The sequence below is a fragment of the Rhizobium azibense genome, assembly GCF_004342325.1.
GTDB lineage: Bacteria > Pseudomonadota > Alphaproteobacteria > Rhizobiales > Rhizobiaceae > Rhizobium > Rhizobium etli_B.
Map to the genome: position 1 here is coordinate 280,536 of NZ_SMBJ01000008.1, position 54,097 is coordinate 334,632.

General features: G+C 60.4%; 67 protein-coding genes and 4 tRNA genes (2 of these 71 only partly in view). 54 read left to right on the plus strand and 17 right to left on the minus strand.

Features of this window, described 5'->3' with window-relative positions:
- From EV130_RS21345 to EV130_RS21360, 4 genes are all read left to right on the plus strand, one after another.
- Positions 1-92: the end of a penicillin-binding protein 1A gene (locus EV130_RS21345; RefSeq protein ID WP_074060936.1), read on the plus strand. 2,368 nt of this gene lie to the left of the window's left edge; the window shows 92 of its 2,460 coding nt (coding positions 2,369-2,460); its start codon lies beyond the left edge, outside the window; it ends in the stop codon at positions 90-92.
- A 99-nt stretch (positions 93-191) separates the two neighbouring features.
- Positions 192-1,323, plus strand: a protein-coding gene (prfB, locus tag EV130_RS21350; RefSeq protein ID WP_132552188.1) for a peptide chain release factor 2 whose coding sequence is annotated in 2 segments (ribosomal slippage) — positions 192-260 and positions 262-1,323 — 1,131 coding nt in all. Because the reading frame shifts where the segments join, the coding sequence is not laid out codon by codon here.
- A gap of 120 nt (positions 1,324-1,443) precedes the next feature.
- On the plus strand, positions 1,444-2,256 hold the full coding sequence (locus EV130_RS21355; RefSeq protein WP_132661274.1) for an APH(3') family aminoglycoside O-phosphotransferase: 813 nt from the start codon (positions 1,444-1,446) through the stop codon (positions 2,254-2,256).
- 486 nt (positions 2,257-2,742) lie between these two features.
- The gene (locus EV130_RS21360) at positions 2,743-4,581 is read left to right on the plus strand and encodes an ABC transporter ATP-binding protein (protein WP_132661277.1); all 1,839 of its coding nucleotides are present in this window, start codon (positions 2,743-2,745) and stop codon (positions 4,579-4,581) included.
- A gap of 65 nt (positions 4,582-4,646) precedes the next feature.
- Here the strand turns inward: EV130_RS21360 and EV130_RS21365 are convergent, their stop codons facing one another.
- Positions 4,647-6,068 (minus strand): MFS transporter, encoded by a 1,422-nt coding sequence (locus EV130_RS21365; RefSeq protein WP_132661280.1) that lies wholly within the window; start codon positions 6,066-6,068, stop codon positions 4,647-4,649.
- Between the two features lie 237 nt (positions 6,069-6,305).
- Between EV130_RS21365 and EV130_RS21370 the strand changes: the two genes are divergently transcribed.
- On the plus strand, positions 6,306-7,235 hold the full coding sequence (locus EV130_RS21370; protein ID WP_132661340.1) for a LysR family transcriptional regulator: 930 nt from the start codon (positions 6,306-6,308) through the stop codon (positions 7,233-7,235).
- Here EV130_RS21370 and EV130_RS21375 read toward each other — a convergent pair.
- From EV130_RS21375 to EV130_RS21395, 7 genes are all read right to left on the minus strand, one after another.
- Positions 7,210-7,710: a hypothetical protein gene (locus EV130_RS21375; protein ID WP_132661283.1), complete on the minus strand. Its 501-nt coding sequence runs from the start codon at positions 7,708-7,710 to the stop codon at positions 7,210-7,212. The two genes, EV130_RS21370 and EV130_RS21375, sit on opposite strands and share 26 nt — an antisense overlap.
- A gap of 4 nt (positions 7,711-7,714) precedes the next feature.
- Entirely contained in the window at positions 7,715-8,488 is a 774-nt protein-coding gene (locus EV130_RS21380; protein WP_132552193.1) for an NAD kinase, read from the minus strand.
- A 118-nt stretch (positions 8,489-8,606) separates the two neighbouring features.
- The gene (locus EV130_RS21385; RefSeq protein WP_074060941.1) at positions 8,607-8,942 is read right to left on the minus strand and encodes a hypothetical protein; all 336 of its coding nucleotides are present in this window, start codon (positions 8,940-8,942) and stop codon (positions 8,607-8,609) included.
- A 25-nt stretch (positions 8,943-8,967) separates the two neighbouring features.
- Positions 8,968-9,105 (minus strand): hypothetical protein, encoded by a 138-nt coding sequence (locus tag EV130_RS32635; RefSeq protein ID WP_155774419.1) that lies wholly within the window; start codon positions 9,103-9,105, stop codon positions 8,968-8,970.
- Positions 9,102-9,275, minus strand: coding sequence for a hypothetical protein (locus tag EV130_RS32640; RefSeq protein ID WP_155774420.1), 174 nt, complete (start codon positions 9,273-9,275; stop codon positions 9,102-9,104). The genes EV130_RS32635 and EV130_RS32640 overlap by 4 nt, the downstream gene beginning before the upstream one ends.
- Positions 9,276-9,377: 102 nt before the next feature.
- Positions 9,378-9,539, minus strand: coding sequence for a hypothetical protein (locus EV130_RS21390; RefSeq protein ID WP_245520081.1), 162 nt, complete (start codon positions 9,537-9,539; stop codon positions 9,378-9,380).
- A 149-nt stretch (positions 9,540-9,688) separates the two neighbouring features.
- Positions 9,689-9,949 (minus strand): hypothetical protein, encoded by a 261-nt coding sequence (locus tag EV130_RS21395; RefSeq protein ID WP_074060943.1) that lies wholly within the window; start codon positions 9,947-9,949, stop codon positions 9,689-9,691.
- A 190-nt stretch (positions 9,950-10,139) separates the two neighbouring features.
- Here EV130_RS21395 and EV130_RS32645 point away from each other — a divergent pair, with 190 nt between their 5' ends.
- Positions 10,140-10,313 carry a hypothetical protein gene (locus tag EV130_RS32645; RefSeq protein ID WP_165918553.1) on the plus strand — a complete coding sequence of 58 codons (174 nt, stop codon included), beginning with the start codon at positions 10,140-10,142 and terminating at the stop codon, positions 10,311-10,313.
- An 80-nt stretch (positions 10,314-10,393) separates the two neighbouring features.
- Here EV130_RS32645 and EV130_RS21400 read toward each other — a convergent pair.
- Positions 10,394-10,469: transfer RNA gene (locus tag EV130_RS21400), tRNA-Thr, on the minus strand.
- A gap of 182 nt (positions 10,470-10,651) precedes the next feature.
- Here EV130_RS21400 and EV130_RS21405 point away from each other — a divergent pair.
- Positions 10,652-10,969, plus strand: a complete 318-nt coding sequence (locus tag EV130_RS21405) for a hypothetical protein (RefSeq protein ID WP_074060944.1) — start codon at positions 10,652-10,654, stop codon at positions 10,967-10,969.
- 136 nt (positions 10,970-11,105) lie between these two features.
- Here the strand turns inward: EV130_RS21405 and EV130_RS32650 are convergent, their stop codons facing one another.
- Positions 11,106-11,264: a hypothetical protein gene (locus EV130_RS32650; RefSeq protein ID WP_165918554.1), complete on the minus strand. Its 159-nt coding sequence runs from the start codon at positions 11,262-11,264 to the stop codon at positions 11,106-11,108.
- A 98-nt stretch (positions 11,265-11,362) separates the two neighbouring features.
- Entirely contained in the window at positions 11,363-12,253 is an 891-nt protein-coding gene (gene rlmB, locus EV130_RS21410) for a 23S rRNA (guanosine(2251)-2'-O)-methyltransferase RlmB (RefSeq protein WP_074060945.1), read from the minus strand.
- A gap of 201 nt (positions 12,254-12,454) precedes the next feature.
- On the opposite strand from rlmB, the gene EV130_RS21415 reads away from it, so the two are divergent.
- From EV130_RS21415 to rpoC, 14 genes are all read left to right on the plus strand, one after another.
- Positions 12,455-12,539, plus strand: a tRNA-Tyr gene (locus EV130_RS21415).
- Positions 12,540-12,564: 25 nt separating this feature from the next.
- Positions 12,565-12,638, plus strand: a tRNA-Gly gene (locus tag EV130_RS21420).
- A gap of 120 nt (positions 12,639-12,758) precedes the next feature.
- Positions 12,759-13,061 (plus strand): hypothetical protein, encoded by a 303-nt coding sequence (locus EV130_RS21425; protein ID WP_074060946.1) that lies wholly within the window; start codon positions 12,759-12,761, stop codon positions 13,059-13,061.
- 324 nt (positions 13,062-13,385) lie between these two features.
- Entirely contained in the window at positions 13,386-14,561 is a 1,176-nt protein-coding gene (gene tuf / locus EV130_RS21430; RefSeq protein ID WP_039844630.1) for an elongation factor Tu, read from the plus strand.
- Positions 14,562-14,890: 329 nt separating this feature from the next.
- On the plus strand, positions 14,891-15,784 hold the full coding sequence (locus EV130_RS21435; RefSeq protein WP_074060947.1) for an NAD-dependent epimerase/dehydratase family protein: 894 nt from the start codon (positions 14,891-14,893) through the stop codon (positions 15,782-15,784).
- Between the two features lie 143 nt (positions 15,785-15,927).
- Positions 15,928-16,003 (plus strand) — tRNA-Trp (locus EV130_RS21440).
- A gap of 186 nt (positions 16,004-16,189) precedes the next feature.
- Positions 16,190-16,390 carry a preprotein translocase subunit SecE gene (gene secE / locus EV130_RS21445; protein ID WP_039844632.1) on the plus strand — a complete coding sequence of 67 codons (201 nt, stop codon included), beginning with the start codon at positions 16,190-16,192 and terminating at the stop codon, positions 16,388-16,390.
- Between the two features lie 17 nt (positions 16,391-16,407).
- Positions 16,408-16,938 (plus strand): transcription termination/antitermination protein NusG, encoded by a 531-nt coding sequence (nusG, locus tag EV130_RS21450; RefSeq protein ID WP_074060948.1) that lies wholly within the window; start codon positions 16,408-16,410, stop codon positions 16,936-16,938.
- A 177-nt stretch (positions 16,939-17,115) separates the two neighbouring features.
- On the plus strand, positions 17,116-17,547 hold the full coding sequence (gene rplK, locus EV130_RS21455; RefSeq protein ID WP_022719203.1) for a 50S ribosomal protein L11: 432 nt from the start codon (positions 17,116-17,118) through the stop codon (positions 17,545-17,547).
- Between the two features lie 4 nt (positions 17,548-17,551).
- The gene (gene rplA, locus EV130_RS21460; RefSeq protein WP_022719202.1) at positions 17,552-18,244 is read left to right on the plus strand and encodes a 50S ribosomal protein L1; all 693 of its coding nucleotides are present in this window, start codon (positions 17,552-17,554) and stop codon (positions 18,242-18,244) included.
- A 328-nt stretch (positions 18,245-18,572) separates the two neighbouring features.
- On the plus strand, positions 18,573-19,091 hold the full coding sequence (gene rplJ, locus EV130_RS21465; protein ID WP_022719201.1) for a 50S ribosomal protein L10: 519 nt from the start codon (positions 18,573-18,575) through the stop codon (positions 19,089-19,091).
- A gap of 58 nt (positions 19,092-19,149) precedes the next feature.
- Positions 19,150-19,533 (plus strand): 50S ribosomal protein L7/L12, encoded by a 384-nt coding sequence (rplL, locus tag EV130_RS21470; RefSeq protein ID WP_022719200.1) that lies wholly within the window; start codon positions 19,150-19,152, stop codon positions 19,531-19,533.
- A 257-nt stretch (positions 19,534-19,790) separates the two neighbouring features.
- On the plus strand, positions 19,791-23,933 hold the full coding sequence (rpoB, locus tag EV130_RS21475) for a DNA-directed RNA polymerase subunit beta (protein ID WP_074060949.1): 4,143 nt from the start codon (positions 19,791-19,793) through the stop codon (positions 23,931-23,933).
- 190 nt (positions 23,934-24,123) lie between these two features.
- The gene (gene rpoC, locus EV130_RS21480) at positions 24,124-28,335 is read left to right on the plus strand and encodes a DNA-directed RNA polymerase subunit beta' (RefSeq protein WP_074060950.1); all 4,212 of its coding nucleotides are present in this window, start codon (positions 24,124-24,126) and stop codon (positions 28,333-28,335) included.
- A gap of 352 nt (positions 28,336-28,687) precedes the next feature.
- Here rpoC and EV130_RS21485 read toward each other — a convergent pair whose 3' ends face one another.
- Both EV130_RS21485 and EV130_RS21490 read right to left on the minus strand, forming a co-directional pair.
- The gene (locus tag EV130_RS21485; RefSeq protein ID WP_132661288.1) at positions 28,688-29,119 is read right to left on the minus strand and encodes an NUDIX hydrolase; all 432 of its coding nucleotides are present in this window, start codon (positions 29,117-29,119) and stop codon (positions 28,688-28,690) included.
- 4 nt (positions 29,120-29,123) lie between these two features.
- Positions 29,124-29,417 (minus strand): transcriptional regulator, encoded by a 294-nt coding sequence (locus EV130_RS21490; RefSeq protein ID WP_074060952.1) that lies wholly within the window; start codon positions 29,415-29,417, stop codon positions 29,124-29,126.
- 501 nt (positions 29,418-29,918) lie between these two features.
- Here EV130_RS21490 and rpsL point away from each other — a divergent pair.
- The 32 genes from rpsL to EV130_RS21650 all read left to right on the plus strand — a co-directional run bounded on the left by rpsL (position 29,919) and on the right by EV130_RS21650 (position 49,597).
- Positions 29,919-30,290: a 30S ribosomal protein S12 gene (gene rpsL / locus EV130_RS21495; protein WP_022719193.1), complete on the plus strand. Its 372-nt coding sequence runs from the start codon at positions 29,919-29,921 to the stop codon at positions 30,288-30,290.
- A 76-nt stretch (positions 30,291-30,366) separates the two neighbouring features.
- Positions 30,367-30,837 carry a 30S ribosomal protein S7 gene (rpsG, locus tag EV130_RS21500; protein ID WP_022719192.1) on the plus strand — a complete coding sequence of 157 codons (471 nt, stop codon included), beginning with the start codon at positions 30,367-30,369 and terminating at the stop codon, positions 30,835-30,837.
- A gap of 29 nt (positions 30,838-30,866) precedes the next feature.
- Positions 30,867-32,966, plus strand: a complete 2,100-nt coding sequence (gene fusA, locus EV130_RS21505; protein WP_074060953.1) for an elongation factor G — start codon at positions 30,867-30,869, stop codon at positions 32,964-32,966.
- Between the two features lie 68 nt (positions 32,967-33,034).
- Positions 33,035-34,210, plus strand: coding sequence for an elongation factor Tu (gene tuf / locus EV130_RS21510; protein ID WP_039844630.1), 1,176 nt, complete (start codon positions 33,035-33,037; stop codon positions 34,208-34,210).
- Positions 34,211-34,469: 259 nt separating this feature from the next.
- Positions 34,470-34,778: a 30S ribosomal protein S10 gene (rpsJ, locus tag EV130_RS21515; RefSeq protein WP_003547547.1), complete on the plus strand. Its 309-nt coding sequence runs from the start codon at positions 34,470-34,472 to the stop codon at positions 34,776-34,778.
- Between the two features lie 34 nt (positions 34,779-34,812).
- The gene (gene rplC, locus EV130_RS21520) at positions 34,813-35,454 is read left to right on the plus strand and encodes a 50S ribosomal protein L3 (protein WP_022718392.1); all 642 of its coding nucleotides are present in this window, start codon (positions 34,813-34,815) and stop codon (positions 35,452-35,454) included.
- Positions 35,455-35,466: 12 nt separating this feature from the next.
- Positions 35,467-36,087, plus strand: a complete 621-nt coding sequence (rplD, locus tag EV130_RS21525) for a 50S ribosomal protein L4 (protein ID WP_022718391.1) — start codon at positions 35,467-35,469, stop codon at positions 36,085-36,087.
- Positions 36,084-36,377: a 50S ribosomal protein L23 gene (locus EV130_RS21530; RefSeq protein ID WP_022718390.1), complete on the plus strand. Its 294-nt coding sequence runs from the start codon at positions 36,084-36,086 to the stop codon at positions 36,375-36,377. The genes rplD and EV130_RS21530 overlap by 4 nt, the downstream gene beginning before the upstream one ends.
- Positions 36,378-36,388: 11 nt before the next feature.
- Complete coding sequence (gene rplB, locus EV130_RS21535; RefSeq protein ID WP_074060954.1) at positions 36,389-37,225, plus strand: 50S ribosomal protein L2; 837 nt, start codon at positions 36,389-36,391, stop codon at positions 37,223-37,225.
- 15 nt (positions 37,226-37,240) lie between these two features.
- Entirely contained in the window at positions 37,241-37,519 is a 279-nt protein-coding gene (rpsS, locus tag EV130_RS21540) for a 30S ribosomal protein S19 (RefSeq protein ID WP_007531666.1), read from the plus strand.
- Positions 37,520-37,521: 2 nt separating this feature from the next.
- Complete coding sequence (rplV, locus tag EV130_RS21545) at positions 37,522-37,911, plus strand: 50S ribosomal protein L22 (RefSeq protein WP_074060955.1); 390 nt, start codon at positions 37,522-37,524, stop codon at positions 37,909-37,911.
- A complete protein-coding gene (gene rpsC, locus EV130_RS21550) occupies positions 37,911-38,630 on the plus strand; it encodes a 30S ribosomal protein S3 (protein ID WP_022718387.1) in 720 nt (239 codons plus the stop codon). Before rplV ends, rpsC begins: the two co-directional genes overlap by 1 nt.
- Before the next feature lie 36 nt (positions 38,631-38,666).
- Positions 38,667-39,080, plus strand: coding sequence for a 50S ribosomal protein L16 (gene rplP, locus EV130_RS21555; protein ID WP_022718386.1), 414 nt, complete (start codon positions 38,667-38,669; stop codon positions 39,078-39,080).
- A gap of 10 nt (positions 39,081-39,090) precedes the next feature.
- The gene (gene rpmC / locus EV130_RS21560) at positions 39,091-39,291 is read left to right on the plus strand and encodes a 50S ribosomal protein L29 (RefSeq protein ID WP_022718385.1); all 201 of its coding nucleotides are present in this window, start codon (positions 39,091-39,093) and stop codon (positions 39,289-39,291) included.
- 12 nt (positions 39,292-39,303) lie between these two features.
- Positions 39,304-39,543: a 30S ribosomal protein S17 gene (gene rpsQ, locus EV130_RS21565; protein ID WP_003547557.1), complete on the plus strand. Its 240-nt coding sequence runs from the start codon at positions 39,304-39,306 to the stop codon at positions 39,541-39,543.
- Between the two features lie 264 nt (positions 39,544-39,807).
- On the plus strand, positions 39,808-40,176 hold the full coding sequence (rplN, locus tag EV130_RS21570) for a 50S ribosomal protein L14 (RefSeq protein WP_018900268.1): 369 nt from the start codon (positions 39,808-39,810) through the stop codon (positions 40,174-40,176).
- Positions 40,177-40,188: 12 nt separating this feature from the next.
- The gene (rplX, locus tag EV130_RS21575) at positions 40,189-40,497 is read left to right on the plus strand and encodes a 50S ribosomal protein L24 (RefSeq protein ID WP_022718384.1); all 309 of its coding nucleotides are present in this window, start codon (positions 40,189-40,191) and stop codon (positions 40,495-40,497) included.
- Positions 40,490-41,047 carry a 50S ribosomal protein L5 gene (rplE, locus tag EV130_RS21580; RefSeq protein ID WP_022718383.1) on the plus strand — a complete coding sequence of 186 codons (558 nt, stop codon included), beginning with the start codon at positions 40,490-40,492 and terminating at the stop codon, positions 41,045-41,047. The genes rplX and rplE overlap by 8 nt, the downstream gene beginning before the upstream one ends.
- A gap of 32 nt (positions 41,048-41,079) precedes the next feature.
- Complete coding sequence (gene rpsN, locus EV130_RS21585; RefSeq protein WP_074060956.1) at positions 41,080-41,385, plus strand: 30S ribosomal protein S14; 306 nt, start codon at positions 41,080-41,082, stop codon at positions 41,383-41,385.
- 12 nt (positions 41,386-41,397) lie between these two features.
- Positions 41,398-41,796, plus strand: coding sequence for a 30S ribosomal protein S8 (rpsH, locus tag EV130_RS21590; RefSeq protein WP_022718381.1), 399 nt, complete (start codon positions 41,398-41,400; stop codon positions 41,794-41,796).
- A gap of 42 nt (positions 41,797-41,838) precedes the next feature.
- Positions 41,839-42,372, plus strand: a complete 534-nt coding sequence (gene rplF, locus EV130_RS21595; protein WP_022718380.1) for a 50S ribosomal protein L6 — start codon at positions 41,839-41,841, stop codon at positions 42,370-42,372.
- 12 nt (positions 42,373-42,384) lie between these two features.
- Positions 42,385-42,747, plus strand: coding sequence for a 50S ribosomal protein L18 (rplR, locus tag EV130_RS21600; RefSeq protein WP_074060957.1), 363 nt, complete (start codon positions 42,385-42,387; stop codon positions 42,745-42,747).
- Between the two features lie 131 nt (positions 42,748-42,878).
- The gene (gene rpsE, locus EV130_RS21605; RefSeq protein ID WP_022718378.1) at positions 42,879-43,448 is read left to right on the plus strand and encodes a 30S ribosomal protein S5; all 570 of its coding nucleotides are present in this window, start codon (positions 42,879-42,881) and stop codon (positions 43,446-43,448) included.
- A gap of 14 nt (positions 43,449-43,462) precedes the next feature.
- Entirely contained in the window at positions 43,463-43,672 is a 210-nt protein-coding gene (gene rpmD / locus EV130_RS21610; protein WP_022718377.1) for a 50S ribosomal protein L30, read from the plus strand.
- Positions 43,673-43,688: 16 nt separating this feature from the next.
- Positions 43,689-44,162, plus strand: a complete 474-nt coding sequence (gene rplO, locus EV130_RS21615) for a 50S ribosomal protein L15 (RefSeq protein WP_074060958.1) — start codon at positions 43,689-43,691, stop codon at positions 44,160-44,162.
- Between the two features lie 236 nt (positions 44,163-44,398).
- Positions 44,399-45,739, plus strand: a complete 1,341-nt coding sequence (secY, locus tag EV130_RS21620; protein WP_074060959.1) for a preprotein translocase subunit SecY — start codon at positions 44,399-44,401, stop codon at positions 45,737-45,739.
- Positions 45,736-46,386, plus strand: a complete 651-nt coding sequence (locus EV130_RS21625) for an adenylate kinase (protein ID WP_132661291.1) — start codon at positions 45,736-45,738, stop codon at positions 46,384-46,386. The genes secY and EV130_RS21625 overlap by 4 nt, the downstream gene beginning before the upstream one ends.
- A 227-nt stretch (positions 46,387-46,613) precedes the next feature.
- Positions 46,614-46,982, plus strand: a complete 369-nt coding sequence (rpsM, locus tag EV130_RS21630; protein ID WP_022718373.1) for a 30S ribosomal protein S13 — start codon at positions 46,614-46,616, stop codon at positions 46,980-46,982.
- A 132-nt stretch (positions 46,983-47,114) separates the two neighbouring features.
- Positions 47,115-47,504, plus strand: a complete 390-nt coding sequence (gene rpsK / locus EV130_RS21635; protein WP_022718372.1) for a 30S ribosomal protein S11 — start codon at positions 47,115-47,117, stop codon at positions 47,502-47,504.
- Between the two features lie 103 nt (positions 47,505-47,607).
- On the plus strand, positions 47,608-48,618 hold the full coding sequence (locus tag EV130_RS21640; RefSeq protein ID WP_022718371.1) for a DNA-directed RNA polymerase subunit alpha: 1,011 nt from the start codon (positions 47,608-47,610) through the stop codon (positions 48,616-48,618).
- Positions 48,619-48,663: 45 nt separating this feature from the next.
- On the plus strand, positions 48,664-49,086 hold the full coding sequence (gene rplQ / locus EV130_RS21645) for a 50S ribosomal protein L17 (protein ID WP_022718370.1): 423 nt from the start codon (positions 48,664-48,666) through the stop codon (positions 49,084-49,086).
- Between the two features lie 166 nt (positions 49,087-49,252).
- Positions 49,253-49,597, plus strand: coding sequence for a nuclear transport factor 2 family protein (locus EV130_RS21650; protein WP_281032146.1), 345 nt, complete (start codon positions 49,253-49,255; stop codon positions 49,595-49,597).
- Between the two features lie 10 nt (positions 49,598-49,607).
- On the opposite strand, the gene msrQ is transcribed toward EV130_RS21650, so the two are convergent.
- Positions 49,608-50,264, minus strand: a complete 657-nt coding sequence (gene msrQ, locus EV130_RS21655) for a protein-methionine-sulfoxide reductase heme-binding subunit MsrQ (RefSeq protein ID WP_132552197.1) — start codon at positions 50,262-50,264, stop codon at positions 49,608-49,610.
- Positions 50,264-51,211 (minus strand): protein-methionine-sulfoxide reductase catalytic subunit MsrP, encoded by a 948-nt coding sequence (gene msrP / locus EV130_RS21660; RefSeq protein WP_074060962.1) that lies wholly within the window; start codon positions 51,209-51,211, stop codon positions 50,264-50,266. Before msrP ends, msrQ begins: the two co-directional genes overlap by 1 nt.
- Positions 51,212-51,541: 330 nt before the next feature.
- Between msrP and ilvD the strand changes: the two genes are divergently transcribed.
- Positions 51,542-53,380 carry a dihydroxy-acid dehydratase gene (gene ilvD, locus EV130_RS21665; RefSeq protein ID WP_132552198.1) on the plus strand — a complete coding sequence of 613 codons (1,839 nt, stop codon included), beginning with the start codon at positions 51,542-51,544 and terminating at the stop codon, positions 53,378-53,380.
- A gap of 93 nt (positions 53,381-53,473) precedes the next feature.
- Here the strand turns inward: ilvD and EV130_RS21670 are convergent, their stop codons facing one another.
- Together EV130_RS21670 and EV130_RS21675 are read right to left on the minus strand one after the other, a co-directional pair.
- A complete protein-coding gene (locus tag EV130_RS21670) occupies positions 53,474-53,824 on the minus strand; it encodes a lysozyme inhibitor LprI family protein (protein ID WP_132661293.1) in 351 nt (116 codons plus the stop codon).
- A 32-nt stretch (positions 53,825-53,856) separates the two neighbouring features.
- A protein-coding gene (locus EV130_RS21675) for a YkvA family protein (protein WP_074060965.1) crosses the window boundary here: on the minus strand, positions 53,857-54,097 show its 3' portion. The gene runs 134 nt beyond the window's last position; only the last 241 of its 375 coding nucleotides appear in the window; its start codon lies off the right edge, out of view — the gene reads right to left on this strand; the stop codon is at positions 53,857-53,859.

The following is a 54,097-nucleotide window of genomic DNA, read 5'->3' on the forward strand; positions in this document are numbered from 1 at the left end:
GCATGGACAGCACGATGGCGCCGGAGGAGATCCTGAAGACCTCGCCGCAGGCGAACCAGGCCGTGCAGTCTGGCGCAGGCGGCCTCTACTGAACAATCCCAGCACCGATGCGGCGGCCGCGGCTCTTTACATCCGCGGCCGCCGCAACTATTTGACGGACCAACTCAAGACCAACGCAAAGAAGCAGGAAAATGCGAGCGGAAATCGAAAACGTAGTCGATGAAACCAAGCAGGCTATCACCCTGCTGAGGAGGCATCTTTGACTGGGACCAGGCGATAAGACGGCTGGACTGGTTAAACAACAAGGCAGAAGACCCGAATCTCTGGAACGATGCTGCCGAAGCTCAGAAGCTGATGCGCGAACGCCAGCAGCTCGATGACGGCATCAACGGCGTGAAGCAGCTCGAACAGCAGCTGAACGACCATGTCGAACTCATCGAGATGGGTGAGGAAGAGGGCGATGAAAGCATCGTCAAGGAGGCCGAGGACGCGCTGAAGAGCCTGAAGGCCGAGGCCGCGCGCCGCCAGGTGGAAGCCATGCTTTCAGGCGAGGCCGACGCCAACGACACCTATCTCGAAGTGCATTCGGGTGCCGGCGGCACCGAAAGCCAGGACTGGGCGAACATGCTGCTTCGCATGTACACGCGCTGGGCGGAACGCCAGCGCTTCAAGGTCGAGCTTCTCGAAGTCCATGACGGCGAAGAGGCGGGGATCAAGTCGGCGACGCTGCTGGTCAAGGGCCACAATGCCTATGGCTGGCTGAAGACGGAGTCGGGCGTGCACCGGCTCGTACGCATTTCGCCCTATGACAGCAATGCGCGCCGCCACACGTCCTTTTCGTCGATCTGGGTCTATCCGGTGGTCGATGACTCGATCAACATCGAAATCAACGAAAGCGACTGCCGCATCGACACCTACCGCTCGTCGGGCGCGGGCGGACAGCACGTGAACACCACCGACTCGGCAGTGCGCATCACGCATATTCCGACCGGCATCGTCGTTGCCTGCCAGCAGGAGCGCTCGCAGCACAAGAACCGCGCCAAGGCCTGGGACATGCTGCGCGCGCGCATGTATGAAGCGGAACTGAAGAAGCGCGAAGAGGCAGCAAGCGCCGAAGCGGCATCCAAGACGGAGATCGGCTGGGGCCATCAGATCCGCTCCTACGTGCTGCAGCCCTATCAGCTGGTCAAGGACCTGCGCACCGGCGTTTCGAGCACGGCACCTGGCGACGTGCTCGATGGCGACCTCAACGAGTTCATGGAAGCAGCGCTTGCGCACCGCATCAGCGGCAAGCCGGACGCAGTGCTCGAGGACGTTGATTGACAACGAAGGGAAACGGTCAGGGACGGTCAGTGTCTGGATTAAACGCCTTTCGTCCGGCTTAGTGCCAAATCCGCTTGCAGCATGTGGTCGCAAGCGGCCTGGCCTGTAGGCGCAAAGCCAATGGCAGACAATCACCAAGATGACGTGCCGATGGATAACCTTGCCTTACCTCCCGATTTAAGGGCGCTGCTATCTCGACACGAGTGGAGGCAGGTCGATCTGGGATGTTCGTCTGCAGCCGTGTTCAGGCTCGCTGAAGGTGGCAGGACGCAGTTTTTCCTGAAAGGCGAAATTGCGGGTCCCTTTGCGGAATTGCCGTTGGAGGCGGAGCGTCTGCTGTGGCTTGCCGAGCAAGGGCTGGCGTGCCCCAGCGTCGTCGCCCTGGAAAGCCATGAGGGCAGAAACTGGCTGCTGCTGAGCGCGCTTGACGGAAAAGACCTGGCTTCGTCCAGGTCGACCCCTGATGGGCAGCGCATCGAGATCCTGGCGGCCGCTTTACGTCGATTGCACGAACTCGACCCTGCAAACTGCCCTTTCGACCACAGGCTGACGGTTCGTTTGAGGCTTGCCAAGGCGCGGATGGAAGCAGGCGCCGTAGACGAGAGTGATTTTGACGAGGAGCGGCTAAACGCAACCGCTGCGAGCCTTTTCGCCTACCTTGAAGCCAACCAGCCTGACGTGACGGATCCCGTCGTTGCCCATGGCGACGCCTGCTTGCCGAACTTCATGACGCATGAGGGCCAATTCAGTGGATATGTCGATTGCGGCCGTCTGGGGGTTGCCGATCGATACCAGGATATTGCGTTGGCACTGCGCAGCATCCGATACAACGTCGGTCAAACATGGGTTCAACATTTCCTCGATTGTTATGGGCTTTCCGGCATCGATGACGCGAAAGTCGCCTACTATGTGGTGCTGGACGAGTTCTTCTAATCGCGGAAATCCCTTTCGACAAAAAAGGCCGAGCGCCGGAGCCAGGGGTCTCTTCGGCAACCCGGCCTGCTTCGATCAGACGGCAGATTGCCGAACTTCGTCGGATGCCTGCCATGATGTGGCGCGCAATTTCCGGCAGTCGGACGCAATTGCGTTCAGTTCGATCCGAGCGCTTGTCTCGATAAACCGTTTCAGCCTCTAATGGCAGTCCTTCCCCGTCGTTGTTCGATGCGACCAGACGCTCGCGTCCTCATGCCGGGCCGCGCAGACAGTGACTTTGCAGACAGCGACAGCCGAGCAGCAGTCTGCGACCTCGGGCTGTTGCATGGGGACAACACCGGCCGATCTCTTTACGCGGCGGGGTTGATCCGGTTTCGGTTGTCCGCGATGCTTGGGCTCCAATTGGTCCGATCCCCGGGGAGACTGACATGAAAGCGAACCTGTCCAACCAGAAAGGAAACATCGCCCACAAGGACATTCTGCTTCATGCACATTCTGTTTTCCCGCGCGAGGAAAAGCCCGCCGCGCCATAACCGCTTTCTGAAATTCTTCCGCGACTCTCCAAGCAAGGCCGACCGCGACAGGCGCTGCTTGCGCATGCGCAAGTTCCTCTCCTACTATCGCCCGCACCTGCCTTTGCTGCTGGCGGATCTGCTCTGCGCGATCGTCGTCGCCGGCACCGCGGTGGCGCTGCCGCTCTGCGCCAACTTCGTCACAAGCCGCCTTCTGGCTCTGCCCAACATGCCGGAGGCTTACGAGCAGATCCTTGCCGTCGGCGCCTTCATGCTTGCCATCCTGGCGATCCAAACCGTTGCCATCTTCTTCGTCGACTATCAGGGGCACGTGATGGGCGCCCGTATCGAGGCCGCCGTCCGCCAGGAGCTCTTCGAACACTGCCAGAAACTCTCGTTCAGCTTCTACGACCGCCAGCGCACGGGGCAGTTGATGAGCCGCATCACGAACGATTCCCTGTGGCTGGGCGAGCTTTTCCACCACGGCCCGGAGGACCTCTCCATCGCCGCACTCAAATATGGCGGCGCCATGCTGGTGCTGTTTTTCATCGATCCGCCTCTGGCCAGCCTCATCCTGCTGCTCACGCCGGTGGCGGCGACCTATGCGTTGCATTTCAACCGGCGCATGAACCGCGCGCTCGAAGCGAGCAAGCGGCAGATCGCCGCCGTCAATGAACGCGTGGAGGACGCCCTGGCGGGCATTCGGGTCGTCCAGTCCTTCGCCAACGAGGCGCTGGAGCAGGAGCGCTTTGCCAAGCTGAACCTTCGGTTCCTGAAGGGCCGCGCCGACGGATACCGCAGCGAGGCCTGGTTTTCGGTGGGTATCGAGACCTTTGCACAGCTCATCACGATACTTGTCATCGTGATCGGGGGGCTGCGCATCCTGACGTCGGAGCTGTCGGTGGCGGACATCCTCACCTTTCTGCTCTGCGTGGCGGTGCTGGTCGATCCGATGCAGCGGCTCGCCAATTTCGTCCGCCTTTGGCAGGAGGGCTACACCGGCTTCGTTCGGGCCATGGAGATCCTGGAGATCGCACCCGACGTCTTCGACCGCCCTGCCGCCCGCCCGATGCCGGCTCCAGCGGGCGAGATCAGTTTTTCCGACGTCGACTTCGGCTACGAGGCCGATGGTCCAAAGGTGCTCGAGCGGCTCTCGTTCACCATTGCCCCTGGCGAGTTCGTGGCCCTGGTTGGCCCTTCAGGGGTGGGTAAGAGCACGCTTTGCGCGCTCATACCGCGCTTCTACGATGTGCTGGCCGGAGCGATCCGCATCGACGGCACCGACATTCGCGACGTGACGCTGGCGTCACTGCGGCGACATGTCGGGGTAGTGCAGCAGGACGTCTATCTCTTTGCCGGCACCGTGGCGGAAAATCTGCGCTACGGCCGGCCCGACGCGACCGATGCCGAGGTGGAGGCCGCCGCTCGTGCCGCCAACGCTCACGACTTCATCGCGGCTCTGCCCAATGGCTACGCGACCGATATCGGTCAACGCGGTGTCAAGCTTTCGGGTGGCCAGCGGCAGCGCCTTACGATAGCGCGCGCCTTTCTCAAGGATCCGGCGATCCTGATCTTCGACGAGGCAACCAGCGCGCTCGACAACGAAAGCGAGCGGGCGGTCCAAAAGGCGCTGCTCAGTCTGGCGAAGGGCCGCACCACCCTGGTCATCGCCCACCGCCTGTCCACTGTCCGCCATGCCGACCGCATCCTCGTGCTTACCGGCGATGGCATCATCGAACAGGGCACCCATAACGACCTCATGGCGCAGGAAGGCGTCTATGCCAACCTGCACAGCGTGCAGGCAAGCATTTGACCATTAGCCCGCCCCAAACGGCGGTGGGACAGGGGTCGAAAGGCGGCGGTACGGGTTCGGGCCTCTTAGCTCGACGGACGCGTGGCAAGGGCGGCGATGGCGATCGCGGTGGCGCTTAGAGCCGCCGCGACGGCGAAGGTGAACTGCATGCCTGTGGCAACGGCTTCGGGAGGTGCCGTCGTGATATCGGCCGTCATCGCGCCAAAGGCGAAGACGGCGCCCATGACGGAAGCGCCGGTGATGAGCCCGAGATTGCGCGACAGGCTGAGAAGGCCGGAAACGACGCCCCGCCGATCGGCGGGGATGTCCATCATGACGGCGGTGTTGTTGGCTGCCTGGAACAGCTGATAACCCGGGGTCAGGACGGCAATGGCGGCAATGTAGCCCGCAATGCCGAACATTGCCGGAAGCACGGATAGGGCAACTGCACCGACGGTCATCTCGATCAGTCCGGCGATGACCACGACCGGCGCGCCCAAACGGTCGACAACACGGCCAGCCGGGGCGCCGGACAGCGCCGAGACAAGCGGGCCAATCGACATGACCATGCCAACAAGCGCCGCGTCGAGCCCGAGCACGCGGGAGAGATAGAACGGGCTCACCACCAAGGTCGCCATCATTATCGTCGAGACGAGGGCATTCATGGCGAGGCTGGCGCTGAACTTTGAATCGCGGAATGCTGTCAAGCGGATCAAAGGCGATGCCGCCTTCGCCTCAGTGAGAAAGAAGAGGACGATGCCCGTAAGTGCAGCCATCAGGAGCGTCGCATTCAGCGTGCCGAAATCGCCGCGCCCTGCCGTCGTGGCGAGCGCATAGGCAGCGAGCGTGCCGGCAAGCAGCAGCGTGCCCAGAGCGTCGAATCCAAGGCGATCGGTTTTCGGCGAATCGCCGTCGACGGGCAGGAACCGGTGGGCAAGAAAGTAGGCCAGCAGACCAAGCGGGATGTTGGCGAGAAAGATCGCCCGCCAGCCGAACCAGGCAATGACAATGCCGCCAAGGGACGGACCGAGCGCGGTTCCGATTGCCGACATCGCTCCGAGGAGCCCGATGGCGCGGCCCGTTCTTTCCCTTTGGACCGTCTCGAAGACGAAGGTCATGGTCAGCGCCATCAGGATGGCTGCGCCGAGGCCCTGCGCGGCCCGGGCAGCAACCAGCCACCAGAGCGAGGGCGCAAGCCCGCAGAGCGCCGAGGCGGCGGCAAACACGAGCAGCCCTGCCAAGAGAACCCGCCGGCGCCCGGCAATGTCGCCCAGCCGTCCAACGCCGACGATCAGGATCGTGATCGCCAGGAGGTAGGAGAGCACAACCCACTGCACCTGTTGGAATGGTGCGGCGAACACCTTGGCCAATGTCGGCAAGGCGACATTGGCAACGCTCGTGCCGAGCGAAGATAGCAGCATGGATAGGCAAAGGGCGGCAAGCGCCCATCGAACCGAACTTGCCGGGATTGCCCCATCCTCGGTGGCGTCATTTGTGCAGGAGGTCATCGCCGCTTCCCTCAGGCCGCTGCGCTGTTGACGATCCAGCGCGCGAACGGAGCGATCACGATGGCGATAGGGAAAGCGGCAGGGGCAAATCGGACCGTTATCATGAAGAGCTACTCCAAATTTGTGGTTTGGGTAGAGGTAGCCCGCGGCATGATGGGGCGGTAGGCGCATCATATGCATTCCATTCGTGCGTTTGACGCCATGTCAAATTGCGCCGGCCGTGCTATGGTCGCCCATATGTCGCATCCCGATCTCAATCTGCTTATCACCCTTGATGTGCTTCTGGCGGAAGGCAGCGTCGCCCGCGCCGCCAAAAGGCTGCGGCTAAGCCCGTCCGCGATGAGCCGAGCGCTGGCGAGAGTGCGCAAGGCGACCGGCGATCCGCTGCTGGTCCGGGCCGGGCGCGGCCTTGTTGCGACGCCGCGGGCGCTCGAGCTTCGCGAGCGCGTCTGCCAGCTCGTGCAGGACGCCGAAGACGTCCTTCGCCCCGCAGAGACACTCGACCTGACACGGCTTGTGCGGACATTCACCCTCAGAAACCAGGATGGCTTTGTCGAGAATTTCGGGCCCGATCTCATTGCGCGCGTCGGCCAACAGGCAAAAGGCGTGCAGTTGCGTTTCGTACCAAAGCCGGACCGGGACAGCGCGGCGCTGCGCGATGGCAGCGTTGACCTGGAAACGGGCGTCGTGGGACAAGCCATGGGGCCGGAGGTGCGCGCGCAAGCGCTGTTTCGAGACCGCTTCGTCGGCGTTGTCCGCATGGGGCATCCGTTGTGCGAAGTCGCGGTCACGCCTGCCCGTTACGCTGCCGGGCGGCATATTCTCGTTTCGCGGCGCGGGCTCGACAGGGGCCTGATCGATGATGCGCTTGAGCCATTGGGTCTGAAACGGGAGATCGTAACGGTCGTCGGCGGCTTTTCGGAAGCTCTGGCCCTGGCGCGTGCCTCGGATCTGATCGCCAGCGTCCCCGAACGCTACACGGGAAACCTGCGTGACGGGCTGTTCTCTTTCCCTCTGCCGGTTTCGCCGCCGGACATTACGATCTCGCTGTTGTGGCACCCCCGGACGGACCTCGATCCGGCGCATCGCTGGCTGCGCGAGTGCGTTCGAACGGTTTGTACGGGCAGGCCGGTTCAAGCAGTCAGTTCGTCGCCTTCTCGACGGTGATCTCGCCGAACTCGTCGATCAGCACGGTCCAGCCCTCGGATTCGGCATTCGGATCGGTCTTCAGATAGACCGTGGCGAAGAGGCCCGGCTGCTTGCTCATGCCCGTGGAACTTTCCGGCCGGATATCGGTGACATAGGGTTTGAGCTGCGTGAATTCTTGCAGCTCGACGCTGGAGACGATTTCCGGGCCGCCGTCTGCCTGCGCGATTTGCTGCAGGTAGATTTTCGACGTCTTGTCCGGCTGGCGGACGGAAAAGAGCTTGTAATAGCCGCGGCGCGGTTGAGGCTCCGCTTTTTCCGGATCGCTTGCTGCGCCCGGCGCACGCTCGATCGCGATATCGGCGCGGCTTTCCTCCCAATAGCCGGTGCTGGTTGCAAAGATCACGGCGGGCGGAAGGATCGTGTCGGCCGGCCTCGCAAGGCCTGGGTGGCCGGTGACGAGCGCTGCGGCAAGAAAAGCGAGCCGAAGCTGCATGGCCTCAATCCTCGAACTGTTCGGCAAGAATGCGATCCGACCATGAGCGGTCCGGATCGGAAAGGATGCGCGCCGTCATGTGCTCCGACTGGGCGATGCGGATATGCAGCACGGACTTGACCTCGGCATTGTCGGCAACTGCATTCACAGGCCGCTTTTCGGCCTCGAGAATATGGATGTCGACCGTCACCTTGTTCGGCAGCAGCGCGCCGCGCCAGCGCCGGGGGCGGAAGGCGCTGACCGGCGTCATGGCAAGCAGCGGTGCTTCCAGCGGCAGGATCGGGCCGTGGGCGGAAAGATTGTATGCGGTGGAGCCCGCCGGGGTTGCCACCATGAGGCCGTCGCAGATCAGTTCCGCAAGACGCACATGCCCGTCGACCTCGACGCGCAGCTTGGCGGCCTGGTAGGACTGACGGAAGAGCGAGACTTCGTTGATCGCGAGTGCCGTGGAATTGGTGCCGTCGGCGTTGGCCGTCGTCATCTGCAGGGGATGGAAGGCATTCTCGACGGCCGCGCAGATGCGGTCCTGCAGTTTCTCGGTGCGATAGTCGTTCATCAGGAAACCGACGGAACCGCGGTTCATGCCATAGACGAGCTTGCCGGAATTCATCGTGCTGTGCAGCGTCTGCAGCATGAATCCGTCGCCTCCGAGCGCCACGATGACATCGGCTTGTTCGGCGGGAACCTCCCCGTAGAGCCGAATCAACTCTTCGCGCGCAGCAAGCGCCTCGGTTGCCGAGGAAGCGAGGAAACAAAGCGTCTGAAACGAACGGCCCATGTGATGCCCTTTATGATTTTCGCCTAGCTAAAGGATAAAGGGCTTATGCGACAAGGTTTTTTGCACGCAAGCAACTCTGCCGCCTCCGCGGGGCCTGGCGAAGAGGCGACGGCTGTCGCTATTTCTGCTCTCGCGCCCCCGGCGCTGCTTCGCGCTGATCCCGCTCTTCCAGGTCCGGTTCGACGATGTAGAGATCGCCGTTCACGCCGGCCTGCTCCTTCAGGGCGGCCCGTTGTTCGCTTTCGTCTGGCCCGATTTCTCCAATGGGGCGCTCGCGCGCTCGGTTGACCTGCTGCGGCTCGATATCCAGCGAACCCTCGTGATGGCCCATCCCGCAGGCAAGCCCGCGCGCGGCCTGCAACTTGGCCTCCTCCCGACGCTCGGCAGCGGCCGCAGTGTCCGAGCAGCGTGCATCATCCGTGCCGGAATCAAACCTGTTGTCCTGACCTTGCATGTCGATCTCCTGCTGTGACTGGCTGCTACTGTGACTGGTTGATTGCATGGGGGGATGGCCGGCCGGGCGTCTGGGCCGTCTCGAAATAGCCGGCGCTCTCGGCGGCAAGAACGGCGGCAATCGCCAGCGCGATGGCGACCGCCCAAGCATACCGCCGACTCATCGAGATGCCTCATGCGGCGGCTTGTCGTAGAGTTTCCTCACCTGGCGGTCCTGCGCGTCCTGCTCGCTGCGCGAGAGCTTGCGGTTTGTGAGCATTCCGTAAGCGATCGCGCAACCGAGAAGGAAGGTGCCGCCGGCGATAGCGAAGAGCCAAAGATAATCCGCAACCATGCTTCGATCCTCCTTGACGATTCGAACCGGTGGACGGCGGATTTGTTCCCTTGCGGCAGCAACAAGACCTGGAGGGGCCCCTGCCAGCTGCGGCTGCGGATTTCAGGAGGCTGAAAGGCGCCCGTCAGGGGCTCCGGCGGAAGCCGCGTAGCGATCGGCTGCGCGTTCGATGCTGTCGAGGGTATTCATAAGATCGACCATGTCGCAGGCCTCCGCCCACTGCATGCCGCAGATCGGGATACCGTCCAAGGCGGCTAGCTGCATTGTCATTCCATCAACAACAAGCCAGCGATCATCGGCTTCATGCCGGAGATTATACCGTCGCATCACCTCACTCCCGTGACGACCATATCATAAGTTTGGCAAGAGCGCGAAGACGCCCGGTCAATCGGTGGATAGCGAATTCAGGCCGGTCAGTGCACGGATTGCTCGGTATCGTCCAGAAACGAGCGAATGCCGTCACGGGCGATTGTTGCCAGGAACTCGTCAAACGCCTCGCGGTCGGTCGCAAACGGTTCGTCCCAGCGGATGAGGTCTTCCTCCTGCGTCACGACTTCCATCGACCAGTCCTCGTTGGAGCCGGCTGTCCGGAAGATATCGACGAGCACGGTAACGCCGTCCTCGGTGAATTCACCGGCAAATTCGGAGTATTCGAGTTTCGGCTTTTTAGGCATTCGATATCGCAATCCATAATTGTCGTAGCGTCGACGAGCGAGGTACTTTCACGTGCGCCGGGTCGATTTGTCAAGGAAACAGCCAATCAAAGCAACGCCGCGGTCCGTTGCGCCGGGTCCCCGGGAAGACGGAACTCTCTTGGCCGCGTGTCGTTGTGTCCAGGTCACCACCAGCCAATGGAGCGGCAAGATGAGCAAGACAGACGTCAAAAAGCTAGTGAAGCGGGCCGAACGCCAGGTCGAAAACACCAGCGCCGGCGGCCATCTCGGCGGCACCTATTTCGGCCAGCAGGCCGACGGAAAAACGGCATCCTCGACCAATAGCGAGGCGCGAAAGTCACGCTCGAACGACGGCAGCAACTGACGCAGAGCAAGGCACCAGGCTTCGACAGACGATTGCAACCGGGACGTGGGGACGGGGATGGGGCGCGTATGGCGAAGCAATGGTGCCCCCGGCAGGGTTCGAACCCGCGACCCCCTGATTACAAATCAGGTGCTCTACCAACTGAGCTACAAGGGCAATGCGTGCCAACTAGCAGATTCTTCGGCTCTGTAAAGAAAAAATCCGGCCTGGGCGCGATTTCGTGATCGATTATAGACCCGATCCGTCTCCATTTCATGAACAAAAGCTGAAGTAGCGATTCAGGAGGAGTTCAGGGCAGGAAGCGCAGATTTGGCTCACCTTCATCAAGGAGATGAGCCATGAGAATTGCCCGTTTCGCCATTGCAGCCCTTCTGTCGCTCGGATCGCTCGCCGTTGCCGTTGAACCCGTGGTTGCCACTCCCGCATATGCACCTGTTGCTTCCGTCGACAAGAGCGACGTCGTGAAGGTGCACTACCGTGATCATCGCCGCCATTGGCGCCATTCGTGGCGACATGAGCGCCGTTACGGGCGCCATCATCCGTATGCCTATGAGCGCCACTATCGGCCCTGGCGTGCCGAACGCAGGTGGAGGGAACGCCAATACTGGGGGCATCACCACCGGCCGCAACACTTGTATTTCAGCATCGATCTGTGATCGCCGGAGGGCTTGTTGATGCAACCTTCGTGTGGGTCGCCCTCAAAAAGGGCGGCAGCATCGGGATAGCGAGGATCGGGCTGGCGGAGGCGGTCGACGATCAGCAAACGCAATAGCCGCCGGTGCCAACCGGCGGCTATTGCGCCGGTGGTGTCGGTGTGGGTGCGGGCGTCACAGGCGCCAGAGGATCCGGCTGGCGCGTCGGCTGGATGGGATCGACCCATATGATACTGAGAATGATGGCGACGAAGACTGCGATGAACAGGATGCCGAACAGGAGGGGCCGGATTGCCATGCCGGGTATTTTCCTTCTCTCTTGCTGTTGCGCGCGCTCCTTGAAGCTGCGCTCCGGCGAGCCTTAGGCCCGCGATTCGTTCATTTTGAGACGCCGGCTCATTTCTTCAGATGAAGGCGGGCGGCATACATCGCGATCGCAGCCGCGTTCGAGACGTTCAGTGATTTGATCTCCCCCGGCATGTCGAGCCGCGCAAGCGCGCTGACGGTCTCGCGCGTCTTCTGCCTGAGGCCCTTGCCTTCGGAACCGAGGACGAGCGCAACCTTCTCGCCCGAGAACGTGCCCTCGATCGGCTCCGGTCCTTCAGAATCCAGGCCGATCGAGAAGAAGCCGAGCCGGTGCAATTCACCGAGCGCGTCTGCAAGATTGGTGATCTGTATATAGGGAATGAGTTCGAGCGCGCCGGAAGCCGATTTCGCAAGCACGCCCGATTCGGTCGGGCTGTGTCTTTGCGTGGTGATAACGGCGCCTGCATTGAAGGCGACGGCCGAGCGCATGATAGCGCCGACATTGTGCGGATCGGTGACCTGGTCGAGCACCAAAAGCAGGGGGCTGTCCTTCAGCGCCTGAAGTCGACGGACGGGCAGCGGGCGGGTCTCCAGCATCACGCCCTGATGGATCGCATCGGGGCCGAGCACCTTGTCGATATCCTGCGGCGAGACGATCTCGATCGGAATGGCAAGGTGACCGGCATCGATTTCGAGGCGGGCGAGCGCGTTCTGCGTCACCGTCAGCTTGACGTTTTTCCGCTCGGGATTTTCGATTGCGGCGCGCACTGTATGCAGGCCGTAGAGATAGACCTGGTCGGCGGCGAGTGCGGGCGCCTTCCAATCCTGGCCGCCGCGTTTACGCTTTTGCGGATGCGGCGTCGGAATTTCGCCGCGCTCGCGCTTGGCATCGCGGTGGGCACGCCGCAAAGTGGCGTAGTGCGTATCCTTGGGGGACTTGTCGGTTGCGGGCTTGCCGCCGGATTTGTTGTCTTTGCTCATGCAGCTTTATAACGGCGGTGCTTGCCGGCGCATAGGGTTTCTTTGCCGGCGGCGGCTTTCAACGGCCGACGAAATTTTTCGTGTTTTTTCTATTGTCCTCATGTTGACATGGGCAAATGCTCCGGTCATATACGCGGCGCAGATCGAGGGGCGGCAATGCTCCTGGGTCTTCGAGCTTGGTTACGATCCAGACGAAGAACTGGAGAGATGCCCGAGTGGTTAAAGGGGACGGACTGTAAATCCGTTGGCTCAGCCTACGTTGGTTCAAATCCAACTCTCTCCACCATTCGTCACTTGGATCGGACCACCCCGCGGGTATAGCTCAATGGTAGAGCAGCAGCCTTCCAAGCTGAATACGCGGGTTCGATTCCCGCTACCCGCTCCAAGCCTTTCGGTTCTTCGCCAAGGCGCGCGTTCCGCGCGGTTTTTGGCGTGCCTTCAGGGGCAAAATTTCCGTTTGAACGACCCGGATACTGCTGCTTAACTGGGCTCCATGAGAGGCATCATGCGAAACTTGATCTTGGCCGCTGCATTTTTGCTTCCCTCGGCAGCCCTTGCCGCCGAGGCCGTGGAAATCAGGGCCCGCGATCACAGCTGTGGCGAGCTCGCCCAGTTTATCCGGCAAAACAAAACGGTATTTGTCCGAATAGGTATCGGCGGTCGCAGTTTCCGCTATCCGCCGGCGCGCTGCAGGCTGGGCGACAAGCGTTCGACGACCAGTTTGCGGGATGCCGGTGGTAACCTCTGTGTCCTCGACTATGCCTGTGTCTATGATCCAGAGTCGTTTTATAACAAGATCCCGAATTAGGCTCACGCCAGGCCGTGCGACCAGCCGCCAAAGCTTGAAGCGCTTTTGCTCGTTTGGGAGTTTTGGGATCGCGTCAGCTTGAACGACGTGCCTGCGGGATCACGCATGGATACCGCTGCCCGGCCGCGATTTTCCCTTGGTTTCAACGATTTTCGCCGGGTTCCTGGCGAATCGTCTTGCTCGGCGCGAATTGTCTCCCATATGCGCTTGCAAGCCAAGAATGGCGTTCGCAATTAGGTCTTGCGCAATCCCGCCGAAAGCCTTAAACGGCGGCACTAAACCGGCTCGCCGGGGTCACCCATTTCGTTCACAGGAAGCATTCAAATGGCAAAGAGTAAGTTTGAGCGCAACAAGCCGCACGTTAACATCGGCACGATCGGCCACGTTGACCACGGCAAGACGTCTCTGACGGCGGCGATCACGAAGTATTTCGGCGAGTTCAAGGCGTATGACCAGATCGACGCTGCGCCGGAAGAAAAGGCCCGCGGCATCACGATTTCGACGGCGCACGTCGAGTACGAGACGGCCAACCGTCACTACGCGCACGTTGACTGCCCCGGCCACGCCGACTACGTCAAGAACATGATCACCGGTGCCGCACAGATGGACGGCGCGATCCTGGTCTGCTCGGCTGCCGACGGCCCGATGCCGCAGACCCGCGAACACATCCTGCTCGCCCGCCAGGTGGGCGTTCCGGCAATCGTGGTGTTCCTGAACAAGGTCGACCAGGTTGACGACGCCGAGCTTCTCGAACTCGTCGAGCTGGAAGTGCGCGAACTGCTGTCGTCCTACGACTTCCCGGGCGACGACATTCCGGTCGTCAAGGGTTCGGCGCTGGCTGCTCTTGAAGATTCCGACAAGAAGATTGGCGAAGACGCGATCCGCGAGCTGATGGCTCAGGTGGACGCCTACATCCCGACGCCTGAGCGTCCGATCGACCAGCCGTTCCTGATGCCGATCGAAGACGTGTTCTCGATCTCGGGCCGCGGTACGGTCGTGACCGGCCGCGTCGAGCGCGGTATCGTCAAGGTTGGCGAAGAAGTCGAGATCGTCGGCATCCGCCCGACCTCGAAGACGACGGTGACCGGCGTTGAAATGTTCCGCAAGCTGCTCGACCAGGGCCAGGCCGGCGACAACATCGGCGCACTGATCCGCGGCGTGAACCGCGACGGCGTCGAGCGTGGCCAGATCCTGTGCAAGCCGGGTTCGGTGAAGCCGCACAAGAAGTTCAAGGCTGAAGCCTACATCCTGACGAAGGAAGAAGGCGGCCGTCATACGCCGTTCTTCACCAACTACCGTCCGCAGTTCTACTTCCGCACGACGGACGTGACGGGCATCGTGACGCTGCCGGAAGGCACGGAAATGGTGATGCCGGGTGACAACGTCACGGTTGACGTCGAGCTGATCGTGCCGATCGCCATGGAAGAAAAGCTGCGCTTCGCCATCCGCGAAGGCGGCCGCACCGTCGGCGCCGGTATCGTTGCATCGATCGTAGAGTAAATTCCGGGATCGGCCTGAATTGAGGAAGCCCCGCTGGAAACGGCGGGGCTTTTGCGTTGAATTGCTGTTGACGTTCGGACGTAGAACAGCGCCGATACCCCTGTTCGGCTCGGCAAGTTCTTCAAGAGCCCGCTGGAATTGTGCATGTATGCAGGTGGCCGACGACGTCAAGATTCGTGCGCGCGGGCAGGAGAAGTGGCATGAATCATGGACGTTGAGGCTGCTCAGGCGAAATTTGATCGTTGGTTCTCGATCACCACGCCTTAACCTTGCCCCCTGTTGCGGAGCCTTTATCTATTCCTTCTATTTCATGATGCGGAGGAGATTTCATGAAGAAGCGCATACTTTTTACGGGCGGTTCGGGCAAGGCCGGACGTCATGTCGTGCCGTGGCTGGTGAATGCCGGCTATGAGGTTCACAACGTCGATCTGGTGCCGCTCGACAGCCCCGGCGTCACCAACCTGGTTGCCGACATCACCGACAGCGGCGAGGTCTTCAACGCGCTGTCCATGCACCGCGATCTTCCCGACCTGGAGACGGGAAGCGGCGTCCAGGGCTTCGACGCTGTCGTGCATTTCGCTGCGATACCGCGCATTCTGATCAAGACCGACAACGAGACGTTCCGGATCAACACGATGGGCACCTACAATGTCCTCGAGGCGTCGGTGAAGCTCGGCGTCAGGAAGATCATCCTTGCCTCCAGCGAGACCACCTATGGCGTCTGCTTTGCGGAGGGGAAGAAGGATTTCCATCAGTTTCCGCTGGAGGAAGACTACGACGTCGATCCAATGGACAGCTATGGCCTGTCGAAGGTGCTGAACGAAAAGACGGCGCGCGCTTTCGCCGAGCGGTCCGGTGCCGATATCTATGCCCTGCGCATCGGAAATGTCATCGAGCCGCATGAATACGACAGGTTTCCCGGCTTCATCGCCAATCCGGAGACGCGTCGGCGCAACGCGTGGAACTATATCGACGCGCGCGATCTCGGGCAGGTCGTCCACCTGTGTATCGAAAAGAGCGGATTGGGTTTCCAGGTCTTCAATGCAGTGAACGACACCGTAACCGCCAATATTCCATCGAAGGAACTCGCCAAGCGCTTCTTTCCGAACGTGCCCTTCACCCGCGAGATCGGCGAGCATGAGGGCCTGCTTTCCAACCGCAAGATCCGCGAAGTCCTTGGCTTCAAGGAAGAGCACGACTGGCGCAAGTATGTGAAGCTCTGACCGCTGCCCATGCCGGGGTGACGGCGGATTGGGAAAAATCGAAAATCGCACTTGCATATCCCGTGCCACCGTCTTAAAGGGAGCGCCATGCTTTCAGGAAGCGCTTCGACCTCCATGGTCAAAGGGCTGAATGTAAAGCGTAAAGGGGTATAGCTCAGCTGGTAGAGCGGCGGTCTCCAAAACCGCAGGTCGGGGGTTCGAGCCCCTCTGCCCCTGCCATCTTCTTCGAAGGAAGCGCGGACGTTCTCGCAGCGGTCCGTCGGGGAGGGCACTATGGCTAATTTCGCTAGACGTCGGTTTTCCTCTTGTGCATTTGGGAATCGGTGTTTATGTAGGGTTCAACAGACACGCGGTGCGTGGGGCTGATATGTTCAGCTTTACGCGCCGTAATTGCGTGGGCAGTCGATGGCATCCAAATCCAATCCGTTTGCGTTCCTGCAGCAGGTTCGCACCGAAACGTCCAAGGTTACCTGGCCGTCTCGCCGCGAGACCATGATCTCGACGATCATGGTTCTGGTGATGGTCGTCTTTGCCGCGCTGTTTTTCTTTGCTGCTGACCAGCTGATTGGCTGGGCTTTGAGCTACGTGCTCAACACCGGCAACTGATCGGGTGGAGATATAAGATGGCGGCACGTTGGTATATCGTCCACGCGTATTCGAATTTTGAGAAGAAGGTGGCTGAATCCATCGAGGAGAAGGCCAGGCAGAAGGGGCTCGAGCATCTCTTCGAAAAGATCCTCGTGCCGACCGAGAAGGTGGTTGAAGTGCGCCGCGGCCGCAAGGTCGACAGCGAGCGCAAGTTCTTTCCGGGCTATGTCATGGTTCGAGCGAACCTGACGGACGAGGCCTACCACCTGATCAAGAACACGCCGAAGGTCACAGGCTTCCTCGGCTCCGACAACAAGCCCGTTCCGATTCCCGATTCCGAAGCCGAGCGCATACTCGGCCAGGTCCAGGAAGGTGTCGAGCGGCCGAAGGCTTCGGTGACCTTCGAAATCGGCGAGCAGGTCCGCGTTTCGGATGGCCCGTTCGCATCGTTCAACGGCACGGTTCAGGATGTGGACGAAGAGCGTTCGCGCCTGAAGGTGGAGGTGTCGATCTTCGGTCGGGCCACGCCGGTCGAGCTGGAATACGGTCAGGTCGAAAAGGTCTGATTCTCGAGATGGAAGCCGGTCGGTTACTGACCGGTTCCCGCGCGGCGGTAGCCGCCAACCGCGTGGAAGGTGAGGGGTCTTAGCCGGGCCTTAAAATCCGCACCACGCAACCGCAGCCGCCGGAGAAATCCGGCATCACTGGCCGGGCAACCGGTCATCAATGAAAGGCAGAGAGTTATGGCTAAGAAAGTTGCAGGCCAGCTCAAGCTCCAGGTCAAGGCAGGATCGGCAAACCCGTCCCCGCCGATCGGCCCGGCGCTTGGTCAGCGTGGCATCAATATCATGGAATTCTGCAAGGCGTTCAATGCCGCCACGCAGGAAATGGAAAAGGGTATGCCGATCCCGGTTGTCATCACCTACTACCAGGACAAGTCCTTTACCTTCGTGATGAAGCAGCCGCCCGTCAGCTACTTCCTCAAGAAGGAAGCGAAGATCCAGTCCGGTTCGAAGACGCCCGGCAAGGGCTCCGTCGCAGGCAAGCTGACCAAGGCTCAGGTCAAGGCGATTGCCGAAGCGAAGATGAAGGACCTGAACGCAGCAGATATCGAAGGTGCAATGGCGATGATCGAGGGCTCTGCCCGCGCCATGGGCCTGGAAGTGGTAGGTTAAGACCATGGCTGGCAAGCGCACCAAGAAGATCAACGAAGGTGTTGATCCCACGAAGCTCTATGCACTGAACCTTGCGATCGGCATGGTCAAGGACCGGGCTGTCGCCAAGTTCGATGAAACCATCGAAGTCGCCATGAACCTCGGCGTCGATCCGCGTCACGCAGACCAGATGGTTCGCGGCGTGGTCAACCTGCCGAACGGTACGGGCCGTGACGTTCGCGTCGCCGTTTTCGCTCGCGGCGCCAAGGCTGACGAAGCCAAGGCGGCCGGTGCTGACATCGTCGGCGCAGAAGAGCTGGTCGAAATCGTCCAGGGCGGCAAGATCGATTTCGATCGTGTCATCGCGACCCCGGACATGATGCCGCTCGTCGGCCGTCTCGGTAAGGTACTCGGCCCGCGCGGCATGATGCCGAACCCGAAGGTCGGAACGGTCACCATGGACGTTGCCGGGGCGATCAAGGCCTCCAAGGGCGGCGCCGTAGAGTTCCGGGTCGAGAAGGCTGGCATCGTTCACGCCGGCATCGGCAAGGCATCCTTCGACGCAAAGGCGCTGGAAGAAAACATCCGTGCCTTCGCTGATGCCGTCATCAAGGCGAAGCCGGCTGGCGCAAAGGGCAACTACGTCAAGCGCGTAGCGATCTCTTCGACCATGGGCCCGGGCGTCAAGATCGATCCGTCGTCGGTCACGGCCGCTTAACGAATTTCATCGGGCTTTGCCCGGTGGCAAGAATTCCGGCCTCGAAAGGGGGCCGGAATATTCCGGAGAAATCCGGAATCCTGTCCGAGATTGCAGGTGGTTTTCCCTTAATCACTTTGGCCTGCATGAGACGGGTAAGACCCGAATTTCGATGAAGCTCAGCTTCATGGATTTGGTTCGAGCCTTGGATGCCTTGTGCCTTCGGCCTTTTTGGCGCGAAGCGCGAGGGGGCAGGATCCTCAAGCGCCGCTTGGGATCACTTCTGATCCCGGGAGGCAAAGGCAACCCGGTGGGTCCGTTTCACGGTCCCGCCAACTGGAGATAGGCAGTGGAAAGAGCGGAAAAACGCGAATTCGTCACGGAACTGAACGAAGTCTTCAAGGCTTCGGGCTCGGTTGTCGTGGCCCACTATGCTGGTGCTACAGTCGCGCAGATGAACGACTTTCGTTCCAAGATGCGCGCTGCTGGCGGCACCGTCAGAGTCGCGAAGAACCGCCTGGCCAAGATCGCCCTTCAGGGTACGGAGGCGGAAGGGATTTCCAATCTCTTCACCGGTCAGACGCTGATTGCATACAGCGCCGATCCGATCACCGCTCCGAAAGTCGTCGTGGATTTCGCCAAGGGCAACGACAAGATCGTTGTGCTCGGCGGCGCCATGGGAACAACCACGCTCAACGCCGATGCAGTCAAGTCGCTTGCGACCCTGCCGTCGTTGGACGAACTGCGCGCGAAGCTGCTGGGCATGATCCAGACACCGGCTACCCGCATCGCAGGCGTTGTTGCAGCACCGGCAAGCCAGCTTGCCCGCGTGTTTTCGGCTTACGCCAAGAAGGACGAAGCCGCTTAAGGCGGTTTTTCGCTGTTTATAGAAAACCGGTTCGAACCGAACAAAAGGAACTGATAAAATGGCTGATCTCGCAAAGATCGTAGACGACCTCTCCTCGCTGACCGTTCTGGAAGCTGCAGAACTGTCCAAGCTTCTCGAAGAAAAGTGGGGCGTTTCCGCTGCTGCTCCGGTAGCTGTTGCTGCCGCTGCTGGTGGTGCTGGTGGCGCTGCTGCCGCTGCTGAAGAAGAAAAGACTGAGTTCGACGTCATCCTCACGGATGCCGGCGCCAACAAGATCAATGTCATCAAGGAAGTCCGCGCCATCACCGGCCTCGGCCTCAAGGAAGCCAAGGACCTCGTTGAAGCCGCTCCGAAGGCTGTCAAGGAAGCCGTTTCCAAGGCTGAAGCCGCTGACATCAAGAAGAAGCTTGAAGACGCTGGCGCAAAGGCCGACGTCAAGTAATCTTGAACTGCATCTGGGAGGCGGTCTTCACCGTCTCCCATTTGCCGTTTTTGTGAACGAATTACCCAAAAGCCGCGTGAAAACGGCTTTTGGGTAATGGGTTCTTCAAGAGCATGGTCTCGAACCGAAGCGCAGGGCAATCCGGCCATGTGGCTTCGGGAAGTGGGACGAGATTGGATTATCCATTGATCGACGGGATCGCCTGGCCAGCGATTCCCGTCCGTTGCAGGCCCGGATGCAATTTTGAAGGAGCGACGATGGCTCAGACCCTTTCGTTCAACGGTCGTAGGCGCGTACGCAAGTTTTTTGGTAAGATCCCCGAAGTCGCAGAAATGCCGAACCTCATCGAGGTTCAAAAGGCGTCCTACGACCAATTCCTGATGGTTGAAGAGCCCAAGGGCGGCCGCCCTGACGAAGGCCTTCAGGCCGTCTTCAAATCAGTTTTCCCGATCACGGATTTCTCCGGCGCTTCGATGCTGGAATTCGTGTCCTACGAGTTCGAACCGCCCAAGTTCGACGTCGACGAATGCCGCCAGCGCGACCTGACCTATGCGGCGCCGCTGAAAGTTACCCTCCGCCTGATCGTGTTCGATATCGACGAGGATACCGGCGCCAAGTCGATCAAGGACATCAAGGAACAGTCCGTCTACATGGGCGACATGCCGCTCATGACGAACAATGGCACGTTCATCGTGAACGGTACCGAGCGCGTGATCGTGTCCCAGATGCACCGGTCGCCGGGCGTCTTCTTCGACCACGACAAGGGCAAGAGCCATTCTTCCGGCAAGTTGCTCTTCGCCGCCCGCGTTATCCCGTATCGCGGCTCCTGGCTCGACATCGAGTTCGACGCCAAGGACATCGTCTACGCCCGTATCGACCGCCGCCGCAAGATTCCGGTGTCGTCGCTGCTGATGGCCCTCGGCATGGATGGCGAGGAAATCCTCGACACTTTCTACACCAAGTCGCTCTACAAGCGCGACGGCGAAGGCTGGCGCATTCCCTTCCAGCCCGAGGCGCTGAAGGGCGCCAAGGCAATCACCGAGATGGTCGACGCCGACACCGGCGAAGTCGTGGTCGAAGCGGGCAAGAAGCTGACCCCGCGTCTGCTCCGCCAGCTTTCCGACAAGGGGCTCAAGGCTCTGAAGGCGACGGACGACGACCTCTACGGCAACTACCTTGCAGAGGACATCGTCAACTACTCGACGGGTGAGATCTATCTCGAGGCCGGGGACGAAATCGACGAGAAGACCTTGCCGGTCATCCTCGCCAACGGTTTTGACGAAATCCCGGTTCTCGGCATCGACCACATCAATGTCGGCGCCTACATCCGCAACACGCTCAACGCCGACAAGAACGAGAACCGCCAGGATGCGCTGTTCGACATCTACCGTGTCATGCGTCCGGGTGAACCGCCGACCATGGAATCGGCCGAAGCCATGTTCAACTCGCTGTTCTTCGATGCGGAGCGTTACGATCTCTCCGCCGTCGGCCGCGTAAAGATGAACATGCGTCTCGACCTCGACGTGGAAGACACTGTCCGCGTCCTGCGCAAGGACGACATCCTGGCCGTGGTCAAGATGCTCGTCGAGCTGCGTGACGGCAAGGGCGAGATCGACGATATCGACAACCTTGGCAACCGCCGCGTCCGTTCGGTCGGCGAGCTGATGGAGAACCAGTACCGTCTGGGCCTTTTGCGCATGGAGCGCGCGATCAAGGAGCGCATGTCCTCGATCGAAATCGACACGGTCATGCCGCAGGATCTGATCAACGCGAAGCCGGCAGCTGCCGCCGTTCGCGAATTCTTCGGCTCCTCGCAGCTCTCGCAGTTCATGGACCAGGTCAACCCGCTGTCGGAAATCACCCACAAGCGTCGTCTCTCGGCACTTGGCCCGGGCGGTCTGACCCGTGAGCGCGCCGGCTTTGAAGTCCGCGACGTTCATCCGACCCACTACGGTCGTATTTGCCCGATCGAAACGCCGGAAGGCCCGAACATCGGTCTCATCAACTCGCTGGCGACCTTTGCGCGCGTCAACAAGTACGGCTTCATCGAAAGCCCGTATCGCCGCATCGTCGACGGCAAGGTGACGAACGATGTTCTTTATCTGTCGGCCATGGAAGAGGCGAAGTACTACGTCGCACAGGCCAACGCCGAGCTCGACAAGGATGGTTCGTTCGTCGACGAATTCGTCGTATGCCGTCACGCCGGCGAGGTCATGCTCGCTCCGCGCGACAGCATGAACCTGATGGACGTCTCGCCGAAGCAGGTCGTTTCGGTTGCAGCCGCTCTTATCCCGTTCCTTGAAAACGACGACGCGAACCGCGCCCTCATGGGCTCGAACATGCAGCGTCAGGCTGTTCCGTTGCTGCGTGCCGAAGCTCCGTTCGTCGGCACCGGCATGGAGCCCGTCGTTGCTCGCGACTCCGGTGCAGCTATCGGTGCGCGCCGCGGTGGCGTCGTCGACCAGGTCGACGCCACGCGTATCGTTATCCGCGCAACGGAAGACCTCGAGGCCGGCAAGTCCGGTGTCGATATCTACCGGCTGCAGAAGTTCCAGCGTTCGAACCAGAACACTTGCGTCAACCAGCGTCCGCTGGTCACCGTCGGTGACGTTGTCAACCGCGGCGACATTCTCGCGGACGGTCCGTCGACCGATCTCGGCGACCTGGCTCTCGGCCGCAACGCACTCGTCGCGTTCATGCCGTGGAACGGCTATAACTACGAAGATTCGATCCTGCTCTCCGAGCGTATCGTTGCCGACGACGTGTTCACCTCCATCCACATCGAAGAATTCGAAGTGATGGCGCGCGACACGAAGCTTGGTCCCGAAGAAATCACGCGCGATATCCCGAATGTTTCGGAAGAAGCGCTGAAGAACCTCGACGAAGCAGGCATCGTCTACATCGGCGCCGAAGTTCAGCCGGGTGATATCCTTGTCGGCAAGATCACGCCGAAGGGCGAAAGCCCGATGACGCCGGAAGAAAAGCTCCTGCGCGCCATCTTCGGCGAAAAGGCGTCCGATGTCCGCGATACGTCGATGCGCATGCCACCAGGCACTTACGGCACGATCGTCGAAGTGCGAGTTTTCAATCGCCACGGCGTTGAAAAGGACGAGCGCGCGATGGCAATCGAGCGCGAAGAGATCGAGCGTCTTGCCAAGGACCGTGACGACGAGCAGGCGATTCTCGACCGTAACGTCTACGGCCGTCTGATCGAGATGCTCCGCGGCCAGATGTCCATCGCCGGCCCGAAGGGCTTCAAGAAGGGCACAGAGCTATCGAACGCCGTCGTCTCCGAATACCCCCGCTCGCAGTGGTGGATGTTCGCAGTCGAGGACGAGAAGGTCCAGAGCGAACTCGAAGCACTCCGCGGCCAGTACGACGAATCGAAGTCGCGCCTTGAGCAGCGCTTCATGGACAAGGTCGAAAAGGTCCAGCGCGGCGACGAAATGCCTCCGGGCGTCATGAAGATGGTCAAGGTCTTCGTCGCAGTGAAGCGCAAAATCCAGCCGGGCGACAAGATGGCCGGCCGTCACGGCAACAAGGGTGTTGTGTCGCGCATCGTTCCGGTCGAAGACATGCCGTTCCTCGAAGACGGCACGCATGTCGACGTCGTTCTGAACCCGCTCGGCGTGCCTTCGCGCATGAACGTCGGCCAGATCCTCGAGACGCACCTCGGCTGGGCTTGCGCCGGCATGGGCAAGCAGATCGGTGACCTGATCGAAGCCTACAAGGCGAACGGCAATATCGAACCGCTGCGCAAGACGATCGGCGACGTTGTCGGCGACGGTCCGAAGGCCGAGCAGGTCAAGGACTTCGACGATGACTCGGTTCTGCGTCTTGCCGACCAGTGGAAGCGCGGCGTTTCGATCGCAACGCCCGTCTTCGACGGCGCCCATGAAGGCGATGTCAACGACATGCTGCGTCTGGCGGGTCTCAAGGACTCCGGTCAGTCGACGCTGTATGACGGCCGTACCGGCGAGCAGTTCGACCGTCAGGTGACCGTGGGCTACATCTACATGCTGAAGCTCAACCATCTGGTCGACGACAAGATCCACGCCCGTTCGATCGGTCCTTACTCGCTCGTGACCCAGCAGCCGCTGGGCGGCAAGGCCCAGTTCGGCGGCCAGCGCTTCGGCGAAATGGAGGTCTGGGCTCTGGAAGCATACGGCGCAGCCTACACGCTGCAGGAAATGCTGACGGTGAAGTCGGACGACGTTGCCGGCCGCACCAAGGTCTACGAGGCCATCGTCCGGGGCGACGATACGTTCGAAGCGGGTATTCCAGAAAGCTTCAACGTCCTCGTCAAGGAGATGCGCTCGCTCGGCCTTTCCGTCGAACTGGAGAACTCGAAGGTCGAGGATCTGCAGCAGGCGAGCCAGTTGCCGGACGCAGCCGAGTAACCACTTGATAGGGGTGTGCGCCTTAAGAGGGCGCACGCCGTTCCCGCCATGGCCCCGTAATGAGGCGGCCGGGCAGGGACGTTTCCGCCGCATTGTGCGGTTATTGTCGTTTTGAGCGTTGGCGCGGCTCCCGGGATTTGCCGCCGACCATCGCAAGCTAAGGGCGCTTTCGCCCATGAAGGAGACAGGCATGAACCAAGAGGTCATGAATCTTTTCAATCCGCAGGTGCCTGCACAGAATTTCGACTCCATCCGGATTTCGATTGCCTCTCCGGAGAAGATCCTTTCCTGGTCCTACGGTGAGATCAAGAAGCCGGAAACCATCAACTACCGCACGTTCAAGCCGGAACGCGATGGTCTCTTCTGCGCGCGCATCTTCGGGCCGATCAAGGATTACGAGTGCCTTTGCGGCAAGTACAAGCGCATGAAATACAAGGGCATCATCTGCGAAAAGTGCGGCGTCGAAGTTACACTGTCGCGCGTTCGCCGCGAACGCATGGGCCATATCGAGCTTGCAGCACCCGTTGCCCACATCTGGTTCCTGAAGTCGCTGCCGAGCCGCATTTCCACTTTGCTCGACATGACGCTGAAGGATGTCGAGCGCGTCTTGTATTTCGAAAACTACATCGTCACCGAGCCGGGCCTGACGGCTCTTAAGGAGCATCAGCTTCTCTCTGAAGAAGAGTACATGCTGGCCGTCGACGAATATGGCGAAGACCAGTTCACGGCGATGATCGGCGCTGAAGCCATCTACGAGATGCTGGCATCGATGAACCTCGAGAAGATCGCCGGCGATCTGCGTTCCGAGCTTGCCGACACCACGTCGGATCTCAAGCAGAAGAAGCTGATGAAGCGGCTGAAGATCGTCGAGAACTTCATGGAATCCGGCAACCGTCCGGAATGGATGATCATGAAGGTCGTTCCGGTGATCCCGCCGGATCTGCGTCCGCTGGTTCCGCTCGATGGTGGCCGCTTCGCGACGTCGGACCTCAACGATCTCTATCGCCGCGTCATCAACCGCAACAATCGTCTGAAGCGCCTCATCGAGCTTCGTGCGCCGGGTATCATTATCCGCAACGAAAAGCGCATGCTGCAGGAATCCGTCGATGCGCTGTTCGACAACGGCCGCCGCGGCCGCGTCATCACGGGTGCCAACAAGCGCCCGCTGAAGTCGCTCTCCGACATGCTCAAGGGCAAGCAGGGCCGCTTCCGCCAGAACCTGCTCGGCAAGCGCGTCGACTATTCCGGCCGTTCGGTCATCGTGACCGGCCCGGAGCTGAAGCTGCACCAGTGCGGCCTGCCGAAGAAGATGGCGCTCGAACTCTTCAAGCCGTTCATCTACGCCCGCCTCGACGCCAAGGGTTATTCCTCGACGGTCAAGCAGGCAAAGAAGCTGGTCGAGAAGGAAAAGCCGGAAGTCTGGGATATCCTCGACGAGGTCATCCGCGAGCATCCGGTTCTCTTGAACCGCGCACCGACGCTGCACCGCCTAGGCATCCAGGCCTTCGAACCAACCCTGGTCGAAGGCAAGGCGATTCAGCTGCATCCGCTCGTTTGCACGGCCTTCAACGCCGACTTCGACGGTGACCAGATGGCCGTCCACGTGCCGCTGTCTCTCGAAGCCCAGCTTGAAGCCCGCGTCCTGATGATGTCGACGAACAACATCCTGCACCCGGCAAACGGCGCACCGATCATCGTTCCGTCGCAGGACATGGTTCTCGGCCTCTACTATCTCTCGATCATGAACCAGAACGAGCCGGGCGAAGGCATGGCCTTCTCCGACCTCGGCGAGCTGCATCATGCACTCGAAAGCAAGGTCGTCACGCTGCACACCAAGATCCGCGGCCGCTTCAAGTCGATCAGCGAGGACGGCAAGCCGTACTCCAAGATCTATGAAACGACCCCGGGCCGCCTGCTCATCGGCGAACTGCTTCCGAAAAACGGCAAGGTTCCCTTCGACATCTGCAACCAGGAAATGACCAAGAAGAACATCTCCAAGATGATCGATACGGTCTACCGTCATTGCGGCCAGAAGGACACGGTCATTTTCTGCGACCGTATCATGCAGCTCGGCTTCTCGCATGCCTGCCGCGCCGGCATCTCCTTCGGCAAGGACGACATGGTGATCCCGGATACCAAGGTGAAGATCGTCGGCGATACCGAAGCACTCGTGAAGGAATACGAGCAGCAGTATAACGACGGCCTCATCACACAGGGCGAAAAGTACAACAAGGTCGTCGATGCCTGGGGCAAGGCCACCGAGAAGGTCGCCGAAGAGATGATGGCCCGCATCAAGGCTGTCGAGTTCGACGAAAAGACCGGCCGCCAGAAGCCTATGAACTCGATCTACATGATGAGCCACTCGGGCGCCCGCGGTTCTCCGAACCAGATGCGTCAGCTGGGCGGCATGCGCGGCCTGATGGCCAAGCCGTCGGGCGAAATCATCGAGACTCCGATCATCTCGAACTTCAAGGAAGGTTTGACCGTCAACGAGTACTTCAACTCGACGCACGGCGCCCGTAAGGGTCTGGCAGACACCGCCTTGAAGACGGCGAACTCGGGCTACCTGACCCGCCGCCTCGTCGACGTCGCGCAGGATTGCATCGTCAACTCCGTGGATTGCGGCACCGACAAGGGCCTCACCATGACCGCCATCGTCGATGCCGGTCAGGTCGTTGCCTCGCTCGGCGCACGTATCCTCGGCCGTACGGCACTCGACAACATCGATCACCCGGTCACCGGCGAGCGCATCGTCGATGCCGGCAAGATGATCCTCGAGCCAGACGTCGTCGAGATCGAAAAGGCCGGTATCCAGTCGATCCGCATCCGTTCGGCACTGACCTGCGAGATCCAGACCGGCGTCTGCTCGGTCTGCTACGGCCGCGATCTTGCTCGCGGTACGCCGGTCAACATGGGCGAAGCAGTCGGCGTCATCGCGGCTCAGTCGATCGGCGAGCCAGGCACACAGCTCACCATGCGTACCTTCCACCTTGGCGGTACGGCAACCGTGGTCGACCAGTCGTTCCTGGAAGCTTCCTATGAAGGTACGGTTCAGATCAAGAACCGCAACCTTCTGCGGAACTCCGAAGGCATCCTCGTTGCCATGGGTCGCAATATGACCGTCCAGATCCTGGACGAGCGTGGCGTCGAGCGTTCCTCGCAGCGCGTTGCATACGGTTCGAAGCTTTATGTGGACGAGGGCGACAAGGTGAAGCGCGGCCAGCGTCTTGCCGAGTGGGATCCCTACACCCGTCCGATAATGACGGAACTGGCCGGTACGGTTCAGTTCGAAGACGTTGTCGACGGTCTCTCCGTGCTCGAAGCGACCGACGAATCAACGGGTATCACCAAGCGTCAGGTCATCGACTGGCGTTCGACCCCACGTGGTTCGGACCTCAAGCCGGCAATCGTCATCAAGGACGCAAGCGGCAACGTCGCCAAGCTGTCTCGCGGCGGCGATGCCCGCTTCCTGCTTTCGGTCGACGCGATCCTTTCGGTCGAGCCGGGCCAGAAGGTCTCGCAGGGTGACGTACTTGCCCGTTCGCCGCTGGAAAGCGCCAAGACCAAGGACATCACCGGCGGTCTGCCGCGCGTTGCCGAACTCTTCGAAGCCCGCCGCCCGAAGGATCATGCCATCATCGCTGAGATCGATGGTACGATCCGCCTCGGCCGTGACTACAAGAACAAGCGCCGCGTCATCATCGAGCCGGCGGAAGACGGTGTCGAGCCTGTCGAATACCTGATCCCGAAGGGCAAGCCCTTCCACCTTCAGGAAGGCGACTATATCGAAAAAGGCGACTACATCCTCGACGGCAACCCGGCACCGCACGACATCCTGGCGATCAAGGGCGTGGAGGCGCTGGCTTCCTACCTCGTCAACGAAATCCAGGAAGTCTACCGCTTGCAGGGCGTTGTCATCAACGACAAGCACATCGAAGTGATTGTCCGTCAGATGCTGCAGAAGGTGGAAATCACCGATGCGGGCGACTCGACCTATATCGTCGGCGACAACGTCGACCGTATCGAGCTCGAGGACGTCAATGACGGCCTGATCGAGCAGGGCAAGAAGCCTGCCTATGGCGAGCCGGTTCTACTGGGCATCACCAAGGCGTCGCTGCAGACCCCGTCCTTCATCTCCGCCGCGTCCTTCCAGGAAACGACGAAGGTGCTGACGGAAGCTGCTATCGCGGGCAAGACCGACGGCCTGCAGGGTCTCAAGGAAAACGTCATCGTCGGACGGCTCATCCCGGCCGGTACCGGCGGCACCATGACGGCAATCCGCCGCATCGCGACGTCGCGCGATGAGATGATCCTCGAAGAACGCCGCAAGGGCACGGGCGCGGATGCCGCAACTCCGATGCTCCAGGACATGGCCGGCGAAAACGCTTCGGCTGCCGAATAGTAGGCAGCCTGCCTCAGAACTGAGAACCGCCCGGAGCGATCCGGGCGGTTTTTTTGTTTGATCGCGCGGCCAGGGGCAGCGATCTCCATTTTTCTTGCAGCCGCCTCCACCTATCCTGCGGAAGTCGTTCACAGGGCTCAAAAACCTCATGCGGCTTTCCAATGAGGAAAAATCACCTGGGATCGCTCGATGCCGCCCTGGCCGCCGCATGGCCGACGTCGAAGCCGTTCGTGTTCACCGGCAGGACGCTTTTGTTAAGTTGAAATACCGATCAGCGTTTCGTTGGGGGCACTTTCAGCACGTTGCCAAAGCGCGATGAACGCTCAGCGATCAATTTCCCAGCTTGCACCGGTTAGGCAAGCAGGACGAGGCAATTGTGCATTCCATAACCGAGCTTGGCCTTCGCTGCTGCGACATCAATCCAGAAAAAGCGGAACAGGATCGGACAGTCACCGTCGAACGGCGTCATCTCGTGATGAAGCCAGGTGTCGGGGTAGGGACCTTCCAGATCGACGTGAAAGTAATGCCGCCGGTGGCAGATGGCGGCTCCGTTCTTGATAAAGCGGTAATCATCGATTGCAAGCGGGCGAAGAGTATTGGGCAGCGCAAGACCTGTCTCTTCGGCGAAGTCGCGGGCTGCAGCTTGCTCAAGGCCCTCGCCGGGTTCGACCGTCCCGCCCGGAACCTGCAGTTCGATGTCCGGAAAATCCGGTTCGTCGAAAACAAGGAGCCGGCCGCGCCAGGTGGCATAGATCAGCACCTTTAGCGCATCCGGCCTCGCCATGTCTTCAGTTGAAGCGGATGATGGCGACTTCGCCTTCGAGCGCGCCTTGGTAAGCCGAGGCATGCGGCTCTTCTTCGGGAACGTCGGTCAGCATGCCGATCTGGTCGAGGTCGGCCTCGATGAAGCCCTCTTCCGCAAGGGCGTTCAGCGCCTCGCGCACGGCGCTGTCGTCATCGGCGGCCTTCAACATCACGTGCAGGTCGACACCCTCGGCGCCATCGGACTCGTAGCCCTTGCCGATAATGATGAAGATCATCGGGCCTACGGAATTGTTGTCGTTGTCGGGCTTCTCGATCATTCATCGGTCCTTTGGATATTTAGCGATTCGAAACTCGAATCCGCATTTGACAGGCGCGGGGCCCGCGAGCGCTGATTCCTTATCCGTTTTTGCAGCGATGCCCAAGTTCAACTTGGCATGCGGTATCGGTTGCGTCTAAAAGCCTTCAAAGAGCGCACGGAGCAAGGGTTTCAAGCCGATCCGCCCAAGATTATTTGTTAACCGGCCTTGACGAACCAGCGGGAAACCAGTAGTACCCGCGCCATCGGAACCCATGTGAGGCATGGCTGTCCGGGACGTCTCGTCCTGGAGTTCTCCTCAAACAAGGTTCGAAACGCACGTTGAAGATATGATGCCTGCACGCACGACGCATGTCTTTTTTGCGTCCTCTGCCTTCAGTGGTCCATCTGCGCAAGCGGATCGGGCCACATTTTGCGCATTGACGACAGCCGTGTGATCTTGCCGGAGACGGCGCGAGTTACCCCCGCAAGGGTTTGAGAGATAAACGTAAGGGATGGTTGAATGCCTACCGTAAACCAGCTGATCCGCAAGCCTCGCCAGGCAAGTGTAAAGCGTAACAAGGTTCCTGCCTTGCAGGAAAACCCGCAGAAGCGCGGCGTTTGCACCCGCGTCTACACGACGACGCCGAAGAAGCCGAACTCGGCTCTGCGTAAGGTTGCCAAGATCCGCCTCACCAACGGCTTCGAAGTCATTGGTTACATTCCCGGCGAAGGTCACAACCTTCAGGAACACTCCGTCGTCATGATCCGTGGCGGCCGCGTGAAGGACCTTCCGGGTGTCCGTTACCACATCATCCGCGGCGTTCTCGATACCCAGGGTGTCAAGAACCGCAAGCAGCGCCGTTCGAAGTACGGTGCGAAGCGTCCGAAGTAATTCGGTTTTTGTTTTCCGGCGCTGCGCGAGGTTCTCCGCGTGGTAAAGCGCCTTAACAGTTGAAGAGACGAGAAGTATGTCCCGACGTCACAGAGCAGAAAAGCGCGAGATCAACCCGGACCCGAAGTTCGGCGATCTGGTTGTCACGAAGTTCATGAATGCCATCATGCTCGACGGCAAGAAGTCCGTTGCTGAAAACATCGTATACGGCGCATTCGACGTCGTGCAGGGCAAGTCCAAGCAGGAGCCGATCGCGGTCTTCCACGCTGCGCTCGATAACATCGCCCCGCACGTTGAAGTCCGCTCGCGCCGCGTTGGTGGTGCGACCTACCAGGTCCCGGTCGACGTCCGTCCGGAGCGCCGCCAGGCTCTCGCCATTCGCTGGCTGATCGCTGCTGCCCGCAAGCGCAACGAAACGACCATGGTTGACCGCCTTTCGGGCGAGCTTCTCGATGCATCCAACAACCGCGGCAGTGCCGTCAAGAAGCGCGAAGACACGCACAAGATGGCCGATGCCAACCGTGCGTTCTCGCACTATCGCTGGTAATTCCGAACGGTATCGAAAGGCAGTCCACAATGGCTCGCGAATATAAAATCGAAGACTACCGCAATTTCGGTATCATGGCGCACATCGACGCCGGCAAGACCACGACGACCGAACGTATTCTTTATTACACCGGTAAGTCGCACAAGATCGGCGAAGTCCACGACGGCGCAGCCACCATGGACTGGATGGAGCAGGAGCAGGAGCGTGGCATCACGATCACCTCCGCTGCGACCACGACCTTCTGGAAGGGCCGTGACGGCAAGATGCGCCGCTTCAACATCATTGACACCCCCGGACACGTCGACTTCACGATCGAAGTCGAGCGTTCGCTGCGCGTTCTCGACGGCGCCATCGCGCTTCTCGATGCCAACGCCGGTGTCGAGCCGCAGACAGAAACCGTCTGGCGCCAGGCCGAGAAGTATCACGTTCCGCGCATGATCTTCTGCAACAAGATGGACAAGACCGGTGCGGACTTCTACCGCTCCGTCGAGATGATCAAGACCCGTCTTGGGGCGACGGCGGTCGTCATGCAGCTGCCGATCGGCGCAGAAACCGAGTTCAAGGGCGTTGTCGACCTGATCGAGATGAACGCGCTCATCTGGCGCGACGAATCGCTCGGCGCTCAGTGGGACGTCGTCGAAATCCCGGAAGACATGAAGGCCAAGGCTGAAGAATATCGCGAAAAGCTGATCGAGACGGTTGTCGAGATCGACGAAGCCGCAATGGAGGCCTATCTCGAAGGCAACATGCCGGACAACGATCAGATCCGCGCGCTCGTTCGCCGCGGCACCATCGACGTCAAGTTCCATCCGATGTTCTGCGGTACCGCCTTCAAGAACAAGGGCGTTCAGCCGCTGCTCGATGCCGTCGTCGACTACCTGCCGTCGCCGCTCGACATCCCGGCGATCAAGGGTATCGACGTAAAGACGGAAGCTGAGATCGAGCGTCATCCCGATGACGCCGAGCCGCTCTCCATGCTTGCCTTCAAGATCATGAACGACCCCTTCGTCGGTTCGCTCACCTTCGCCCGCATCTATTCCGGCAAGCTCGAAAAGGGCGCGTCGGTCATGAACACGGTCAAGGACAAGCGCGAGCGCGTCGGCCGCATGCTTCAGATGCACTCCAACTCGCGTGAAGACATCGAAGAAGCCTTCGCAGGCGATATCGTTGCTCTCGCAGGCCTCAAGGAGACCACCACTGGCGATACGCTGTGTGATCCGCTGAAGCCGGTTATCCTCGAGCGCATGGAATTCCCCGAGCCGGTCATCCAGATCGCCATCGAGCCCAAGACCAAGGGCGACCAGGAAAAGATGGGCCTTGCGCTCAACCGCCTGGCTGCCGAAGACCCGTCCTTCCGTGTGAAGACGGACCAGGAGTCAGGCCAGACGATCATCGCCGGCATGGGTGAACTTCACCTCGACATCATCGTTGACCGCATGCGTCGCGAGTTCAAGGTTGAAGCAACCGTCGGCGCGCCGCAGGTTGCCTACCGCGAAACCATCACGAAGACGCACGAGGAAGACTACACGCACAAGAAGCAGTCCGGTGGTACCGGCCAGTTCGCGCGCGTCAAGATCATCTTCGAACCGAACCCGGAAGGCGACGACTTCAAGTTCGAGTCCAAGATCGTCGGCGGTGCTGTTCCGAAGGAATACATCCCGGGCGTCCAGAAGGGCATCGAGAGCGTTCTGACCTCCGGCCCGCTCGCAGGCTTCCCGATGCTCGGCGTCAAGGCGACGCTGGTCGACGGTGCCTTCCACGATGTCGACTCGTCGGTCCTGGCATTCGAAATCGCCTCGCGCGCTTGCTTCCGCGAGGCGGCAAAGAAGGCTGGCGCTCAGCTGCTCGAGCCGATGATGAAGGTCGAAGTCGTGACGCCGGAAGACTATGTCGGCGACGTCATCGGCGACCTGAACTCTCGCCGTGGGCAGATCCAGGGCCAGGAGAGCCGCGGTATCGCTGTCGTCATCAACGCGAACGTTCCTCTGGCGAACATGTTCAAGTACGTCGACAACCTGCGCTCCATGTCGCAGGGCCGCGCTCAGTACACGATGACCTTCGATCACTACGCGCCGGTTCCGTCGAACGTCGCAACCGAAATCCAGGCAAAGTATTCCGGTCAGAAGTGACCGGAATACCAATTGACCGATAACAAGAATTAGATCCCTTCGGGGACTAGCAGAATGGAGAGCCGAAAATGGCAAAGAGTAAGTTTGAGCGCAACAAGCCGCACGTTAACATCGGCACGATCGGCCACGTTGACCACGGCAAGACGTCTCTGACGGCGGCGATCACGAAGTATTTCGGCGAGTTCAAGGCGTATGACCAGATCGACGCTGCGCCGGAAGAAAAGGCCCGCGGCATCACGATTTCGACGGCGCACGTCGAGTACGAGACGGCCAACCGTCACTACGCGCACGTTGACTGCCCCGGCCACGCCGACTACGTCAAGAACATGATCACCGGTGCCGCACAGATGGACGGCGCGATCCTGGTCTGCTCGGCTGCCGACGGCCCGATGCCGCAGACCCGCGAACACATCCTGCTCGCCCGCCAGGTGGGCGTTCCGGCAATCGTGGTGTTCCTGAACAAGGTCGACCAGGTTGACGACGCCGAGCTTCTCGAACTCGTCGAGCTGGAAGTGCGCGAACTGCTGTCGTCCTACGACTTCCCGGGCGACGACATTCCGGTCGTCAAGGGTTCGGCGCTGGCTGCTCTTGAAGATTCCGACAAGAAGATTGGCGAAGACGCGATCCGCGAGCTGATGGCTCAGGTGGACGCCTACATCCCGACGCCTGAGCGTCCGATCGACCAGCCGTTCCTGATGCCGATCGAAGACGTGTTCTCGATCTCGGGCCGCGGTACGGTCGTGACCGGCCGCGTCGAGCGCGGTATCGTCAAGGTTGGCGAAGAAGTCGAGATCGTCGGCATCCGCCCGACCTCGAAGACGACGGTGACCGGCGTTGAAATGTTCCGCAAGCTGCTCGACCAGGGCCAGGCCGGCGACAACATCGGCGCACTGATCCGCGGCGTGAACCGCGACGGCGTCGAGCGTGGCCAGATCCTGTGCAAGCCGGGTTCGGTGAAGCCGCACAAGAAGTTCAAGGCTGAAGCCTACATCCTGACGAAGGAAGAAGGCGGCCGTCATACGCCGTTCTTCACCAACTACCGTCCGCAGTTCTACTTCCGCACGACGGACGTGACGGGCATCGTGACGCTGCCGGAAGGCACGGAAATGGTGATGCCGGGTGACAACGTCACGGTTGACGTCGAGCTGATCGTGCCGATCGCCATGGAAGAAAAGCTGCGCTTCGCCATCCGCGAAGGCGGCCGCACCGTCGGCGCCGGTATCGTTGCATCGATCGTAGAGTAATCTTTTAAGCAAGCGGCCCAGGGCCGCTTGCTTATGACATAAAAATGTAGCAAATGGCGCGCGAGCGCGATTTGCTTCTGCTTCGGCTTCGAGGCAGGCAATGAACAGATAAGGTGGGCCTTAAGGCCTGGAGACTGGAAAGGGACATCGTTTCGGTGTCCCCTTCGATCTTTGAAACCGGTGGTCCGCCTTAGGAAAAAGTAGAACAGCCCGTGCCGTTTTGTTGGCACGCGAAGAACAAACACAAGGATAACGTCGAATGAACGGCCAAAATATCCGCATTCGCCTGAAGGCGTTCGATCACCGAATTCTCGATGCTTCCACGCGCGAGATTGTGTCGACGGCGAAGCGCACCGGAGCTAGTGTCCGGGGCCCCGTTCCGCTTCCGACCCGCATCGAGAAGTTTACGGTCAACCGGTCCCCGCACATCGACAAGAAGAGCCGCGAGCAGTTCGAGATGCGCACGCATAAGCGCCTCCTCGACATCGTAGACCCGACCCCGCAGACGGTGGACGCGCTGATGAAGCTCGATCTGGCCGCCGGTGTCGATGTTGAGATCAAGCTCTGAGCCTGGCTCGAGCGGATTTGGAAGGATTGAACCGATGCGTTCAGGTGTGATTGCACAGAAGGTGGGAATGACCCGCGTCTACAACGACGCCGGCGAGCATGTCCCGGTAACAGTATTGCGTATGGAAGGCTGCCAGGTCGTTTCCACGCGCACTGTAGAAAAGAATGGCTATACCGCAGTTCAGCTCGGTGCTGGCCAGGCGAAGGTTAAGAACACGTCCAAGGCGATGCGCGGCAACTTTGCTGTCGCCAACGTCGAGCCGAAGGCCAAGCTCGCAGAATTCCGCGTTTCGGAAGACAATCTGCTCGAGGTCGGCACCGAGCTCAAGGCTGGTCACTTCGCTGCAGGTCAGCTCGTCGACGTGACGGGTACGACCATCGGTAAGGGTTTTGCCGGCGCCATGAAGCGCCACGGCTTCGGCGGTCTGCGCGCCACGCACGGCGTGTCGGTTTCGCACCGTTCGCATGGTTCGACGGGTTCGCGCCAGGATCCGGGCAAGGTGTTCAAGAACAAGAAGATGGCTGGTCACATGGGCCAGACGCGCGTAACGACTCAGAACCTGGAAGTGGTTTCGACCGATGAAGATCGCGGTCTGATCCTGATCAAGGGTGCAGTACCCGGTTCCAAGGGTGCCTGGATCATCGTGCGCGATGCCGTCAAGTCGGCAGCGAAGTAAGGAGCCGGACCAATGGAATTCAACGTCAAGACCCTCGAGGGAAAAGACGCAGGGAAGGTTTCTCTCTCTGACGCGATTTTCGGCCTCGAGCCCCGCGAAGACATTCTTGCCCGCGTCATCCGCTGGCAGCTTGCCAAGAAGCAGCAGGGCACCCACCAGGCAAAGGGCCGCGCGGACGTTTCGCGCACCGGCGCCAAGATGTACAAGCAGAAGGGTACGGGCCGCGCTCGTCACCATTCGGCTCGCGCCCCGCAGTTCCGCGGCGGTGGTAAGGCTCACGGTCCGGTCGCCCGCAGCCACGAGCACGACCTTCCGAAGAAGGTTCGCGCGCTGGGTCTGCGTCACGCACTGTCGGCCAAGTTCAAGTCCGAGGACGTGATCGTCATCGACAATCTGGTCGCTGCTGAAGCAAAGACCAAGGCTCTCGCATCCGTTTTTGAGACGCTGGGCCTGACCAATGCGCTCTTCATCGGCGGCGCTGAGCTTGACGGCAACTTCAAGCTTGCAGCAAAGAACATCCCGAACATCGATGTTCTGCCGATCCAGGGCATCAACGTTTACGACATCGTGCGCCGCGGCAAGCTCGTGCTTTCCAAGGCTGCCGTTGAAGCTCTAGAGGAGCGTTTCAAGTGACCGATCTTCGCCACTACGATGTGATCGTCTCGCCGGCGATCACCGAAAAGTCCACGCTGGTATCGGAAAACAACCAGGTTGTTTTCAACGTCGCCAAGGCGGCCACGAAGCCGGAAATCAAGGCTGCAGTCGAGGCGCTCTTCGGCGTCAAGGTCACGGCCGTCAACACTCTGCTCCGCAAGGGCAAGACCAAGCGTTTCCGCGGTTTTGTCGGCAAGCAGAAGGACGTGAAGAAGGCTGTCGTGACGCTGGCTGAGGGCCAGACGATCGACGTCTCCACCGGTCTCTGAGGAATAAGAAAATGGCATTGAAAACATTCAATCCTACGACCCCGAGCCAGCGCCAGCTCGTCATCGTTGACCGTTCTGGCCTGTGGAAGGGCAAGCCGGTCAAGGTGCTGACGGAAGGCCTGACCTCCAAGGGTGGCCGCAACAACGCCGGCCGCATCACGGTCCGTTTCCAGGGCGGCGGTCATAAGCGCACCTATCGTCTCGTCGACTTCAAGCGCCGCAAGTTTGACGTCGAGGGCACGGTTCAGCGCATCGAATATGACCCGAACCGTACGGCATATATCGCGCTCGTAACCTACACGGACGGCGAACAGGCCTACATCCTCGCTCCGCAGCGCCTCGCTGCCGGCGACAAGGTCGTCGCTTCCGACAAGGCCGTCGACGTGAAGCCGGGCAACACCATGCCGCTTCAGTTCATCCCGGTCGGCTCCATCATCCACAACGTGGAAATGAAGCCGGGCAAGGGCGGTCAGATCGCACGTTCGGCAGGCGGTTACGCACAGCTCGTCGGCCGCGACCAGGGCATGGCGATCCTTCGCCTGAACTCGGGTGAACAGCGCCTCGTCCACGGCACCTGCCTGGCGACGATCGGTGCGGTTTCCAACCCGGACCACGGCAACATCAATGATGGCAAGGCCGGCCGTTCGCGCTGGCGTGGCAAGAAGCCGCATAACCGCGGCGTCGTCATGAACCCTGTCGACCATCCGCACGGTGGTGGTGAAGGCCGCACCTCGGGTGGCCGTCATCCGGTTACCCCGTGGGGCAAGCCGACCAAGGGCAAGCGTACCCGGTCGAACAAGTCGACCGACAAGATGATCATGCGCTCGCGTCATCAGCGTAAGAAGTAAGAGAGGAAGTCTCCAATGGCTCGTTCAGTATGGAAAGGTCCGTTCGTTGACGGCTATCTTCTCAAGAAGGCTGAGAAGGTTCGTGAAGGCGGACGTGCAGAAGTAATCAAGATCTGGAGCCGTCGCTCCACGATCCTGCCGCAGTTCGTCGGTCTCACCTTCGGCGTCTACAACGGCAGCAAGCATGTTCCGGTCAGCGTCAATGAAGACATGGTCGGTCACAAATTCGGTGAATTCTCTCCGACCCGGACCTATTACGGTCACGGTGCGGACAAGAAGGCAAAGAGGAAGTAACGATGGGCAAGGCAAAAGCCGAACGCCGGCTGAAGGACAACGAGGCGCAAGCAGTCGCCCGCACGCTCCGCGTCAGCCCACAGAAGCTCAATCTGGTTGCTGCGGCCATCCGCGGCAAGAAGGTTGACCGCGCACTCGCCGAGCTGGAGTTCTCTCGCAAGCGCATCGCAGGCGCCGTCAAGAAGACGCTCGAATCTGCGATCGCCAACGCCGAGAACAACCACGATCTCGACGTCGACGCGCTGGTCGTAGCAGAAGCCTATGTCGGCAAGTCGATCGTCATGAAGCGTTTCCACGCTCGTGGCCGCGGCCGTGCATCTCGCATCGAGAAGCCGTTCGCCCACCTGACGATCGTCGTCCGCGAAGTGCAGGCACAAGAGGAGGCCGCATAATGGGTCAGAAAATCAATCCAATCGGTTTCCGTCTTGGCATCAACCGCACCTGGGATAGCCGCTGGTTCGCGGACAATGCCGAGTACGGCCAGCTCCTGCACGAAGACCTGAAGATGCGCAAGTTCGTCATGAGCGAACTGAAGCAGGCTGGTATTGCAAAGGTCGTCATCGAGCGTCCGCACAAGAAGTGCCGCGTCACGATCCACTCGGCTCGCCCGGGTCTGATCATCGGCAAGAAGGGTGCAGACATCGACAAGCTCCGCAAGAAGCTGTCGGACATGACGAACTCCGAAACGCACCTCAACATCGTCGAAGTGCGCAAGCCGGAAGTCGACGCGACGCTCGTCGCCCAGTCGATCGCCCAGCAGCTGGAGCGCCGCGTGGCTTTCCGCCGCGCCATGAAGCGCGCAGTTCAGTCTGCAATGCGTCTTGGCGCCGAAGGCATCAGGATCACCTGCGCAGGCCGTCTCGGCGGCGCGGAAATCGCTCGTACCGAATGGTACCGCGAAGGCCGCGTTCCGCTGCACACCCTGCGTGCGGACATCGACTACGGTACGGCTGAAGCCGAAACCGCATTCGGCATCTGCGGCATCAAGGTCTGGATCTTCAAGGGCGAAATCCTTGAGCACGATCCGCTGGCCTCCGAGCGCCGCGCACTCGAGGGTGACGCTCAGGGTCCGGCAAGCCGTGATCGCGATCGTCGCCGCGACAACGCTTGATAGCGTTGGTGGCAGATAAGTTCGGAGAATAAGAAAATGTTGCAGCCAAAGCGTACCAAGTACCGCAAGCAATTCAAGGGCCGCATCAAGGGCGTCGCCAAGGGTGGTTCCGACCTCGCCTTCGGTGAATTCGGCCTGAAGGCTCAGGAGCCCAACCGCGTCAATGCACGTGAAATCGAAGCGGCCCGCCGCGCGATCACGCGTTACATGAAGCGCGCCGGCCGTGTATGGATCCGCGTGTTCCCGGACGTTCCGGTAACCGCAAAGCCGACCGAAGTCCGCATGGGTAAGGGTAAGGGCTCCGTCGAATATTGGGCATGCAAGGTCAAGCCTGGCCGAATGATGTTCGAGATCGACGGCGTCACCGAAGAGATCGCCCGCGAGGCGCTTCGTCTCGGCTCGGCCAAGCTCTCGGTCAAGACGCGCTTCGTTCAGCGCATTGCAGAGTAAGGAGAGGCAGATGAAAGCCGAAGAAGTCCGCGGCCTCACGGCCGATCAACTCAAGGACAAGCTCGCCAACCTCAAGAAGGAGCAGTTCAACCTGCGCTTCCAGAAGGCAACCGGCCAGCTCGAAAAGTCCTCGCGCATCAACGAAGTCCGCAAGGACATCGCCCGCGTGAAAACCATTGCCCGCCAGAAGGCGGCAGAAGCAAAGGCGTAAAGGAAGAACAACATGCCGAAGCGCATTCTGCAGGGCGTTGTCGTTGGCGACAAGAACGAGAAGACTGTCGTAGTTCGCGTTGAGCGCCGTTTCGCTCACCCGCTGCTTCAGAAGACCGTTCGTCGTTCCAAGAAGTACAAGGCCCACGACGAAAACAACCAGTACAAGATCGGCGATACCGTATCCATCGAGGAATGCGCGCCGATTTCCAAGGACAAGCGCTGGACGGTGATTTCCGCCCAGGGCAAGTAACAGAATTTTGCGCGAGGCCTTGCGTCTCGCCGAAATTTCTGTATGAAGCAGCGTCAGAACGCTCGAATGCCGGGCGTTCTTTTGCTTTGAGCGCATGGAAGGTCCCGTCGGGAAACCACCTTGGCACGATTTTTCCCGCGCTATTCAAGCTATTGCCGTGTCTGTACCCGCCCTTGAGGCGGGTTCGGCGGGCTGACAATTTTCATGAGCCGGGGTAGGGGGCGCAAGCCCAACCATTCCGGTAAAACAAGAAGGCGACCTGATATGATTCAGATGCAAACAAACCTCGACGTCGCGGATAATTCCGGCGCACGTCGTGTCATGTGCATCAAGGTGCTGGGCGGCTCGAAGCGCAAGTATGCCTCGATCGGCGACGTCATCGTCGTTTCGATCAAGGAAGCGATCCCGCGCGGCCGCGTGAAGAAGGGTGACGTGATGAAGGCGGTGGTAGTTCGTACCGCCAAGGAAATCCGTCGCGTGGATGGCAGCATCATCCGCTTCGACACGAATGCAGCAGTCCTCATCGACAACAAGAAAGAGCCGATCGGCACCCGTATCTTCGGACCGGTTCCGCGCGAACTTCGCGCCAAGAACCACATGAAGATCATCTCGCTGGCTCCCGAAGTACTGTAAGGAGCGGGAACGATGCAGAAGATTCGTAAAGGCGACAAGGTCGTCATGCTCGCAGGCAAGGACAAGGGCCGCACCGGCGAAGTCCTCCAGGTTCTGCCGAAGGAAGATCGCGCGGTCGTGCGAGGCGTCAACGTCGTCAAGCGCCATCAGCGCCAGACGCAGACGCAGGAAGCCGGCATCATCAGCAAGGAAGCCTCGGTTCACCTGTCCAACATTGCAATCGTCGACAAGGACGGCAAGCCGACCCGCGTCGGTTTCAAGGTCGTTGACGGCAAGAAGGTCCGTGTGGCCAAGCGTTCTGGAGATGTGATCGATGGCTGAGGCAAAGTATGAGCCGCGGCTCAAGAAGGAATATGTCGAGCGCATCCGCAAGGCGATGCAGGAGAAGTTCTCCTATGCCAACGAGATGCAGATCCCGAGGCTCGACAAGATCGTGATCAACATGGGTGTTGGCGAAGCAACGGCTGATTCGAAGAAGCCGACCATTGCTGCAGCCGACCTGGCAGCGATCGCCGGCCAGAAGCCGGTGATCACCCGTGCACGCAACTCGATCGCTGGCTTCAAGGTCCGCGAGCAGATGCCAATCGGCGCCAAGGTCACCCTGCGCGGCGCCCGCATGTACGAGTTCCTGGACCGTCTCGTGAACATCGCGCTTCCGCGCGTTCGCGACTTCCGCGGCCTGAACCCGAAGAGCTTTGACGGCCGTGGCAACTTCGCCATGGGCATCAAGGAGCACATTGTGTTCCCTGAGATCAACTACGACAAGGTTGATCAGATGTGGGGCATGGACATCATCGTTTGCACGACGGCAACGAAGGACGACGAAGCACGGGCTCTGCTGACAGAGTTCAACTTCCCGTTCCGTCAGTAACCGTAACGACGAGCGTAGAAAAGGAACCTGACATGGCGAAGACAAGCGCAGTTGAAAAGAACAAGCGCCGCCGTACTGCGGTCGCAAATCAGGCTGCCAAGCGCGCAGCCCTGAAGGCGATCATCATGAACCAGTCTCTTCCGATCGAAGAGCGGTTCAAGGCCTCGATCAAGCTGGCATCCCTGCCGCGCGATGGATCGAAGACCCGCATTCGCAACCGTTGCGAAGTATCGGGCCGCCCGCGCGCGTACTACCGCAAACTGCGCATGTCGCGTATCGCGCTGCGTGAACTGGGCAATCTCGGCAAGGTGCCGGGCATCGTCAAGTCGAGCTGGTAAGGAGCAGGTTAGATGACAATGACTGATCCGTTGGGCGATATGCTCACTCGCATCCGCAACGGCGCTTCCCGCCGCAAGTCGTCGGTTTCGACGCCTGCGTCCAAGCTCCGTGCACGCGTTCTCGATGTCCTGCAGTCCGAAGGCTACATCCGTGGCTATTCCGTTGTCGATTTCGGCAATGGCAAGTCGGAACTCAGCATCGAGCTGAAGTACTACGAAGGCACATCGGTGATCCGCGAGATCGGCCGTGTGTCCAAGCCGGGCCGCCGGGTTTATGTCTCGGTCAAGTCCATTCCGCAGGTCGCGAACGGTCTCGGCATCACCATCCTTTCGACCCCGAAGGGCGTGATGGCCGATCACCAGGCTCGCGAACAGAACGTTGGTGGCGAGGTTCTTTGCTCTGTCTTCTAAGACAGGGCAGAAACCTCCATTGCGAACAGACAGGATTTAAAAATGTCTCGTATCGGTAAGAAGCCCGTTCAGGTACCTGCTGGGATCACGGCTACGGTCGATGGCCAGAAGGTTACTGCAAAGGGCCCGAAGGGCGAGCTGTTCTTCGTCGCAAACGACGAAGTCGGCGTAAAGCTCGAAGATAACGCGGTCGTGGTCACGCCGCTCAACCAGACCAAGGATGCTCGCGCAAAGTGGGGCATGTCCCGCACGATGATCGAGAACATCTTCAAGGGCGTCAAGGACGGTTACGAGCGCAAGCTCGAAATCAACGGCGTTGGTTATCGTGCGTCCATGCAGGGTAAGAACCTGCAGCTGGCTCTCGGTTTCAGCCACGACGTGGTCTATGAGCCGCCGGTCGGGATCTCGATCGCTGTTCCGAAGCCGACGGAAATCGTCGTCACCGGCATCAACAAGCAGCAGGTCGGCCAGGTCGCCGCCGAAATCCGCGAATATCGCGGTCCCGAGCCCTACAAGGGCAAGGGCGTGAAGTATGCTGACGAGCGCATCGTCCGCAAAGAAGGCAAGAAGAAGTAAGGATCACGCGAAATGGCTAGCAGGAAAGAAGCACTTGCACGTCGTGCCAACCGCGTGCGCCGTCAACTCAAGGCGGTGGCCAATGGCCGTCCGCGCCTGTCGGTTCATCGCTCCTCGAAGAACATCTACGCACAGATCATCGATGATGTGGCCGGCAAGACGCTTGCGGCTGCCTCCACGCTCGATAAGGATCTGCGCGGTTCTCTGAAGACCGGTGCCGATACCGCGGCAGCTGCCCTCGTCGGCAAGCTTGTCGCAGAGCGCGCCTCCAAGGCAGGCGTCAAGGAGGTCGTATTCGACCGTGGCGCCTTCATCTATCACGGCCGCATCAAGGCACTTGCCGAAGCGGCCCGCGAAGGCGGTCTGACCTTCTAAAGAGGTTTCCGGCCGCGCGTCTTTTGACGGCGGCCGGATTTTCACCGGGCCGCAAACGCTTCCTTACGGGAGACTGATGCGGTCCTCGTTTATTTGCCGATTGCACCCGGAAAAGAAAAAGGAAGAGGACAATGGCACAGGAAAGAAGGGGTTCTCGCGAAGATCGCCAGAGCCGCGAAGAGCGCGACAGCGAATTCGTCGACAAGCTTGTCGCGATCAACCGCGTCGCCAAGGTTGTTAAGGGTGGCCGCCGTTTCGGTTTCGCCGCTCTCGTCGTCGTCGGTGACCAGAAAGGCCGCGTAGGCTTCGGTCACGGTAAGGCACGCGAAGTACCCGAAGCGATCCGCAAGGCTACGGAAGCCGCCAAGCGCGAGCTGATCTTCGTTCCCCTGCGTGAAGGCCGCACTCTGCATCACGACGTCCATGGCCGCCATGGCGCCGGCAAGGTTCTGCTGCGCTCGGCCAAGGTCGGTACCGGCATCATCGCCGGCGGTCCGATGCGCGCCGTTTTCGAAACGCTCGGCGTTCACGACGTTGTCGCCAAGTCGACCGGTTCCTCGAACCCGTACAACATGGTTCGCGCAACCTTCGACGCCCTGAAGCACCAGGTTCACCCGAAGGACATCGCAGCTCAGCGCGGCATCAAGTATGCTACGCTTCAGGCTCGCCGTGCCGCCTCCGGCAACGCCTCTGAAGAATAAGAGGAGTCTGACCCATGGCTAAGGCTACCAAGAAGACCGAAGCGAAGACGGTTACCGTCGAGCAGATCGGCAGCCCGATTCGCCGGCCGGCTGTACAGCGCCAGACGCTGATCGGCCTCGGCCTCAACAAGATGCACCGGACCCGCACCCTGGAAGATACGCCTTCCGTTCGCGGCATGATCCGTGCTGTCCAGCATCTCGTTCGCGTCGTCGACGAGAAGTGAGACGGAGGTTATCATCATGAAACTCAATGAAATCAGAGATAACGAAGGTTCGACCCACAGCCGCAAGCGCCTCGGCCGCGGTATCGGTTCGGGCTCGGGCAAGACCGGTGGTCGCGGTGTGAAGGGTCAGAAGTCCCGTTCCGGCGTCGCCATCAACGGTTTTGAAGGCGGTCAGATGCCAATCTACCGCCGTCTGCCGAAGCGCGGCTTCACGAACATCTTCAAGGCGGACTTCGTCGTCGTCTCTCTCGCACGCATCCAGGCTGCGATCGACGCCGGCAAGCTCGACGCCAAGGCGACTGTCGATGCCGCAGCCCTCAAGGCCGCCGGTGTGATCCGCCGTGCCAAGGACGGCGTTCGCGTTCTCGCCGACGGCGAACTGAAGGCAAAGATCAAGCTCGAAGTCGCAGGCGCTTCCAAGCCCGCCATCGAGAAGATCGAAAAGGCCGGTGCTTCGATCACGCTTCTTTCTGCCGCAGCGGCAGAATAATAATCTTATGATATGTCGCCCGGGGTGGCTTCACACCGGGCGATTTTGCTCCCATATGTGGGCCTCACAAGAATCTGCATCGTTGCACCTCCGCAGCATGCCGGTTTTGACGAAATCAAGGGTGAGGCATTGGTTGCGCCAGCAATCCGTCCGTAGCCCGATTGTGAATAATTTGAATACTGATTCCGGGTCCGGCACTCGCACGAAGCGCCCGAATTGGTAGCGCGGAGAATCGCATGGCGTCTGCAGCGGAACAATTGGCTTCCAATCTAAGTTTTTCGACCTTCGCCAAAGCCGAGGATCTCAAGAAGCGACTGTGGTTCACGCTTGCAGCTCTCCTCGTCTATCGTCTTGGAACGCACATTCCGCTTCCGGGCCTCAATCCCGAAGCCTATGCCCAGGCCTTTCGCGGCCAGGCGGGCGGCATTCTCGGCCTCTTCAACATGTTTTCGGGTGGCGCCGTCGAGCGCATGGCGATCTTCGCGCTCGGCATCATGCCCTATATCTCCGCTTCGATCATCGTACAGCTGATGACTTCGGTCGTGCCGGCGCTCGAGAACCTGAAGAAGGAAGGCGAGCAGGGCCGCAAGATCATCAACCAGTACACCCGATACGGCACCGTGCTGCTCGGCGCGCTGCAGGCCTATGGCATTGCGGTCGGCCTTGAAAGCGGCAGCGGCCTCGTGGTCGATCCGGGCTGGTTCTTCCGTATTTCCACCGTCATCACGCTGCTCGGCGGCACGATGTTCCTGATGTGGCTCGGCGAGCAGATCACCTCGCGCGGTATCGGCAACGGCATTTCGCTGATCATTTTCGCAGGCATCGCTGCCGGTCTTCCGAGCGCACTTGCCGGCACGCTCGAACTCGGCCGCACCGGTGCGCTTTCGACGTCGCTGATTCTCGCCGTCATCGTGATCGCGATGGCCGTTATCGCCGTCATCGTCTTCGTCGAGCGCGCCCAGCGCCGGCTGCTGATCCAGTATCCGAAGCGTCAGGTCGGCAACCGCATGTTTCAGGGCGATACGTCGCACCTGCCGCTGAAGCTGAACACCTCGGGCGTCATCCCGGCAATCTTCGCCTCGTCGCTGCTGCTTCTGCCTGCGACCGTGGCGGGCTTTGCAAACACGACGTCGCTGCCGTCCTGGGCGACGGCGATCGTTGCGGCGCTCGGCCACGGCCAGCCGCTCTATATGCTGCTCTATGCGGCGCTGATCGCCTTCTTCGCCTTCTTCTACACGGCCATCGTCTTCAATCCGAAGGACACGGCCGACAATCTGAAGAAGCATGGCGGCTTTATCCCCGGCATCCGTCCAGGCGAGCGCACCGCCGAATATATCGATTTCGTCCTGACCCGCATCACGGTCATCGGTGCGATCTATCTCGTCTTCGTCTGCATCCTGCCTGAGATCCTCGTGTCGCAAACGGGCATCCCATTAGCCCTTGGTGGTACTTCGCTTTTGATCGTGGTTAGCGTAACTCTTGATACGGTGGCTCAGATCCAGGGTCATCTGATTGCACAGCAGTACGAAGGCCTGATCAAGAAATCGAAGTTGCGTGGAGGAAAGAGGGGGCGATGAGACTCATACTTTTGGGGCCGCCGGGTGCGGGCAAGGGTACCCAGGCCCAGCGGGTCGTGGAGAAGTACGGCATTCCGCAGCTTTCCACGGGTGACATGCTTCGTGCAGCCGTTCACGCTGGAACCGAGGTCGGCAATCGGGCCGATGCCTTGATGAAGGCAGGCAAGCTTGTCCCCGACGAAGTCGTCAACGCCATCGTCTCCGAGCGCATCGATCAGCCCGACTGTGCAAACGGCTTCATCCTCGACGGTTTTCCCCGGACGCTCGTCCAGGCGGATGCGACGGAAACGATGCTTCGCGCAAAGGGCCTCGACCTTTCCGTCGTGATCGAGCTGAAGGTCAATGACGACGAACTCATTCGCCGTGTTGCGGGGCGCTATTCATGCGCACAATGCGGCAGCGTCTACCACGACACCGACAAGGCTCCGGAACGCGAGGGTGTGTGCGACAAGTGCGGTTCGACGCATTTCAAGCGCCGGCCGGACGACAACCCGGAGACGATGACGGCGCGGCTTCAGGTCTATTACAAGGAAACTTCTCCGTTGATCGGCTATTACTACGCCAAGGGCAAGCTCAAGAGCGTGGACGGCATGGCCGACATAGATCACGTCACCGGCGAGATCGAAACCATCCTTTCGAAGCTTTAAGGCTTTGAAAATAAACTTGGCGGGACCGGTTGCCTTTCAGCGCTGATTCCGCTAAACACCGCGCCAACTCGCGATATTCGATGCGATCGGCGCGGATTTCCCAAAGGAAGTCCGGGTTCGGTCGTTTTGACATGTTACGAACCCAAATTTGAACGAGCGGCCCTTCGGAGGGCGGCATAATCGAAGCCCTCTTGCCTGATGGCAACTGGAACTCAAGGAGAATAGGCGTGGCACGTATCGCTGGCGTCAACATCCCGACTGCGAAGCGCGTCGTTATCGCGCTGACCTACATTCACGGGATCGGTTCGAAATTCGCACAGGAAATCGTCGAGAAGGTCGGAATCCCGGCTGATCGCCGCGTGCACCAGCTCACGGACGCTGAAGTTCTTCAGATCCGCGAAACGATCGATCGCGACTATCAGGTCGAAGGTGATCTTCGTCGCGAAACCTCGATGAACATCAAGCGTCTGATGGACCTGGGCTGCTACCGCGGCCTGCGTCATCGCCGCGGCCTGCCGGTTCGCGGTCAGCGCACGCACACAAATGCCCGCACCCGCAAGGGTCCGGCAAAGGCGATCGCTGGTAAGAAGAAGTAATTTCCGGGAAACCGGGAGTTGGAGGCTGGCGGTCTGCGCCGGCCTCTTTTGAGTTTGGGGCGGAGCTTTAGGGCGCCGTTCCGGTGTAGCCGCTGGCATTACGGCGGTGAGGATATCCAAGAAAGGGATACAATGGCCAAGGAAGCCGTCCGCGTTCGCCGTCGCGAACGTAAAAACATTTCGTCGGGTGTGGCTCACGTCAACTCGACCTTCAACAACACGATGATCACCATCACTGACGCGCAGGGCAATGCCATCGCCTGGTCGTCCGCCGGTGCCAAGGGCTTCAAGGGTTCGCGCAAGTCGACCCCGTTCGCGGCCCAGATCGCTGCTGAAGATGCTGCCAAGAAGGCGCAGGAACATGGCATGAAGTCGCTGGAAGTCGAAGTTTGCGGTCCAGGTTCTGGCCGTGAATCCGCTCTGCGCGCGCTCCAGGCTGCCGGTTTCATGATCACGTCCATCCGCGACGTGACGCCGATCCCGCACAATGGCTGCCGCCCGCGCAAGAAGCGCCGCGTCTGATCATCGCCACTCACAACACCGGTGAGCGTCTTGTCGACGCTCCCGGTGCTTCTCAAGCTCGGTTGCCACGATTGGATGGTGGCAACGAACGGAAGGCAAAACTATGATTCAGAAGAACTGGCAGGAATTGATCAAGCCGAACAAGGTCGAGTTCTCTTCGAACTCGCGCATCAAGGCGACGCTCGTTGCAGAGCCGCTGGAGCGCGGTTTCGGCCTGACCCTCGGCAACGCGCTTCGTCGCGTTCTGCTCTCCTCGCTGCGCGGCGCCGCGGTGACGGCCGTGCAGATCGACGGCGTGCTGCACGAATTCTCCTCGATTCCGGGCGTCCGCGAAGACGTGACGGATATCGTGCTCAACATCAAGGAAATCGCCATCAAGATGGATGGCGATGACGCAAAACGCATGGTCGTGCGCAAGCAGGGCCCTGGCGTTGTAACGGCTGGCGACATCCAGACGGTCGGCGATATCGAGATCCTCAACCCCGAGCATGTCATCTGCACGCTCGACGAGGGCGCCGAAATCCGCATGGAGTTCACCGTCAACAACGGCAAGGGCTACGTTCCGGCCGAACGCAATCGTGCGGAAGATGCTCCGATCGGCCTGATCCCGGTCGACAGCCTTTATTCGCCGGTCAAGAAGGTGTCCTACAAGGTTGAAAACACCCGCGAAGGACAGGTTCTCGACTACGACAAGCTGACGATGACCATCGAAACCGATGGTTCCGTTTCCGGCGAAGACGCCGTCGCTTTTGCGGCGCGCATCCTCCAGGACCAGCTTGGCGTCTTCGTCAACTTCGACGAGCCGCAGAAGGAAGCCGAAGAAGAAGCAGTTACCGAACTCGCTTTCAACCCGGCACTCCTCAAGAAGGTAGACGAACTCGAACTGTCGGTCCGCTCGGCAAACTGCCTGAAGAACGACAACATCGTCTACATCGGCGACCTCATTCAGAAGACCGAAGCAGAAATGCTCCGCACGCCGAATTTTGGTCGCAAGTCGCTGAACGAAATCAAGGAAGTTCTCGCTTCTATGGGCCTGCATCTCGGCATGGAAGTGCCCGCATGGCCGCCTGAGAACATCGAAGATCTCGCCAAGCGGTACGAAGACCAGTACTAACCATCAAACGGCGGGCGAGATGCCTGCATGTGAAGGAGAATAGCAATGCGCCACGGTAAAGCCGGCCGCAAGCTGAATAGAACCGCAAGCCACCGCAAGGCGATGTTCGCCAACATGGCGGCTTCGCTCATCACGCATGAGCAGATCGTGACGACCCTGCCCAAGGCAAAGGAAATCCGTCCGATCGTTGAGAAGCTCGTTACCCTGGGCAAGCGGGGCGACCTGCACGCTCGCCGTCAGGCGATCTCGCAGATCAAGGACGCCGCAGTCGTTTCGAAGCTGTTCGACACGATCGCTTCGCGCTATGCAACCCGCAACGGCGGCTACCTGCGTATCATGAAGGCCGGCTTCCGCCAGGGCGACAACGCCGCACTCGCCGTCATCGAGTTCGTTGACCGCGACACCTTCGCCAAGGGCGCAGCCGACAAGGCACGCACCGCCGCCGAAGAGCAGGCTGTCGCTGCCTGATATTGTCCGGTTCACCGGAAGCAGAACAGCCGGGCTGATAAGCCCGGCTGTTCTTGTTTGTAGCCTCTGGTCGTGTTTGGAGGCTGATGACGCTATCTGAAGCTGGCGATTTCAACGCGGGGATAGGGGTCATGGAAAGATTGCCGAACTGCTGAGCGAGATCCGGATTCTCGAAGAGGCGCTTCACCGCCCCGACATCCGCCGCTCAAGAACAGCACTAGAAAAGCTGCTTTCCGAGGACTTTTTAGAGTTCGGCAGTTCCGGAGCGATCTATCGCCGTAAGGAGATCATCGATCTTCTCGTGCGGGAAAGCGACAGCGAAGATCCTGGCGAATTGCTGGCCTACGATTATTCGCTCACCATCATATCTTCGGACGCGGCTTTGTTGACCTATCGAACTCGCCGCACAAGAGGGGATGGATTTGAGCGACATGTTTTGCGCAGCTCAATTTGGAAGCACTCGGAAACCGGATGGCAAATGCTGCTTCATCAAGGGACCGTGATAGGCTGATGCTGCAGGCTCAAGCTGCGGTCGCCGCCGCCCGGCCGGCTTGCCGTCCTTGCCCGCGTTTCCTGCTGCGGGCGATCGGTCGCCAGGAGCGGTAGAGGATCAGCAGGATCAGCAGGCCGACATAGATGTATTGCTCGAGGCCGAGGACCTTGGTCGAGAGGGCGAAGTGCAGTGCGCCGCAGGCTGCCACGATGTAGACGAGGCGGTGCAGGCGGACCCAGTTCGGCCCGAGGCGGCGGATCGAGAAATTGTTGGATGAGAGCGCAAGTGGAATGAGCAGCGTCAGCCCCGCCATGCCGAACATGATGAAAGGCCGTTTCACGACATCATCGATGACAGCTTGGATGATCAATGCCTGGTCGAGCACCATGTAGACGGTGAAATGCATCGCCACATAGTAGAAACATAGAAGGCCGAGGGAACGGCGGTAGCGCAGATAATTCCAGCCGAAGAGTTCGCGGGCAGGGCTGACGGCGAGCGTCAGGATCAGGAAGCGGATCGCCCATATGCCGAGGAGCAGTTCGAAGGTCTTCACCGGATCTGCGCCGAGGCCGTCGGTGGCGCCGAGGTAGAAATACCAGGCAGCAGGCAGAAGCCCCGCCACGTAGAGCAGCCACACGGATGCCGGCTGCCAGCGTTTCGCAAGCCTAAGGGAAAAATCCGTCATCAGAAATTCGCCTTCAGGTCCATACCGGAATAGAGGCTTGCGACCTCATTGGCGTAACCATTGAAGGGCAGCGTCGGATGGCGGCTGGCGCCGAAGAAGCCGCTTTCGCCGATGCGCCGTTCGCTTGCCTGGCTCCAGCGAGGATGATCGACCGCCGGATTGACGTTGGCGTAGAAGCCGTATTCCTGCGGATTGGTGACCTGCCAGGTGTTCTTCGGCTGCTGGTCGGTGAGCGTGATCTTCACGATCGACTTGATGCCCTTGAAGCCGTACTTCCACGGCACGACAAGGCGGATCGGCGCACCGTTCTGGTTCGGTAGCGTTTCTCCATAGAGCCCGACGGCAAGCAGCGTCAGCGGGTGACGGGCCTCGTCGAGGCGCAGGCCCTCGACATAAGGCCATTCGAGTGACTGGAAGAGGCCTTTCTGGCCCGGCATCTCCTCCGGCCGGACGACGGTTTCGAAGGCGACGTATCTGGCGCTGCCCAGCGGCTCCACCTTGTCGAGCAGGGCTGCCAGCGGGAAGCCGTTCCATGGGATCACCATCGACCAGGCTTCGACACAGCGCATGCGGTAGACGCGCTCCTCGATCGGAAACTCCTTGATCAGTGCCTCGATATCGAAGGTGCCCGGTTTGCCGACCATGCCGTCGACCTTGACGGTCCAGGGCAGAGGCTTGAAGTCGCCGGACAGGGCTGAGGGATCAGCCTTGTCGAGGCCGAATTCGTAGAAGTTGTTATAGGTCGTCACATCCTTCAGCGGCGTGGTCTTTTCATCGACCTTGTACTTGCTCTCAATGACGGAAAGTGCCGCAGCGCTCGCCTTGCCTGCCCCATAGAGCGCCATGGCGCCGAGCGTTGCAGCCCCAAGCAACTCGCGGCGGCGGAGATAGACCTGGCGCGGCGTGACCTCCGTGGAGGGGATCTTTGGCGGATGATAAGCCGGCATTTCGAAATCCTCCTGGGCCGGGAACGGCCCGTTATCTCGGTAAACGCATCAGCAGCGTCTTTGGATGACTGTGTAGGCCTTGAAGATTGCTTTCGGGAAGCCAATTTTTTGTGTTCGGGTGTGATGGAATAGCCTGTAACAAAAGCCTACGATCCACCGTATATGTCCGATGCGCGCAAATGGGCGGCGTACCGGATTTGCAGTTGCCGGTAGTGACAGCCCCGGCCGATTGGATTAGGACAATTCCAAAATGCAGCGGCTGCCCGGCCTGCAAGCTTTCTTGCCGTTCCGCATCGTCCGCGCAATTTCCGCAGATCAAGGAAGAAACCGATGCCAGCTTACCGTTCCAGAACCACGACTCACGGCCGCAACATGGCGGGCGCGCGCGGCCTTTGGCGCGCAACGGGCATGAAGGACTCGGATTTCGGCAAGCCGATCATCGCGGTGGTGAATTCCTTCACCCAGTTCGTGCCGGGCCACGTGCATCTGAAGGATCTCGGCCAGCTGGTCGCCCGCGAGATCGAAGCGGCCGGTGGCGTTGCCAAGGAATTCAACACGATCGCCGTCGACGACGGCATCGCCATGGGCCATGACGGCATGCTCTATTCGCTGCCGTCGCGCGAACTGATCGCCGACAGTGTCGAATACATGGTCAACGCCCATTGCGCCGACGCCATGGTCTGCATCTCGAACTGCGACAAGATCACCCCCGGCATGCTGATGGCGTCTCTGCGCCTCAACATCCCGTCGGTCTTCGTTTCCGGCGGCCCGATGGAAGCCGGCAAGGTCGTGCTGCAGGGCAAGAAGCATGCGCTCGATCTGGTCGATGCCATGGTTGCCGCCGCTGACGACAAAATCAGCGACGAGGATGTACAGACGATCGAGCGCTCGGCCTGTCCGACCTGCGGCTCGTGCTCGGGAATGTTCACGGCCAATTCCATGAACTGCCTGACCGAAGCGCTCGGCCTGTCACTGCCGGGCAACGGCTCGACGCTTGCAACTCATGCCGACCGCAAGCGCCTCTTCGTCGAGGCTGGGCACCTGATCGTCGATCTTGCCCGCCGCTACTACGAGCAGGACGACGTCAAGGCGCTGCCGCGCACGATCGCTTCCAAGCAGGCCTTTGAAAACGCCATGGCACTCGATATCGCCATGGGCGGCTCGACCAATACCGTTTTGCACATCCTGGCTGCCGCCCATGAAGGCGAGGTCGATTTCACGCTCGCCGACATCGACGCGCTGTCGCGCCGCGTGCCGTGCCTTTCCAAGGTGGCGCCGGCCAAGGCCGACGTGCACATGGAAGACGTCCACCGCGCCGGCGGCATCATGTCGATCCTCGGGGAACTGGACAAGGGCGGTCTGCTGAACCGCGACTGCCCGACCGTTCATGCCGAGACCCTGGGTGACGCTATCGACCGCTGGGATATCACCCGCACCAGCAGCGAAACGGTTCGCGACTTCTACCTCGCGGCCCCCGGCGGCATTCCGACGCAGGTCGCCTTCAGCCAGAGCGCGCGCTGGGAAGAGCTCGATACCGACCGGGAAAAGGGTGTCATACGCTCGGTCGAGCATCCGTTCTCAAAGGATGGTGGCCTGGCTGTCCTCAAGGGGAACCTCGCGCTCGACGGCTGCATCGTGAAGACGGCGGGCGTGGATGAATCGATCCTGAAATTCTCCGGTCCGGCCAAGGTCTACGAAAGCCAGGATGCTGCGGTCAAAGCAATCCTCAGCAACGAGGTCGTCGCGGGCGACGTCGTCGTCATCCGCTACGAAGGGCCGAAGGGCGGCCCCGGCATGCAGGAAATGCTCTATCCGACGAGCTATTTGAAGTCGAAGGGCCTCGGCAAGGCGTGCGCGCTGATCACCGACGGCCGCTTCTCCGGTGGCACCTCCGGCCTCTCGATCGGCCACGTTTCGCCGGAAGCGGCGAACGGCGGCACGATCGGCTTGGTGCGCCCCGGTGACATGATCGATATCGACATCCCGAACCGCACGATCAGCCTGCGCATCAGCGATGCCGAACTTGCGACCCGCCGTTCCGAACAGGAAGAGCAGGGCTGGCATCCGGCCGAACATCGCAAGCGCAATGTCACGACGGCGCTGAAAGCCTATGCGGCTTTCGCCACGAGCGCGGACCGCGGCGCGGTGCGCGACCTGGGCGGCCGCTGAGGAACTGCAAGGCTCAATCAGGAGACGCGCCTTGCGGAATTGGGGCGCCGTCTCGTCCGTCTCTGTGCCTTAAAGAACGCTGAGCAGGCGCGGCTATAGCGGCCGGTTGACGTTCTTGTAGGTCTCGCCGAGCTGTTTTATCCGCTCGTCATAGGCGGCCTTGATGCAGGCGGCATCAGCCCCGCATTCCTGCCGCTTCTTCAGCCAGGCCGTTTGCTCGTCCTGCAGCGTGCCGCGCGAGCCCATGGCGAGCAGGCCGGAAAGGAGATCGAACGTCGTCGTCATCTTCACGTCGGCGTCATTGAGCTCGCGGTTGCCGCAGATTACCTTTTCGTCCGGCTTCAGCTCCTTTGCATCGCAGTCGAAGCTCGCGGCAGGGGCGACGCCAGAGCTCAGACATGCCGCGGACAAGGCAAGTATGGCAAGGATGAGGGAACGTCTCATGCAAATTGTCCTGCTTTCGGGGAGGTGGCGCCTCAAAGGAACGCCAGTACCAGAAAGATGAAGCAGAAAATCCAGACGGCAAGGACGAAAAGGAGCCCCGCTCTGCTAGTGGCCGGATGGTTGGCGCGCAATGCGGCCTCCTTGCGGAGTTCGGCCATGATTTTTGGCGGGACGAGCTTGACGGCCAGCCAGATGCCGAGCGGCACGATGACGAGGTCGTCGAGATAGCCGAGGACGGGCACGAAATCCGGGATCAGATCGATAGGAGAAAGC

Coding starts and splice junctions, on each gene's coding strand:
- rplL (WP_022719200.1), top strand. CDS start 19,150: ATGGCTGATCTCGCAAAGATCGTAGACGACCTCTCCTCGCTGACCGTT.
- rpsL (WP_022719193.1), top strand. CDS start 29,919: ATGCCTACCGTAAACCAGCTGATCCGCAAGCCTCGCCAGGCAAGTGTA.
- EV130_RS21380 (WP_132552193.1), bottom strand. CDS start 8,488: ATGGGCCGTTCGTTTCAGACGCTTTGTTTCCTCGCTTCCTCGGCAACC.
- tuf (WP_039844630.1), top strand. CDS start 13,386: ATGGCAAAGAGTAAGTTTGAGCGCAACAAGCCGCACGTTAACATCGGC.
- fusA (WP_074060953.1), top strand. CDS start 30,867: ATGGCTCGCGAATATAAAATCGAAGACTACCGCAATTTCGGTATCATG.
- EV130_RS21670 (WP_132661293.1), bottom strand. CDS start 53,824: ATGAGACGTTCCCTCATCCTTGCCATACTTGCCTTGTCCGCGGCATGT.
- EV130_RS32645 (WP_165918553.1), top strand. CDS start 10,140: ATGAGCAAGACAGACGTCAAAAAGCTAGTGAAGCGGGCCGAACGCCAG.
- rpsJ (WP_003547547.1), top strand. CDS start 34,470: ATGAACGGCCAAAATATCCGCATTCGCCTGAAGGCGTTCGATCACCGA.
- rpsK (WP_022718372.1), top strand. CDS start 47,115: ATGGCCAAGGAAGCCGTCCGCGTTCGCCGTCGCGAACGTAAAAACATT.
- EV130_RS21625 (WP_132661291.1), top strand. CDS start 45,736: ATGAGACTCATACTTTTGGGGCCGCCGGGTGCGGGCAAGGGTACCCAG.
- rpsE (WP_022718378.1), top strand. CDS start 42,879: ATGGCACAGGAAAGAAGGGGTTCTCGCGAAGATCGCCAGAGCCGCGAA.
- EV130_RS32650 (WP_165918554.1), bottom strand. CDS start 11,264: ATGGCAATCCGGCCCCTCCTGTTCGGCATCCTGTTCATCGCAGTCTTC.
- rpsS (WP_007531666.1), top strand. CDS start 37,241: ATGGCTCGTTCAGTATGGAAAGGTCCGTTCGTTGACGGCTATCTTCTC.
- EV130_RS21390 (WP_245520081.1), bottom strand. CDS start 9,539: ATGCAGCTAGCCGCCTTGGACGGTATCCCGATCTGCGGCATGCAGTGG.
- rpsC (WP_022718387.1), top strand. CDS start 37,911: ATGGGTCAGAAAATCAATCCAATCGGTTTCCGTCTTGGCATCAACCGC.
- rplB (WP_074060954.1), top strand. CDS start 36,389: ATGGCATTGAAAACATTCAATCCTACGACCCCGAGCCAGCGCCAGCTC.
- EV130_RS21370 (WP_132661340.1), top strand. CDS start 6,306: ATGTCGCATCCCGATCTCAATCTGCTTATCACCCTTGATGTGCTTCTG.
- rlmB (WP_074060945.1), bottom strand. CDS start 12,253: ATGAGCAAAGACAACAAATCCGGCGGCAAGCCCGCAACCGACAAGTCC.
- rpoC (WP_074060950.1), top strand. CDS start 24,124: ATGAACCAAGAGGTCATGAATCTTTTCAATCCGCAGGTGCCTGCACAG.
- rplE (WP_022718383.1), top strand. CDS start 40,490: ATGGCTGAGGCAAAGTATGAGCCGCGGCTCAAGAAGGAATATGTCGAG.
- rplD (WP_022718391.1), top strand. CDS start 35,467: ATGGAATTCAACGTCAAGACCCTCGAGGGAAAAGACGCAGGGAAGGTT.
- EV130_RS21405 (WP_074060944.1), top strand. CDS start 10,652: ATGAGAATTGCCCGTTTCGCCATTGCAGCCCTTCTGTCGCTCGGATCG.
- EV130_RS21435 (WP_074060947.1), top strand. CDS start 14,891: ATGAAGAAGCGCATACTTTTTACGGGCGGTTCGGGCAAGGCCGGACGT.
- tuf (WP_039844630.1), top strand. CDS start 33,035: ATGGCAAAGAGTAAGTTTGAGCGCAACAAGCCGCACGTTAACATCGGC.
- EV130_RS21385 (WP_074060941.1), bottom strand. CDS start 8,942: ATGCAAGGTCAGGACAACAGGTTTGATTCCGGCACGGATGATGCACGC.
- rplA (WP_022719202.1), top strand. CDS start 17,552: ATGGCTGGCAAGCGCACCAAGAAGATCAACGAAGGTGTTGATCCCACG.
- rplN (WP_018900268.1), top strand. CDS start 39,808: ATGATTCAGATGCAAACAAACCTCGACGTCGCGGATAATTCCGGCGCA.
- EV130_RS21375 (WP_132661283.1), bottom strand. CDS start 7,710: ATGCAGCTTCGGCTCGCTTTTCTTGCCGCAGCGCTCGTCACCGGCCAC.
- rplK (WP_022719203.1), top strand. CDS start 17,116: ATGGCTAAGAAAGTTGCAGGCCAGCTCAAGCTCCAGGTCAAGGCAGGA.
- EV130_RS21425 (WP_074060946.1), top strand. CDS start 12,759: ATGCGAAACTTGATCTTGGCCGCTGCATTTTTGCTTCCCTCGGCAGCC.
- rpsN (WP_074060956.1), top strand. CDS start 41,080: ATGGCGAAGACAAGCGCAGTTGAAAAGAACAAGCGCCGCCGTACTGCG.
- EV130_RS32640 (WP_155774420.1), bottom strand. CDS start 9,275: ATGGTTGCGGATTATCTTTGGCTCTTCGCTATCGCCGGCGGCACCTTC.
- secY (WP_074060959.1), top strand. CDS start 44,399: ATGGCGTCTGCAGCGGAACAATTGGCTTCCAATCTAAGTTTTTCGACC.
- EV130_RS21490 (WP_074060952.1), bottom strand. CDS start 29,417: ATGATCGAGAAGCCCGACAACGACAACAATTCCGTAGGCCCGATGATC.
- nusG (WP_074060948.1), top strand. CDS start 16,408: ATGGCGGCACGTTGGTATATCGTCCACGCGTATTCGAATTTTGAGAAG.
- EV130_RS21485 (WP_132661288.1), bottom strand. CDS start 29,119: ATGGCGAGGCCGGATGCGCTAAAGGTGCTGATCTATGCCACCTGGCGC.
- EV130_RS21355 (WP_132661274.1), top strand. CDS start 1,444: ATGGCAGACAATCACCAAGATGACGTGCCGATGGATAACCTTGCCTTA.
- rplX (WP_022718384.1), top strand. CDS start 40,189: ATGCAGAAGATTCGTAAAGGCGACAAGGTCGTCATGCTCGCAGGCAAG.
- secE (WP_039844632.1), top strand. CDS start 16,190: ATGGCATCCAAATCCAATCCGTTTGCGTTCCTGCAGCAGGTTCGCACC.
- EV130_RS21395 (WP_074060943.1), bottom strand. CDS start 9,949: ATGCCTAAAAAGCCGAAACTCGAATACTCCGAATTTGCCGGTGAATTC.
- rplP (WP_022718386.1), top strand. CDS start 38,667: ATGTTGCAGCCAAAGCGTACCAAGTACCGCAAGCAATTCAAGGGCCGC.
- rpoB (WP_074060949.1), top strand. CDS start 19,791: ATGGCTCAGACCCTTTCGTTCAACGGTCGTAGGCGCGTACGCAAGTTT.
- rpsG (WP_022719192.1), top strand. CDS start 30,367: ATGTCCCGACGTCACAGAGCAGAAAAGCGCGAGATCAACCCGGACCCG.
- rplQ (WP_022718370.1), top strand. CDS start 48,664: ATGCGCCACGGTAAAGCCGGCCGCAAGCTGAATAGAACCGCAAGCCAC.
- rpmC (WP_022718385.1), top strand. CDS start 39,091: ATGAAAGCCGAAGAAGTCCGCGGCCTCACGGCCGATCAACTCAAGGAC.
- rpsQ (WP_003547557.1), top strand. CDS start 39,304: ATGCCGAAGCGCATTCTGCAGGGCGTTGTCGTTGGCGACAAGAACGAG.
- rplV (WP_074060955.1), top strand. CDS start 37,522: ATGGGCAAGGCAAAAGCCGAACGCCGGCTGAAGGACAACGAGGCGCAA.
- rplC (WP_022718392.1), top strand. CDS start 34,813: ATGCGTTCAGGTGTGATTGCACAGAAGGTGGGAATGACCCGCGTCTAC.
- rpmD (WP_022718377.1), top strand. CDS start 43,463: ATGGCTAAGGCTACCAAGAAGACCGAAGCGAAGACGGTTACCGTCGAG.
- rplO (WP_074060958.1), top strand. CDS start 43,689: ATGAAACTCAATGAAATCAGAGATAACGAAGGTTCGACCCACAGCCGC.
- ilvD (WP_132552198.1), top strand. CDS start 51,542: ATGCCAGCTTACCGTTCCAGAACCACGACTCACGGCCGCAACATGGCG.
- EV130_RS21360 (WP_132661277.1), top strand. CDS start 2,743: ATGCACATTCTGTTTTCCCGCGCGAGGAAAAGCCCGCCGCGCCATAAC.
- EV130_RS21365 (WP_132661280.1), bottom strand. CDS start 6,068: ATGACCTCCTGCACAAATGACGCCACCGAGGATGGGGCAATCCCGGCA.
- rpsH (WP_022718381.1), top strand. CDS start 41,398: ATGACAATGACTGATCCGTTGGGCGATATGCTCACTCGCATCCGCAAC.
- rplR (WP_074060957.1), top strand. CDS start 42,385: ATGGCTAGCAGGAAAGAAGCACTTGCACGTCGTGCCAACCGCGTGCGC.
- rplF (WP_022718380.1), top strand. CDS start 41,839: ATGTCTCGTATCGGTAAGAAGCCCGTTCAGGTACCTGCTGGGATCACG.
- msrQ (WP_132552197.1), bottom strand. CDS start 50,264: ATGACGGATTTTTCCCTTAGGCTTGCGAAACGCTGGCAGCCGGCATCC.
- EV130_RS21640 (WP_022718371.1), top strand. CDS start 47,608: ATGATTCAGAAGAACTGGCAGGAATTGATCAAGCCGAACAAGGTCGAG.
- EV130_RS32635 (WP_155774419.1), bottom strand. CDS start 9,105: ATGAGTCGGCGGTATGCTTGGGCGGTCGCCATCGCGCTGGCGATTGCC.
- msrP (WP_074060962.1), bottom strand. CDS start 51,211: ATGCCGGCTTATCATCCGCCAAAGATCCCCTCCACGGAGGTCACGCCG.